Origin of the sequence: Pseudomonas sp. Fl5BN2 (genome assembly GCF_009908205.1) — a bacterium.
Classification (GTDB): domain Bacteria; phylum Pseudomonadota; class Gammaproteobacteria; order Pseudomonadales; family Pseudomonadaceae; genus Aquipseudomonas.
On record NZ_JAAARL010000031.1, the window covers coordinates 1 to 53,161 of the forward strand.

General features: G+C 63.9%; 58 protein-coding genes, 2 pseudogenes and 1 riboswitch. Of the genes and pseudogenes, 34 read left to right on the forward strand and 26 right to left on the reverse strand.

The features are described 5' to 3' along the window. Nucleotides 1-179: 179 nt before the first annotated feature. On the reverse strand, nt 180-1,043 hold the full coding sequence (locus tag GV819_RS29710) for a universal stress protein (protein ID WP_161759600.1): 864 nt from the start codon (nt 1,041-1,043) through the stop codon (nt 180-182). Nucleotides 1,044-1,276: 233 nt separating this feature from the next. On the opposite strand from GV819_RS29710, the gene GV819_RS29715 reads away from it, so the two are divergent. The 3 genes from GV819_RS29715 (at nt 1,277) to GV819_RS29725 (ending at nt 4,056) form a co-directional block, all read left to right on the forward strand. After that, nucleotides 1,277-1,882: a tRNA-(ms[2]io[6]A)-hydroxylase gene (locus GV819_RS29715; RefSeq protein WP_161759601.1), complete on the forward strand. Its 606-nt coding sequence runs from the start codon at nt 1,277-1,279 to the stop codon at nt 1,880-1,882. Nucleotides 1,883-2,055: 173 nt separating this feature from the next. After that, nucleotides 2,056-2,766, forward strand: coding sequence for a winged helix-turn-helix domain-containing protein (locus GV819_RS29720; RefSeq protein WP_161759602.1), 711 nt, complete (start codon nt 2,056-2,058; stop codon nt 2,764-2,766). After that, nucleotides 2,767-4,056: an ATP-binding protein gene (locus GV819_RS29725; RefSeq protein ID WP_161759603.1), complete on the forward strand. Its 1,290-nt coding sequence runs from the start codon at nt 2,767-2,769 to the stop codon at nt 4,054-4,056. A gap of 144 nt (nt 4,057-4,200) precedes the next feature. Here GV819_RS29725 and GV819_RS29730 read toward each other — a convergent pair whose 3' ends face one another. Both GV819_RS29730 and GV819_RS29735 read right to left on the reverse strand, forming a co-directional pair. Then, entirely contained in the window at nt 4,201-5,004 is an 804-nt protein-coding gene (locus tag GV819_RS29730) for a MipA/OmpV family protein (RefSeq protein ID WP_161759604.1), read from the reverse strand. A gap of 6 nt (nt 5,005-5,010) precedes the next feature. Beyond that, a complete protein-coding gene (locus GV819_RS29735; protein WP_161759605.1) occupies nt 5,011-6,834 on the reverse strand; it encodes a serine hydrolase domain-containing protein in 1,824 nt (607 codons plus the stop codon). 213 nt (nt 6,835-7,047) lie between these two features. Continuing rightward, nucleotides 7,048-7,208, forward strand: a riboswitch (yybP-ykoY riboswitch). Nucleotides 7,209-7,218: 10 nt separating this feature from the next. Here GV819_RS29735 and mntP point away from each other — a divergent pair. Beyond that, nucleotides 7,219-7,791, forward strand: coding sequence for a manganese efflux pump MntP (mntP, locus tag GV819_RS29740; protein WP_161759606.1), 573 nt, complete (start codon nt 7,219-7,221; stop codon nt 7,789-7,791). A gap of 56 nt (nt 7,792-7,847) precedes the next feature. Further along, complete coding sequence (locus GV819_RS29745; RefSeq protein WP_161759607.1) at nt 7,848-8,114, forward strand: double zinc ribbon domain-containing protein; 267 nt, start codon at nt 7,848-7,850, stop codon at nt 8,112-8,114. 20 nt (nt 8,115-8,134) lie between these two features. Here the strand turns inward: GV819_RS29745 and GV819_RS29750 are convergent, their stop codons facing one another. Beyond that, the gene (locus tag GV819_RS29750; RefSeq protein WP_161759608.1) at nt 8,135-8,701 is read right to left on the reverse strand and encodes a GNAT family N-acetyltransferase; all 567 of its coding nucleotides are present in this window, start codon (nt 8,699-8,701) and stop codon (nt 8,135-8,137) included. Nucleotides 8,702-8,910: 209 nt separating this feature from the next. After that, nucleotides 8,911-9,388 (reverse strand): annotated as a pseudogene (locus GV819_RS29755) (GFA family protein). A gap of 200 nt (nt 9,389-9,588) precedes the next feature. Here GV819_RS29755 and GV819_RS29760 point away from each other — a divergent pair. Both GV819_RS29760 and GV819_RS29765 read left to right on the forward strand, forming a co-directional pair. Beyond that, on the forward strand, nt 9,589-11,304 hold the full coding sequence (locus GV819_RS29760) for a hypothetical protein (protein ID WP_161759609.1): 1,716 nt from the start codon (nt 9,589-9,591) through the stop codon (nt 11,302-11,304). A gap of 2 nt (nt 11,305-11,306) precedes the next feature. Further along, complete coding sequence (locus GV819_RS29765) at nt 11,307-11,657, forward strand: hypothetical protein (protein WP_161759610.1); 351 nt, start codon at nt 11,307-11,309, stop codon at nt 11,655-11,657. 89 nt (nt 11,658-11,746) lie between these two features. Here the strand turns inward: GV819_RS29765 and GV819_RS29770 are convergent, their stop codons facing one another. After that, nucleotides 11,747-12,664, reverse strand: coding sequence for a LysR family transcriptional regulator (locus GV819_RS29770; RefSeq protein ID WP_161759611.1), 918 nt, complete (start codon nt 12,662-12,664; stop codon nt 11,747-11,749). Nucleotides 12,665-12,794: 130 nt separating this feature from the next. Between GV819_RS29770 and GV819_RS29775 the strand changes: the two genes are divergently transcribed. The 6 genes from GV819_RS29775 to GV819_RS29800 all read left to right on the forward strand — a co-directional run bounded on the left by GV819_RS29775 (nt 12,795) and on the right by GV819_RS29800 (nt 18,890). Then, entirely contained in the window at nt 12,795-13,622 is an 828-nt protein-coding gene (locus GV819_RS29775) for an FAS1-like dehydratase domain-containing protein (RefSeq protein WP_161759612.1), read from the forward strand. A 34-nt stretch (nt 13,623-13,656) separates the two neighbouring features. Beyond that, nucleotides 13,657-14,820: an acyl-CoA dehydrogenase family protein gene (locus GV819_RS29780; protein WP_161759613.1), complete on the forward strand. Its 1,164-nt coding sequence runs from the start codon at nt 13,657-13,659 to the stop codon at nt 14,818-14,820. Between the two features lie 10 nt (nt 14,821-14,830). Next, nucleotides 14,831-16,180, forward strand: coding sequence for an MmgE/PrpD family protein (locus tag GV819_RS29785; RefSeq protein WP_161759614.1), 1,350 nt, complete (start codon nt 14,831-14,833; stop codon nt 16,178-16,180). 33 nt (nt 16,181-16,213) lie between these two features. Next, nucleotides 16,214-17,419, forward strand: coding sequence for a CaiB/BaiF CoA transferase family protein (locus GV819_RS29790; protein ID WP_161759615.1), 1,206 nt, complete (start codon nt 16,214-16,216; stop codon nt 17,417-17,419). Nucleotides 17,420-17,535: 116 nt separating this feature from the next. Further along, nucleotides 17,536-18,348: an HpcH/HpaI aldolase/citrate lyase family protein gene (locus GV819_RS29795; RefSeq protein ID WP_161759616.1), complete on the forward strand. Its 813-nt coding sequence runs from the start codon at nt 17,536-17,538 to the stop codon at nt 18,346-18,348. A gap of 110 nt (nt 18,349-18,458) precedes the next feature. Next, nucleotides 18,459-18,890: an HD domain-containing protein gene (locus GV819_RS29800; protein ID WP_161759617.1), complete on the forward strand. Its 432-nt coding sequence runs from the start codon at nt 18,459-18,461 to the stop codon at nt 18,888-18,890. Between the two features lie 121 nt (nt 18,891-19,011). Here GV819_RS29800 and GV819_RS29805 read toward each other — a convergent pair whose 3' ends face one another. From GV819_RS29805 to GV819_RS29820, 4 genes are all read right to left on the reverse strand, one after another. Then, a complete protein-coding gene (locus GV819_RS29805; protein WP_161759618.1) occupies nt 19,012-19,341 on the reverse strand; it encodes a hypothetical protein in 330 nt (109 codons plus the stop codon). 65 nt (nt 19,342-19,406) lie between these two features. Further along, nucleotides 19,407-20,864 carry an amidase gene (locus GV819_RS29810; RefSeq protein ID WP_161759619.1) on the reverse strand — a complete coding sequence of 486 codons (1,458 nt, stop codon included), beginning with the start codon at nt 20,862-20,864 and terminating at the stop codon, nt 19,407-19,409. A 105-nt stretch (nt 20,865-20,969) separates the two neighbouring features. After that, nucleotides 20,970-22,076 carry a polyamine ABC transporter substrate-binding protein gene (locus GV819_RS29815; RefSeq protein ID WP_161759620.1) on the reverse strand — a complete coding sequence of 369 codons (1,107 nt, stop codon included), beginning with the start codon at nt 22,074-22,076 and terminating at the stop codon, nt 20,970-20,972. A gap of 105 nt (nt 22,077-22,181) precedes the next feature. Then, complete coding sequence (locus tag GV819_RS29820) at nt 22,182-23,213, reverse strand: AraC family transcriptional regulator (protein WP_161759621.1); 1,032 nt, start codon at nt 23,211-23,213, stop codon at nt 22,182-22,184. 742 nt (nt 23,214-23,955) lie between these two features. Between GV819_RS29820 and GV819_RS29825 the strand changes: the two genes are divergently transcribed. From GV819_RS29825 to dctM, 3 genes are all read left to right on the forward strand, one after another. Then, a complete protein-coding gene (locus GV819_RS29825; RefSeq protein ID WP_161759622.1) occupies nt 23,956-24,957 on the forward strand; it encodes a TRAP transporter substrate-binding protein in 1,002 nt (333 codons plus the stop codon). 73 nt (nt 24,958-25,030) lie between these two features. After that, the gene (locus tag GV819_RS29830) at nt 25,031-25,663 is read left to right on the forward strand and encodes a TRAP transporter small permease (RefSeq protein WP_161759623.1); all 633 of its coding nucleotides are present in this window, start codon (nt 25,031-25,033) and stop codon (nt 25,661-25,663) included. After that, complete coding sequence (gene dctM / locus GV819_RS29835) at nt 25,663-26,943, forward strand: C4-dicarboxylate TRAP transporter large permease protein DctM (RefSeq protein WP_161759624.1); 1,281 nt, start codon at nt 25,663-25,665, stop codon at nt 26,941-26,943. The genes GV819_RS29830 and dctM overlap by 1 nt, the downstream gene beginning before the upstream one ends. Before the next feature lie 782 nt (nt 26,944-27,725). Here dctM and GV819_RS29840 read toward each other — a convergent pair. From GV819_RS29840 to GV819_RS29860, 5 genes are all read right to left on the reverse strand, one after another. Continuing rightward, complete coding sequence (locus GV819_RS29840) at nt 27,726-28,337, reverse strand: DNA-3-methyladenine glycosylase family protein (protein ID WP_161759625.1); 612 nt, start codon at nt 28,335-28,337, stop codon at nt 27,726-27,728. Nucleotides 28,338-28,454: 117 nt separating this feature from the next. Further along, nucleotides 28,455-29,357, reverse strand: coding sequence for an alpha/beta hydrolase (locus GV819_RS29845; RefSeq protein ID WP_161759626.1), 903 nt, complete (start codon nt 29,355-29,357; stop codon nt 28,455-28,457). 31 nt (nt 29,358-29,388) lie between these two features. Next, nucleotides 29,389-31,629, reverse strand: coding sequence for a TonB-dependent siderophore receptor (locus GV819_RS29850; protein ID WP_161759627.1), 2,241 nt, complete (start codon nt 31,627-31,629; stop codon nt 29,389-29,391). 92 nt (nt 31,630-31,721) lie between these two features. After that, complete coding sequence (locus GV819_RS29855) at nt 31,722-33,059, reverse strand: HAMP domain-containing sensor histidine kinase (protein WP_161759628.1); 1,338 nt, start codon at nt 33,057-33,059, stop codon at nt 31,722-31,724. After that, entirely contained in the window at nt 33,059-33,751 is a 693-nt protein-coding gene (locus GV819_RS29860) for a response regulator transcription factor (protein WP_161759629.1), read from the reverse strand. Before GV819_RS29860 ends, GV819_RS29855 begins: the two co-directional genes overlap by 1 nt. Before the next feature lie 187 nt (nt 33,752-33,938). Between GV819_RS29860 and GV819_RS29865 the strand changes: the two genes are divergently transcribed. The 4 genes from GV819_RS29865 (at nt 33,939) to GV819_RS29880 (ending at nt 36,655) form a co-directional block, all read left to right on the forward strand. Beyond that, nucleotides 33,939-34,631 carry a helix-turn-helix transcriptional regulator gene (locus GV819_RS29865; protein WP_161759630.1) on the forward strand — a complete coding sequence of 231 codons (693 nt, stop codon included), beginning with the start codon at nt 33,939-33,941 and terminating at the stop codon, nt 34,629-34,631. A 5-nt stretch (nt 34,632-34,636) separates the two neighbouring features. After that, nucleotides 34,637-35,422 carry a PhzF family phenazine biosynthesis protein gene (locus GV819_RS29870; RefSeq protein ID WP_161759631.1) on the forward strand — a complete coding sequence of 262 codons (786 nt, stop codon included), beginning with the start codon at nt 34,637-34,639 and terminating at the stop codon, nt 35,420-35,422. 115 nt (nt 35,423-35,537) lie between these two features. Continuing rightward, complete coding sequence (locus tag GV819_RS29875) at nt 35,538-36,185, forward strand: hypothetical protein (protein ID WP_161759632.1); 648 nt, start codon at nt 35,538-35,540, stop codon at nt 36,183-36,185. Continuing rightward, nucleotides 36,182-36,655: a surface-adhesin E family protein gene (locus GV819_RS29880; protein ID WP_161759633.1), complete on the forward strand. Its 474-nt coding sequence runs from the start codon at nt 36,182-36,184 to the stop codon at nt 36,653-36,655. The genes GV819_RS29875 and GV819_RS29880 overlap by 4 nt, the downstream gene beginning before the upstream one ends. Here the strand turns inward: GV819_RS29880 and GV819_RS29885 are convergent. Further along, nucleotides 36,630-37,064: an N-acetyltransferase gene (locus tag GV819_RS29885; RefSeq protein WP_256667657.1), complete on the reverse strand. Its 435-nt coding sequence runs from the start codon at nt 37,062-37,064 to the stop codon at nt 36,630-36,632. The two genes, GV819_RS29880 and GV819_RS29885, sit on opposite strands and share 26 nt — an antisense overlap. Before the next feature lie 89 nt (nt 37,065-37,153). Between GV819_RS29885 and GV819_RS29890 the strand changes: the two genes are divergently transcribed. The 3 genes from GV819_RS29890 (at nt 37,154) to GV819_RS29900 (ending at nt 38,370) form a co-directional block, all read left to right on the forward strand. Then, nucleotides 37,154-37,447 (forward strand): hypothetical protein, encoded by a 294-nt coding sequence (locus GV819_RS29890; RefSeq protein ID WP_161759634.1) that lies wholly within the window; start codon nt 37,154-37,156, stop codon nt 37,445-37,447. A 40-nt stretch (nt 37,448-37,487) separates the two neighbouring features. Continuing rightward, a complete protein-coding gene (locus GV819_RS29895; protein ID WP_161759635.1) occupies nt 37,488-37,835 on the forward strand; it encodes a hypothetical protein in 348 nt (115 codons plus the stop codon). Between the two features lie 121 nt (nt 37,836-37,956). Then, nucleotides 37,957-38,370: a hypothetical protein gene (locus GV819_RS29900; protein ID WP_306108863.1), complete on the forward strand. Its 414-nt coding sequence runs from the start codon at nt 37,957-37,959 to the stop codon at nt 38,368-38,370. Between the two features lie 447 nt (nt 38,371-38,817). Here GV819_RS29900 and GV819_RS29905 read toward each other — a convergent pair whose 3' ends face one another. From GV819_RS29905 to GV819_RS29920, 4 genes and pseudogenes are all read right to left on the reverse strand, one after another. Continuing rightward, a complete protein-coding gene (locus GV819_RS29905) occupies nt 38,818-39,372 on the reverse strand; it encodes a UPF0149 family protein (protein WP_161759636.1) in 555 nt (184 codons plus the stop codon). A gap of 134 nt (nt 39,373-39,506) precedes the next feature. Continuing rightward, nucleotides 39,507-39,680, reverse strand: a pseudogene (locus tag GV819_RS33890) (hypothetical protein); the annotation flags it as partial. A 127-nt stretch (nt 39,681-39,807) separates the two neighbouring features. Continuing rightward, nucleotides 39,808-40,116 (reverse strand): AidA/PixA family protein, encoded by a 309-nt coding sequence (locus tag GV819_RS29915; protein ID WP_161759638.1) that lies wholly within the window; start codon nt 40,114-40,116, stop codon nt 39,808-39,810. A gap of 43 nt (nt 40,117-40,159) precedes the next feature. Continuing rightward, nucleotides 40,160-40,783, reverse strand: coding sequence for an alpha/beta fold hydrolase (locus tag GV819_RS29920; protein WP_161759639.1), 624 nt, complete (start codon nt 40,781-40,783; stop codon nt 40,160-40,162). A 233-nt stretch (nt 40,784-41,016) separates the two neighbouring features. Between GV819_RS29920 and GV819_RS29925 the strand changes: the two genes are divergently transcribed. Continuing rightward, nucleotides 41,017-42,216, forward strand: a complete 1,200-nt coding sequence (locus tag GV819_RS29925; protein WP_161759640.1) for a PrpF domain-containing protein — start codon at nt 41,017-41,019, stop codon at nt 42,214-42,216. 101 nt (nt 42,217-42,317) lie between these two features. Here the strand turns inward: GV819_RS29925 and GV819_RS29930 are convergent, their stop codons facing one another. Both GV819_RS29930 and GV819_RS29935 read right to left on the reverse strand, forming a co-directional pair. After that, nucleotides 42,318-42,728, reverse strand: a complete 411-nt coding sequence (locus GV819_RS29930; RefSeq protein ID WP_368668958.1) for a WapI family immunity protein — start codon at nt 42,726-42,728, stop codon at nt 42,318-42,320. Nucleotides 42,729-42,765: 37 nt separating this feature from the next. Then, on the reverse strand, nt 42,766-43,107 hold the full coding sequence (locus GV819_RS29935) for a low molecular weight protein tyrosine phosphatase family protein (protein ID WP_161759642.1): 342 nt from the start codon (nt 43,105-43,107) through the stop codon (nt 42,766-42,768). Between the two features lie 191 nt (nt 43,108-43,298). Between GV819_RS29935 and GV819_RS29940 the strand changes: the two genes are divergently transcribed. From GV819_RS29940 to GV819_RS29960, 5 genes are all read left to right on the forward strand, one after another. Next, nucleotides 43,299-43,856, forward strand: coding sequence for a helix-turn-helix domain-containing protein (locus tag GV819_RS29940; RefSeq protein WP_161759643.1), 558 nt, complete (start codon nt 43,299-43,301; stop codon nt 43,854-43,856). Nucleotides 43,857-43,993: 137 nt separating this feature from the next. Further along, nucleotides 43,994-44,566 (forward strand): HD domain-containing protein, encoded by a 573-nt coding sequence (locus tag GV819_RS29945; protein WP_161759644.1) that lies wholly within the window; start codon nt 43,994-43,996, stop codon nt 44,564-44,566. 33 nt (nt 44,567-44,599) lie between these two features. Then, nucleotides 44,600-45,106: a GNAT family N-acetyltransferase gene (locus GV819_RS29950; RefSeq protein ID WP_161759645.1), complete on the forward strand. Its 507-nt coding sequence runs from the start codon at nt 44,600-44,602 to the stop codon at nt 45,104-45,106. 185 nt (nt 45,107-45,291) lie between these two features. Further along, a complete protein-coding gene (gene katG, locus GV819_RS29955) occupies nt 45,292-47,472 on the forward strand; it encodes a catalase/peroxidase HPI (protein WP_161759646.1) in 2,181 nt (726 codons plus the stop codon). 210 nt (nt 47,473-47,682) lie between these two features. Then, nucleotides 47,683-48,141, forward strand: a complete 459-nt coding sequence (locus tag GV819_RS29960; protein WP_161759647.1) for a hypothetical protein — start codon at nt 47,683-47,685, stop codon at nt 48,139-48,141. A gap of 191 nt (nt 48,142-48,332) precedes the next feature. Here GV819_RS29960 and GV819_RS29965 read toward each other — a convergent pair whose 3' ends face one another. After that, on the reverse strand, nt 48,333-48,761 hold the full coding sequence (locus GV819_RS29965; RefSeq protein ID WP_161759648.1) for a hypothetical protein: 429 nt from the start codon (nt 48,759-48,761) through the stop codon (nt 48,333-48,335). A gap of 222 nt (nt 48,762-48,983) precedes the next feature. On the opposite strand from GV819_RS29965, the gene GV819_RS29970 reads away from it, so the two are divergent. From GV819_RS29970 to GV819_RS29980, 3 genes are all read left to right on the forward strand, one after another. Next, nucleotides 48,984-49,247, forward strand: coding sequence for a hypothetical protein (locus GV819_RS29970; RefSeq protein WP_161759649.1), 264 nt, complete (start codon nt 48,984-48,986; stop codon nt 49,245-49,247). A 2-nt stretch (nt 49,248-49,249) separates the two neighbouring features. After that, on the forward strand, nt 49,250-49,438 hold the full coding sequence (locus GV819_RS29975; protein WP_256667658.1) for a DUF6360 family protein: 189 nt from the start codon (nt 49,250-49,252) through the stop codon (nt 49,436-49,438). Nucleotides 49,439-49,524: 86 nt separating this feature from the next. Beyond that, nucleotides 49,525-50,097: a DUF1963 domain-containing protein gene (locus GV819_RS29980; protein ID WP_218579783.1), complete on the forward strand. Its 573-nt coding sequence runs from the start codon at nt 49,525-49,527 to the stop codon at nt 50,095-50,097. Between the two features lie 16 nt (nt 50,098-50,113). On the opposite strand, the gene GV819_RS29985 is transcribed toward GV819_RS29980, so the two are convergent. Continuing rightward, complete coding sequence (locus GV819_RS29985; protein ID WP_161759651.1) at nt 50,114-50,791, reverse strand: phytanoyl-CoA dioxygenase family protein; 678 nt, start codon at nt 50,789-50,791, stop codon at nt 50,114-50,116. A 222-nt stretch (nt 50,792-51,013) separates the two neighbouring features. Between GV819_RS29985 and GV819_RS29990 the strand changes: the two genes are divergently transcribed. Further along, a complete protein-coding gene (locus tag GV819_RS29990; protein WP_161759652.1) occupies nt 51,014-51,412 on the forward strand; it encodes a hypothetical protein in 399 nt (132 codons plus the stop codon). 235 nt (nt 51,413-51,647) lie between these two features. Here the strand turns inward: GV819_RS29990 and GV819_RS29995 are convergent, their stop codons facing one another. Continuing rightward, nucleotides 51,648-52,073 carry a hypothetical protein gene (locus GV819_RS29995; RefSeq protein WP_161759653.1) on the reverse strand — a complete coding sequence of 142 codons (426 nt, stop codon included), beginning with the start codon at nt 52,071-52,073 and terminating at the stop codon, nt 51,648-51,650. Continuing rightward, nucleotides 52,070-52,387, reverse strand: a complete 318-nt coding sequence (locus GV819_RS30000; protein WP_161759654.1) for a hypothetical protein — start codon at nt 52,385-52,387, stop codon at nt 52,070-52,072. Before GV819_RS30000 ends, GV819_RS29995 begins: the two co-directional genes overlap by 4 nt. A 473-nt stretch (nt 52,388-52,860) precedes the next feature. On the opposite strand from GV819_RS30000, the gene GV819_RS30005 reads away from it, so the two are divergent. Continuing rightward, nucleotides 52,861-53,142, forward strand: coding sequence for a hypothetical protein (locus tag GV819_RS30005; protein WP_161759655.1), 282 nt, complete (start codon nt 52,861-52,863; stop codon nt 53,140-53,142). The last annotated feature ends 19 nt before the right edge of the window (nt 53,143-53,161 follow it).

Sequence of the window (53,161 nt, forward strand, 5' to 3'; positions counted from 1 at the left end):
GAAATGCCATCGTAGGCGCTGGCTTGCCAGCGAAGGCGCCCGCAAGGGCGGCACAAGGCCCGAAGGCCTCTTCGCCGGCAAGCCGGCTCCTACGCAAATGGCTCTGTAGGCGCTGGCTTGCCGGCGAAAGCGTCGTCATGGACGGCGCAGGTTACGCAGTGGCGTAGCGGGGAGGGGGCTCAGGCCTTGGCCGCCAGCTCTTCCAGGTGGTCCATGATGTCTGCCGGCTTGAGCACCAGCACGTCGCTGTCCAGGGAATCAAGCACCACTTCGGCGGTGTTGCCGATCAAGGCCCCCGAGAACCCGGTTCGTGCCACGGTGCCGATGATTGTCAGTACCGCCCCCAGCTTGTGCGCCAGGTGTGGAATCAATACGTCTGCCGGGCCCTCCTCGATGTGCAGGTGCTGGTCGTCGATGTCGAACTCGGCCTGGAAGGTCTGGCACTGCTCGCGGTAACGCGCCTCGATGGTTTCCTTGAGCTGAAATACCGGATCGGCCGCCGACAGCATCGGTGATGGATGGGCACTGATCACATGCAGCTGGGCCTTGGCCAGGCTGGCGATGTCGAAGCCATAGTCGACGATGCTGGCGTGCAGGGCCCGATGTTCGCCGTCCATGTTGCCGACGTCGATCGCTGCCATGACCACACCGCCGGCCCAGGGCGTGGCAGTCTTGACCAGCAGCACCGGGGTCGGGCAGTAGCGCAGCAGTTTCCAGTCCGCCGGAGTCAGCAGGGCCTTTTTCAGCGGGGTGTCGGGCAGGTGTTGCTTGATCACCAGGCCGCAGCCTTCGGCTTGCTGCACCTCGATGATGGTTTCGTGCAGGCTCTCGTTCCAGGCCTGTTCGGTGGTCACGCTGTAGCCTTCGCCGCTCAGGCTGCTCTTGAGGACGCTGAGCAGCGCCGAGTGTTCGTGCTTCTTGTCGCAGACCAGCAGGTGCAGATGGGCCTGGGTGACCCCGGCAATCAGCTTGGCGCGCTTGAGGGCGAGACTTTCGCCAGGCGTGGGATCGATGACCACCAGGATGCTGCGGATACTTTGCATGATCGGGATCTCCAGGAAAGGATGAACGGCTACCGTGCACAACTATAGTTGCTCGCGCCCAGAGCGGATGTTGATGCATATCAAGCGCGGCGGCTGGTGGTCTGCGGCATGGCCGGTATAATCGCCAGCCTTTTCGCTGTGAAGCCTTCTTGTCTCGTGAGCCTCATGTTATCGATCACTGATAGTGCCGCCATCCAGCTCCCGGCTGTGGTGGATTGCTCGGAAATACCCCGATGAACTTTCCGGAAATTAATGACTTTCTTGGCTGCCAGACCCCCGACGCCTGGGTCCAGGCCGCCCTGGCCGACCAGGAAACCCTGCTGATCGACCACAAGAACTGCGAGTTCAAGGCCGCCAGCACCGCCTTGAGCCTGATCGCCAAGTACCACTCCCATGTCGACCTGATCAACATGATGTCGCGCCTGGCCCGGGAAGAGCTGGTGCACCACGAACAGGTCATGCGCCTGATGAAGAAGCGCAAGGTCGAGCTACGCCAGCTGCACGCCGGGCGCTACGCCTCGGGCCTGCGCAAGGTGGTGCGCAGCCACGAGCCGGTGAAACTGGTGGATACCCTGGTGGTGGGCGCCTTTATCGAAGCCCGCAGCTGTGAGCGCTTCGAAGCCCTGGTGCCGCACCTGGATGAGGAGCTGGGCAAGTTCTACTTCGGCCTGCTGAAAAGCGAGGCCCGCCATTACCAGGGTTATCTGAAGCTGGCTTATCAATACGGTGACGCCAAGGACATTGCCCAGGTGATCGACAAGGTAAGAGCCGCGGAACAGGAACTGATCGAGTCGCCGGATCAGGAATTCCGCTTCCACAGTGGCGTGCCGGCCTGGTAAACACGCGGCCCCTGTGTAAAAGCAGGGGCAAATTGTTAAAAACTCTTAAAAAAATGAAACTTCGCGCAAAAACCACTCCAGACCCCCGGTTTTGTGGCGGACGTTAGCCTTTCTTTAATCCTTTGCCGCCTATAATGCGCGCACTCAAATCGTGCGTTCACAGACTGGTATTTATGGATAACCTGGGTCTTGGCAAAGTGCTGCTGGTGGAAGATGACGAGAAGCTCGCTGGGCTGATCGCGCATTTCCTGTCCCAGCATGGCTTTGAAGTGCTGACGGTCCACCGTGGTGATGTGGCCCTCGCGGCGTTTCTCGAATTCAAACCGAAACTGGTGGTGCTCGACCTGATGTTGCCAGGGCAGAGCGGCCTGCACGTGTGCCGGGAAATCCGCGCGGTGTCCGATACCCCCATCGTCATCCTCACGGCCAAGGAAGACGACCTCGATCATATCCTCGGCCTGGAGTCCGGCGCGGACGACTATGTGATCAAGCCGATCAAGCCGGCGGTGCTGCTGGCGCGCCTGCGGGCCTTGCAACGGCGCCAGGTGCCGGAGGCGACGACCCCGCGCGGGGCCCTGGAATTTGGTGTGCTGAGCATCGATCGCAGCAGTCGCGAGGTGCGCCTCTCCGGCGAGCCGATCGAGCTGACCACCATGGAGTTCGAACTGCTCTGGCTGCTGGCCAGCGCGGCGGGCAAGACCCTGTCCCGTGACGACATTCTCAACCGCATGCGCGGCATCGAGTTTGATGGTCTCAACCGCAGTGTCGACGTCTACATCAGCAAGCTGCGCAACAAGCTCAAGGACAATCCGCGTGAGCCGGTCTGCATCAAGACGGTGTGGGGCAAGGGCTATCTGTTCAATCCGTTTGGCTGGGAGGTTTGAATGCTGCGGCTATTTCTCGGCTTGTACCTGTTCCTGGCCCTGGGTTTCGCCGGGGCCATGACGGCGGTGCAGCACATCTTCATGCACTATCTGGCAGCCGACCTGATCGAGTCTTACAACCGCGATGCGGTGCGTGGGCCGGCCTACAGCCTGGGCGAACAGTTGCGGCCTTTCGACGAGGCCGGGCGCAAGCACCAGTTGGAGCTGCTCAAGCCCCATTACGGGTTGTTGCTCAAACTGGTGAAGGCCGATGAACTGGGCCTCACCGAGCGTGAGCAAGCCCTGCTGGGCTCCAACCAACTGGTGGTCCGCGAAGAGTTCACCGAGTTCATTTCCAGCATCGACGGCGGCTCGCAGCTGCTGAGCATCAAGCTGCCGGAAGACCCGCCTCTGACCCTGCTCTACAACATTGCCGCCTATGCCTTGCTCGGGGCGCTGGTGGGCATCGTCCTGTACTTCTGGGTCCGGCCGCACTGGCGTGACCTGGAGCGCCTGCGCCTGGCGGCCGAGCGGTTTGGCGACAATGACCTGAGCACCCGGCTGCATCTTTCGCGACGTTCCAATATCCGCGACCTGGCCCAGCACTTCAATCGCATGGCGGCGCGTATCGAGGGGCTGATCGCCAATCAGCGCGAGCTGACCAACGCGGTGTCCCACGAGTTGCGCACGCCGATCGCGCGCCTGTCCTTTGAACTCGACCAACTCCAGCAGCAACCGGACCCTGAGGAAAATCGCGAACTGATCGCCGACATGTACGCCGACCTTGGCGAACTGGAGGAAATGGTTTCCGAGCTGCTGAGCTACGCCAGCCTGGAGCACGGTGCGGCGACGATCAATCGGGAAAACATCCAGGCCCAGAGCTGGCTCGACAGTGTGGTCGGCAGCGTTACTCTGGAGGCCGAGGCGGCCGGGGTGCAGTTGTTGATACGTTCCTGCCAGGTGGAGTACGTGCGTATCGAGCCGCGCTTCATGGCCCGGGCGGTGATCAACCTGTTGCGCAACGCCATTCGTTACGCTGACCGGCGGGTGGAGGTGTCCCTGGTCCGCCTGGAGCACGGCTACGAAGTGCGGGTCAACGATGACGGCCCGGGCGTGCCGGTGGACGGACGGGAAAAGGTCTTTGAACCCTTCTCCCGCCTCGATGCCAGCCGCGACCGTCGTACCGGCGGCTTCGGCCTGGGCCTGGCGCTGGTACGGCGCGTATCGCAATGGCATGGGGGCAAGGTTGAAGTGGTGGATTCGGAGTGGGGCGGGGCCTCGTTCCGCATGACTTGGGCCCATGTCGATTGAGTTCGACCAAGCCCTTGTAGCGGCTGGCGGACCTGCGATCGAACGCCCAGTGGACGCAGGTCCGCTGGGCGTCGAAGTGCCAGCCGGCCAGGGCCTGGCCGCTGGGCAAGCCGGCCCATGATCACGGGCCGGTTCATTGACACCTTAGAAGCTGTACTCGATCTGCGTGCCGATGCTGGTCTGCATGCGCCGATCGACGATCGGGCTGTCACCGGCTTCCTTGCTCAGGTATTTCATCGACAGCAGGGTCGACAGCTTGGTCTGCTCGTTGAGGGGCAGGGTCCACGCCAGGTCGGCGCCACTGCTGACTCGTCCGCCCTTGGCGCGGTAGGTGCTGAAGCGGCTGTTGGCTGCCTGGGTGTCACTCACGCCATACCAGGTCTGCAGGTAGTCGGCGTTGCCAAACAGGCTGTTGACGCTGACGTCGAGGCTGCCGAAACCGCCCTCATACAGCTGGGTGCCAATGCTCAGCTCCAACTGGCTATAGGCCGAACCGGTGTCGCGGCGATCATTCTTCTTCATTGCGTGGGTCAGCGTGGCTCCCAGTTCGAAGGGGCCCAGGTCGTAGCCCAAATGTGCACCGAACTGTGCCCGGGACTTGATCTCACCCATGCCCTTGAGCCGCTTGGAGCCTTGGCCCATATGATTCTTGTCGCGCCGCTCCTCGCTTGCGCCAACCCAGGTACTGAACGACAAGTCACCCCATTCGCTACCCCAGCCCAAGCCCTGGTCCGTGTTGAGGAAAATGCCGTAGGGGCTGACGATCTCGCCGCCGAGCAGTGGTGCCACGGTGCGCTCGTCGCTGCCGCTGTAGCGTGGAACGCTGGCGACGCCGGCGTGCACGCCATATTTCCAGTCTTCGGCATGCAGCGGGGCGGACGCTGTGGTCAAGCCGATAGTGCTGACCCAAAGGGCCGCGGCAGTGGTGGAGCGTTTCAGGGTTTTCATCCCGGTTTAGAACCTCAGGTAGTGGTTGTTGTAGGTGCGTTTGAATGAGTAGCCGAGGACGTTGACCCCGTTGATCTGGCGGCGCACGGTGTCGCCCAGGCCTGGACCATGGCCGGCGATCACCGCGTGTGCGTTGTCCACTGGCGCCAGGATGTAGTCGGTGAGGGGACGGCCCTCATGCAGGCTGCGGATCATCAGGAAACCGTCTTCAAGGGTGATGCTGACGCCATTCATGGGGGCATTGGCCTGGCCTTCGTTGAGGGTCTGGTAGGTACCCACCGTGGCCAGCCAGTTGTCGGGCAGGGGCACCGGATCGATGCGTTCTCCTACCGCCAACAGCTGGCCATGACTCCTGGCGGTGAACACCCGGTGACCCTGGACGCTCATGACGTCCAGCTGCACCCGGCCCAGGTCGCCCAGGTCCTGCAGCCAGAGCCCGAGGAATTTCTTCTGTGCCCGCAGCCAGCCGTATTCGTCGCGCAGCAGTTCAAAGCGGGTGCCGGCCAGTTCGCCGAACAGGTGCTGGTCCTGGTCGCGGATCCGCAACACGCCCCAGGCTGTGGCATAGAAGCCGGCCAGGTGTTGGCGATCCGCGGCTTCCGGTACTCGACGCCGCTGGATCGGTGGGGGCGCTGCCTGAGCGGTGCTCGGTTGATCCTCGTCGGCAGTGCCGTGAGCCTGCAGCAGCATGCGCAGGACCTGATTCACCAGGGGCTGGGCGAGGGCTTCGCCGCTGCTGGAGTTGCTCATTACGATCACCGCCAGTTGCTGCTCCGGGAGCACGCTGATCTGCGCATGAAAGTCGCCGCTCACTCCGCCGTGCTGCCAGGTGCGAATGCCTGGGCGCACCCACTCATCGCCGCAGGGTGAAAGGAACCAGCCCAGGCCCACCTGGCAATCGAAATCCAGCGGATTGCCGGTGTTCTGCGGGCGCACCATTTCGTTGATCGAAGCCGCCGACAACAGCTGGTGATTCTTGTAGTGGCCCTGGGCGAAGAGCATCCGCACGTAGCGACTCAGGTCCCGGGGGCTGCTCCACAAGCCGTTGGCGGAGAGGTCGCGGACCAGGGTGTCGTTGCTGCGGGTGCCGTTTGCATAACCCTGGGCGCGATTGGGTTGGGCATGGCTGTCACCGCTGAAGCTCGACTGGCCCATGCCCAGTGGACGCAGCAGGGTTTTTTGCAGTTGCCGTTCGAGGTCCAGGCCGCTGCAGCGCTCGATCGCCGCGCCCAGCAGCGCGTAGCCCAGATTGGAATAGGCGGTCTGGGTGCCCGGGGCGTTGCTCAGCCAGAGGCCGCTGAGCTTTCTCGGCAACTCGCCGAGGGCCGGGGGCGTGTGCAGTTCGCGCAGGTATTCGGCGGGCATCCCGGCCTGGTGGCTGAGCAGGCGACGCAGGGTCACCGCCTGGTCGGCGGCACTCTGCTCCTCGTGAAAGCGTGAGCGGACGTAGAACTCCTTGAGGGTGTCCTGCAGGGGCGCATCGAGTTGCAAGCGGCCTTGTTCAATCAGCTGCATGACTGCGGTGGCGGTCAGCAACTGGGACAGGGCGCCGGCACGAAAGGCGGTGTTCTCGGTGACTTGCACGCCCCGGGCCTGGTCGGCAAAACCAAAGCCCCGAGCCCAGATCAGTTCCTGGCCATCCACCAGGGCGATCGACAGGCCCGGTACCTGATGCCTGGCCATCTCCTGGGGGATGTACTGCTTCAGGTAGCGAATGATGCTGGCGTAGTCGCCAGGCTCGATAGGCGGCGCTAAAGCGGGCTGCTGATTGCAGCCCAGGCTACCCAGCAGAATGCCTAGCAACGGCAGGCCGAGAAGTTTGGCAGACATGCAACACCCGAGCGGAAATTTGATGTGCGCATGCTAGGGAAGGGGGGCTGGTCAGTCTTTGGCAGCTTTGTCTGGAAACTGTCAAAGAGTGTTAAGACCGCCGGCTCAGACATCCGCTGCCTTTCATGGGGGGCGCTGCAGGATGTTGCCGCCGAGCGTCATGAGCCCGTGTACGGCAATGAAATTTTCACAATCGACGGGCTAAGCTGCGCGCCTCTTTGGGGAGTAACCTGCCACCGCCTGCTGCGGTGGAGCCCGTATCAACACACTCGGCAACCTGCCGTGGTGCGGGCGCCGTTTCGGTTGGTGAGACCATCGACATACCTGTGCTGAAGTCGGGCGCGTGGGTATGTCGTGGACTCAAGCCCGACCGGAAGACCCAAGATGAACCCTGCCTCGATCATTTTCCTCGCCTTCGCCATGTCCACCGATGCCTTTGCCGCCGCGGTAGGCAAGGGTTCGGCCATGCTTAAGCCACGCCTGCTGGAAGCCTTGCGCATCGGCCTGATCTTCGGCGTCATTGAAGCCATCACCCCGGTGGTCGGCTGGTTCATCGGCCAGGCCGCGACGCAGTGGGTGGCCAACTGGGACCACTGGATCGCCTTCAGCCTGCTGCTGTTGCTGGGCCTGCACATGATCTACAACGGCACACAGCTGCAAACCGAAACCGAGGAAGAAAAGCCCCGCCAGCATGGTTTCTGGGTGCTGGCAGTCACCGGTTTCGCTACCAGCATCGATGCCTTGGCGGTAGGCGTGGGCCTGGCTTTCGTCGACGTCAACATCTGGGTCGCGGCCAGCGCTATCGGCCTGGCCACCATGACCATGGTCACTCTCGGCGTCATGCTGGGCCGGGCCATAGGTACGGTGATGGGGCAGCGTGCGGAAATATTGGGTGGCGTGGTGTTGATCATTGTCGGCTCCGGCATTCTCTACGAGCACTTGTCGGCGCTGGCTTGACTCTGTAGTTACTACAGGGTTTTTACTGGCGATCACAGTCTAGTGGAGTGATCGACATGAGCTTTTTCGGACGGTTGTTGGCAGGGCATCACGGTGGTGGGCACGGCGGCGGGCACGACGGTTCTCGGGGCGGGCATCCGGGCTCTGGGCATTCGACAGGGGCCGGCAGCCCTTGCCCGCAATGCCGGGCGTTGAACCCTGCGTCCGCGCGTTTCTGCCAGCAATGTGCAGCATCGCTGGTGCCGGCCGGTTGCGCTCAATGCGGTGCGACATTGGCGGCGGGCGCGCGATTTTGTGGGCAATGCGGCCGCGCCTCGAACTGAGGCGCGGTGCGGGCGGGAGGTTACAACTCCAGGCTGTGAATCACCTGGGTGGCATCGTCGGGGTCGATGGCACTGCGCATGCCGAGGGTTTTCGCCAGCCGGCGCATGCTGTAGTTGGAAGCCGCATCCACCGAATACATCTGCTTGAAACCATTGTTTCGGGCCTCGTCGATCAGGTGCTGCATCAGCAGTGCGCCGAGGCCCTTGCCTTGCCACTCATCGGCGATGGTCACGGCGAATTCGCAGCGCCAGGGTTGATCGTCGAGTTGCGCGTAGCGGCTGATACCGACTTCGCGCAGGTCACCGTTGTCATGGACCAGGGCCACGTAGGCCATCCGTTGTGGGGTGCCAACGTCCATCAACTGATCCAGCAACTGGTCGCCCACCTCCTTGATTTCACCGAGGAAGCGCTGGTGCCGGGTGACGGGGGAGAGGTTTTCGATAAAGGCCTTTTCCCGCTCGCGGTCCTGAGGCCGGAGCGGACGGATCAGTACATGGCTGCCGTCGCTCAAGGCGTCGATCCAGTATTGGCCTTGTTGTGCCGGGAACGGCGGGGGGGCGAGAACATCGAGAGCGCTGTTGGGCATGATCAAGTCTCCGGAAAACCAAAGGGCGAGCAATTACCTAGAGCTTTACTCCGCTGCGGGGCCGGGCGCTTGACCGGCATCAATGTCTGTCACTGTCCCGGGCCTGATAGCGATCATCGGTCGCAGGCTGATCAGCGGCGTAACTGCCTTGGCGCGTGGGCGGCAGGGGCCTGGCACGGAAACCGGCAACGGCGCTGAAGCCCCTTTGCCTACCGTTGCAGGTCCAGGCGCGCATGCCATTGGGCGATGGATTCCTCGGGGTAGTGCGCGAACTGCAAGTCATGTGGCTGCCAGTCGATCTCCACCCAGGGCGCCATGGAGTCGAGCATCAGATGGGTGTGTTCCGGCGGCACCGGCAACGGGGTGTCGATAGCCGAAGCGAAGGGAGGGATCAACTCCGGCCATTGCGGACTGAACAGCCACAGCCCGGAGCCGCAACGGCTGCAGAAATGGCGCTCGGCGCTGCTGCGTCGGGCCTGGCTGGCCCCGGGTTCCTTGATCAACGCCTGGTAGACGCTGATGTGCTGGCGGCCCCGGACCTTCAGGCTGGCCATATCACCCCCGAGGTTGATGGCATCGCCCTGGGTCTTGCGGCAGATCGAGCAGTAGCAGCGTTGATAGGGGGAGGGGGGCGCTGTCCAGGTTGAAGCTGACGGCGCCGCAGTGACAGGAACCTTCGAGTTGCATGGGGACCTCAAGGAACAGACCGGGAACCTGCCCAAGACTAGCCGCAGGCGGTGCGGCATGGATGCAGGCCAGGTTGTTGCCGTGGCCAAAACCGTGCAGGCATTTGGCTATTTACCCTAGTGCCTAATGGTCTTTTCACGGGTGTTTGCCCGCGTAAGCGCTGATCTACGCTCTGAATCAGGAAAAACAGGAGGCAGGACATGGACCGTCAGACTGGTAAGCACCCTATCCCTCGGCAGTTGATTCTCGGCGTGCTCGGGAGTGGCATGGTCCTGCTGGGGGCGATCTCCCAGGCCGCCCCGATGAGCATCACCGTCTCGCCCAAGGTGCCTGCCGATATTCCCGGAGGCGCGCCCCAGGCCTCGTTGGCGCAGGCCGCGGCCTTCGCCTGGCAAGAGTTCATTGCCCTCAATTGGCCAGCCCAGGCAGGGCAGCGTGATGTGGCCGATACCCGGCAGTTGTTCGGGAGCCAGACCGGCCCCCTGGTGTGGCAGACCTACCGCAGCAAGGTGGAGATTTTCCCGGGCAATGGCAACGCCAATATCGGACCGCCTGGCTATCCGGGGTCCGGGGCGGCCAGCAGTTATGGTTACAACTTTCCCCCGACCTACAATTACGCGATCAAGGTTCCGGCCTGTTCCGGCCAGGCCCCGGTGCGCCAGCCGGCCTGGGTCAACCTCGACGAAACCACCCAGATCGGCCTCGACCAGATGTTCGCCGGGGCATCGCCTTCGACCCCCGTCGGCGGCAACTCCCAACCCCAGCTGGTGCGTTTCCTGGCCAAGGCCAACCAGGTGCAATACGCCTACGTGGCTGCCAATCAGTACTGGTACGCCAACTCCTCGCTGCGCCAGGCCGCAAACGCTTTCAACACGGCGGTCAAGCAAAAGCCGCCGGTGTTCCCCAGCGGCCCGCGGGTCAACTTTCCCAACGGCACCATCGAGGTCAAGTCTGCCTGGCGCAAGCTGGGCCCCGGGGAGAATCCGTCACGATTCCATGTGCAGACCGTGCGTTTCTATGAGCGGCAGAAGGCGCCGAACAGCGGCATCTGCTATTTCGAGGATCAGTGGGCCATGGTCGCGCTGCATATCATCCAGAAGACCCCCAGCGCCCCGAGTTTTATCTACGCCACCTTCGAGCAGGCCGACAACATCTTGCTGGCCAACGGCCGGGCGGTGGAAGATCAGGACGGCAACATCGTCAACCGGCCCTCGACGCCCGATCCCACCACGCCCAAGTTGAATTACCAGGACGCGATACCTACGCCCCAACAGCCCAATCTGCCGTTGGTCAAAGCCAGCGGTGGTTTTTGCAAGCCTGGAAAACAACTGTATTTCCAGGAGCAGAACAAGCCCGGGCTACCGTCTGGCGGCCCGATCTGTGTCAACCAGCGCTATGAGCCGATTACCTCGGCCGTGGTACAGGTCAATCAGGCCGCGCACCGGGCGATAGAGGAGTACAGCCAGGCTCGCAAGATCCAGAACTCCCCCTGGTTGTACTACAAACTGGTCTCGGTCCAGGCCCAGCCGTTCGATACCACTCAGATATCCCAGACCGATATCAGCCATGGCCGAGGGGTTTACTACCAGGCCAATATCATGGTGGAAACCGACTACACCCTGCAGCAGTTCAGGGGCCGGATTGCCGCCAGCGGCGCGCCGACTTCCTTCCCGACGGCAGGAGCACCGCCGCCACCGAACGTGTTCTCCAAGCGCACCAGTAGCTCCGCGGTGCAGGGGGTGAACATGGGCGGCTGCATGGGCTGCCATGGCAACGCCCAGGTCGCCGGCTACGACTTCAGTTTCATCCTGCAAGGCGGGAATGTCCGGTCGCCCGAGGCCGCAGGTGCCGAGTCGGCGGCGGCAGCCAGCGTGCAATATCTGCAGTTGTTCAATCCGCATATCGAAGGGGAATAAGCATGGCGCTCACCAGTTTCAAGGATGTGCAAAACCTTCTCGACAGCTACGTCGCGCAGAACAACCTGCCCATATCGGGGGCCCCCCATGGCGCCTTCTGGCAGACCACGTATCAGGCCTTCGTGACGGGCAGCGTGCCGGGGGTACAGGACCCGAACACGGGGTTGGCGCTACCGATCCTGAGCAAGGGTGACGGCGCCCACTCGAACCTCATCTATGCCTTGAGTGGTACGGCGGGCACCCTCTGGGGGCCGGAAGGAGCGATCGGCCCGATGCCTCCCGGTGGCCCTTCCATGCCTCAGGCACAGATAGACGAGCTCAGCGCCTGGATCAGCAACGGCTGCCCGCAGTAAGCCATCGACCCTGACCGCTGCCGCCATGCCCCGGGGTACCAGGCCCTGGGGTTTTGCCGCGTCTGAGGCCGGCCAGTGCCGGGCCGGCTTCACTCGTCAACCTGGCTCGGGACCGGTTCCACCGCCGTCGGCATCAGCGTCGCGATCAGCGCCCGCACGGTGCCGGGCAGGGCCTCCAGTTCGCGCACGATGATGCTGCGCTCGCGGATGGCCCAGGGCTCATCGAGTTTCACCGTCACCAGCTGCATGGTCCGGCTGTGCCGCAGCGCAGCGGATTCGGGAATGATGCCGATGCCGACTCCGGCCTCGACCATGCGGCAGATCGCCTCGAAGCTCGACACCTGAATGCGCAGCGACAGTTGCTTGCCCAGGCGCTCCACGTGCTCGCGCAGAAAACTCAGCAAGGTGCTGCCTTCATGCAGGCCGATGTGCTGGTAGGCCAGGGTCTGTTCCAGGGTCAGCGCCGCCGCGCCGGCCAGCGGGTGGTCCACCGGCACCATCAGCACCAGGCGGTCGGTGCTGAAGTGCAGTACTTGCAGGCCGGCGGCTGCCACCGGGCCGGCGATGATGCCCATGTCCGAGGTGCCGTCCAGCACCCCACGGACGATGTCCCGGGACAGGCGCTCCTGCAGGTCCACCGTGACCCCCGGGCGCTTGGAGAGAAAACCCGCGAGTATTTCCGGAAGGAATTCGGTGACCGCCGTGGTGTTGGCGAAGATGCGGATATGCCCGGTGGCGTCACCGCCGTATTGGGTGAATTCGCTTTTCAGGTAATCCACTTGGCGCATGATCAGGCGCGCGTGCTGCAGCAGGCGTTCGCCGGCCGGAGTGACTTCCACGCCGCGGCTGTCGCGGTACAGCAGGCGGGTTTCAAGCTGGCCTTCCAGGGCCTTGATCCGTGCACTGGCGGCGGCCGGGGAGAGGAAGGCGCGGCGTGCGCCCTGGGTCAGGCTGGGGGATTCGGCAATATGGATAAACAGGCGGAGGTCCGCCAGATCGAAATGCATGTCCGGGCTCCTATGGGCGCAAGGCGTTCAGCATAAGCGAACGCCGGTTTATAAAAATGCAAATTCTCGATACGCACCGGCCCCTTGCATGATGGCCGCCATCACCTTTGCGTATCAGGATCCTGCCTCTATGAGTGCCATCGACCCCCGCACCTGGATTGGCCGCAGCCAGCGGATTGACGACCACCTCAGCCACAACCTGTTGGCGCGCATCGCCGCGACCCTGGGCCAGGAAACGCCTGCCCCGGGCCAAGCCTTGCCGCCCCTGTGGCACTGGTGCTTTTTCCAGCAGCCGCAGGCTGAGTCGGCCTTGGGCAGCGATGGTCACCCGGCCCGGGGCGGCTTCCTGCCGCCCGCGGACAGGCGCAACCGGATGTGGGCCGGTGGCCGCCTGGAATTCCATGAGCCGCTGCGGGCCGGCGCCGAGGCCAGTTGCCTGAGCACCATTACCCAGGTCCAGGAGAAGGCCGGGCGCACCGGCAGGCTGCTGTTCGTGACCTTGTGTCATGAGTATTTCCAGGACGGCCGATTGGCACTGCGTGAAGAGCAGGACATCGTCTACCGCGAACCGACTCCGCCCAAGCAGGACAGTGGCGAGGCGCTGATCCAGGGCGACTGGCAGGAGTCGCTGGTGCCGAGTCCAACCCTGCTGTTTCGCTACAGCGCCGTGACCTTCAACGGCCACCGCATTCATTACGACTATCCCTATGTCACCGCCACCGAGGGTTACTCCGGGTTGGTGGTGCACGGCCCGCTGATCGCCACCTTGAGCCTGGGGGCTTTCTGCCGGGCCAATCCCCGGGCGCGCCTGCGCACGTTCGCCTACCGCGGCCTGCGCCCGCTGATCGCCCCACAGCCCTTTGTCGTCGGCGGACGCCTCGGCGCTCCCGGCCACGCTGAACTGTGGGCCGGCAACGAGACTGGGCTGGCCCAGCGCGGCGCCGTGCAATTCGACTGAATTCCAACAATAACCCCAGGCGGAGAGCCTATTGATGCCCCCCCATGACACTGAAGCACTCAATGCCATACGTGAAGGCGTGCGCGCGCTGTGCGCCGAGTTCGATGCCGCCTACTGGCGCGGCATCGACGAACGCAAGGGTTTCCCGGAGGCCTTCGTCAAGGCGCTGACCGCGGCCGGCTGGCTGTCGGCAATGATCCCGCTGGAGTACGGTGGCTCCGGCCTGGGCCTGGCTGAGGCGTCGGTGATCCTGGAGGAGGTCAACCGTTGCGGTGGCAATTCCGGCACCGTCCACGGGCAGATGTACAACCTGTTCACCCTGCTGCGCCATGGCAGCGACGCGCAGAAAAGCTACTACCTGCCGAAACTCGCCAGTGGCGAACTGCGCCTGCAATCGATGGGCGTGACTGAGCCCAGCACCGGCACCGACACCACCAAGATCAAGACCACCGCACACAAGCGCGGCGACAAGTACGTGATCAACGGCCAGAAGGTGTGGATCTCCCGGGTCCAGCATTCCGACCTGATGATCCTCCTGGCCCGTACCACGCCGCTGGCCGAGGTCAAGAAGAAGTCCGAGGGCATGTCGATCTTCCTGGTGGACCTGCGTGACGCCATCGGCAACGGCCTGACCGTGCAACCGATTGCCAACATGGTCAATCACGAGACCAACGAGTTGTTCTTCGACAACCTGGAGCTGCCTGCCGCCAGCTTGATCGGCGAGCAGGGGCAGGGCTTCAAGTACATCCTCGACGGCCTCAATGCCGAGCGCACGCTGATCGCCGCCGAGTGCATCGGCGACGGTCGCTGGTTCATTGAAAAGGCCAGCGCCTACGCCCGCGACCGAGTGGTGTTCGGCCGGCCCATCGGGCAGAACCAGGGGGTGCAGTTCCCCATCGCCGAGGCTCATGTCGAGATTGAGGCCGCCGACCTGATGCGTTGGCGTGCCTGCGAGGAGTACGACAGCGGACGCCATGCGGGGGCCAGCGCCAACATGGCCAAGTACCTGGCGGCCAAGGCCTCCTGGGAAGCAGCCAATGCCTGCCTGCAGACCCACGGCGGCTTTGGTTTCGCCTGCGAATACGATATCGAGCGCAAGTTCCGCGAGACCCGGCTGTACCAGGTGGCGCCGATCTCCACCAACCTGATCCTGTCCTACGTCGCCGAACATCTGTTGGAATTGCCCCGCAGTTTCTGAGGAACCCCCCATGAGCCATACCCATGAACTGGCCGGGTTCCTTGCCGGCCTGCGCTACGACGATGTGCCCGAACAGGTGCTGCTGCGGACCGAGGAGCTGTTCCTCGATTGGCTGGGTTCGGCCCTGGCAGCCCAGGGTGCCCATCCGATTCCGCTGTTCGAGGCTTATGCCCGGCACATGGGGCCGGCGGACGGCCCCGCGCAAATCCTGGTCAATGACAGCCGCAGTTCAGCCTACTTTGCGGCCCTGGTGAACGCGGCCTCATCCCATCTGGTGGAACAGGACGACCTGCACAACAGTTCCGTGCTGCACCCGGCCACGGTGGTGTTTCCGGCGGCGCTGGCGGCGGCCCAGGACCTGGGCCGGTCTGGCCGCGAGCTGTTGCTGGCGGCGGTCGCCGGTTATGAGGCGGGGATTCGCATCGGTGAGTTCCTGGGTCGTTCCCACTATCGGATCTTCCACACCACGGCCACCGTCGGCACCCTGGCTGCCGCCGTGGCCGTGGGCAAACTGATGGACTTCGACACCGAGCAGTTCATCAACCTGCTGGGCAGCGCCGGCACCCAGGCCGCCGGGCTCTGGGAGTTCCTGCGCGACGCCGCCGACTCCAAGCAATTGCACAGCGCCAAGGCCGCGGCCGACGGCTTGCTCGCCGCCTACCTGACCCGGGACGGCCTCAGCGGTGCGCGCAACATTCTCGAAGGCCCGCAGGGCATGGCCGCGGGCATGTCCAGCGATGCCGAGCCGAAGTACCTGAGCGACCGTCTCGGCAGTCGCTGGGCGCTGCTGGAGACCTCGTTCAAGTTCCACGCTTCTTGCCGTCACACCCATCCCGCCGCCGATGCCTTGCTGGCCCTGATGCAGCGTGAGGGCTTGGCGCATCGGCAGATTGCCCGGGTACAGGCCCGGGTGCACCAGGGCGCGCTCGATGTACTGGGCCCGGTCCTGGTGCCGCAGACCGTGCACCAGGCCAAGTTTTCCATGGGCACCGTGCTTGGCCTGATCGCGGTGCATGGCAAGGCCGGGCTGCCGGAGTTCCAGCAGTGGGCCCTGACGGACCCGCAGGTGGCGATGTTTCGCGACCGGGTGACGATGCAGCTGGACCCCGAGGTGGACGCCGCCTATCCCAAGCTCTGGCTGGGCCGGGTCGAGGTGCAGTGCCTGGACGGCCGGACCTTGCACGGGGCCATCGACGAACCCAGGGGCGATCCGGGCAATGGCCTGTCCCGGGCCGAACTGGAGGACAAGTTCCAGCGCCTGCTGCAGTTCTCCGGGGCGCGTACCGCGCAGCAAGGCGCTGCGTTGATCCGCCGGGTCTGGGCGCTGCGCGATGTGGCCAAGCTCAATTCACTGCTCTGAACTCCCTGTTTCGATTCAGGGCGAGGACTGCACATGACACACGACACAGCACAGCCCCGGCCGTTGGACGGCATCACCGTGGTCAGCCTGGAACACGCGATTGCCGCGCCGTTCTGCACCCGCCAACTGGCGGATCTCGGCGCCCGGGTGATCAAGGTCGAGCGCCCCGGCAGCGGCGACTTTGCCCGGGGTTACGACCAGCGAGTCAAGGGCCTGGCATCGCACTTCGTCTGGACCAACCGCTCCAAGGAAAGCCTGACCCTGGACCTCAAGCAGCCCGAAGCCGAAGGCCTGCTGGACAGCTTGCTGGCCGAGGCCGACGTCCTGGTGCAGAACCTCGCACCGGGCGCGGCGGCGCGCATGGGGTTGTCCTTCGAAGCGTTGCACGAGCGTTTTCCCCGGCTGATCGTCTGCGATATTTCCGGCTACGGCGAGGGCGGTCCTTATGAAAAGAAAAAGGCCTACGACCTGCTGATCCAGAGCGAAGGCGGTTTTCTTTCGGTGACCGGCGGCCCGGGGGATGAGCAAATGGCCAAGGCCGGCTGCTCCATCGCTGACATCGCCGCTGGCATGTACGCCTACAGCGGGATTCTTTCGGCCCTGCTGCTGCGGGGCCGGACCGGCCTGGGCAGCCGGATCGACATCAGCATGCTCGAAAGCCTGGTGGAGTGGATGGGCTACCCGATGTACTACGCCTTCGACGGCGCCGAACCGCCACCCCGGGCCGGCGCTGCCCATTCGACGATTTACCCCTACGGTCCGTTTCCCGCCGGTGACGGCGGCACGGTGATGCTCGGCCTGCAGAACGAACGTGAATGGGCGGCGTTCTGTGACAAGGTCCTGGCGCTGCCGGCGCTGACGACTGACCCGCGCTTCAGTGCCAACTTCCTGCGCTCGGCTAACCGCGAGGCATTGCGCCAGATCATCGTCGAACATTTTGCTCGTCTGAGCGTCAGCCAGGTGATTGCCCGGCTGGACCAGGCGCAGATTGCCAACGCCCGGGTCAATGACATGCAGGGCGTGTGGCAGCACCCGCAACTGACGGCCCGGGATGCCTGGCGCCAGGTGGACAGCCCGGCAGGCAGGTTGCCGGCACTGCTGCCTCCGGCACGTAACAGCGCCTTTGTTCCGCGCATGGATGCAGTCCCGGCGCTGGGCCAGCACAGCGCGGCGATTCTTGACCAACTGGGCCTGACAGAGGAGCGCATCCAGCAGTTGCGCGCCGGCGGTGTGGTCTGACCCGGCGTTGGCTTGCCTATGAAGAAGGCCGCCAAAGCGCCTGCATCCGCCGGACGCCACTTGCCTGCTCCCACGGTGTTTGCGCTGATCCGCTTATTGATAACAAGGAATCGAACATGCCCACCTCCATTGTCCGCTCCGCGCTGTTCGTCCCCGGCAGCCGTCCCGAGCGCTTTGCCAAGGCCTTGGCCAGCGGCGCCGATGCGGTGATCGTCGACTTCGAGGACGCGGTTGAAGAGCCCCTCAAGGTCCAGGCCCGGGAACATCTGGCGCAGTTTCTCGAGCAGCAGCCGTCAGCCCGGACCTGGGTACGGATCAACGCTGCGGAACACTCTGAGCATGCGGCCGATCTGGATTTCTGCACGCGCCATCCCGGCGTGGTGGGTATCCTCCTGCCGAAAGTCGAAAGCGCCGCCCAGGTCGCCCGGGTGGCCGCCACTGGCAAGTGGGTCTGGCCGATCATCGAGAGTGCCCGGGGCTTGTTGGCGCTGGCCGAGATCGCCAGGGCTGGAGGGGTCCAGCGCTTGTCCTTCGGCGGCCTGGACCTGGCCCTGGACCTCAATCTCAGCAGTGGTTCTGCGGCCGCGCAGTTCGCGCTGGACCAGGCACGCCTGGCGCTGATCCTGCACTCCCGGGCGGCGGGGCTGCTGGCACCGCTGGATGGTGTGCACCCGGGGATCGACGACCTCGAAGGCCTGGCGGCCTCGATCCGGCATGCCTATGCGATGGGGTTTGCCGGTGCCCTGTGCATCCACCCACGGCAGGTGCCGGTGATCCACCAGGCCCTGGCTCCGAGCCCCGAGGAACTGGCTTGGGCCAGGCGGGTGGTGGCGGGCGGGCGCACCGGGGTTGGCGCGTATCAGGTCGATGGGCAGATGGTCGATGCGCCGGTGTTGCTGCGGGCCCAGCGTCTGCTGGCCCTGGCTTGAAGGGGCTGCGGCGGCAAGAGCGGGGCGGTTAGTATGGTCGCGGTATTTTTCCTGCCGAGAGCGAACATGCACACCATCGTCATCTCAACCGACGCCCGGAGTACCGGGCGATGAGCAGCCTGGAACGGGCTATCGCGATTGCCGCCCAAGCCCATGCCGGGCAAGTCGACAAGGGCGGCGCGCCCTACATCCTGCATCCGCTGCGAGTCATGCTGCGCTTGTCGGCGCCTGAAGAACGCATCGTTGCGGTGCTCCACGATGTCATCGAAGACAGCCCGGTGACCCTGGAAGAATTACGTAGCGAGGGCTTCAGTGACGAGGTACTGCGTGCGCTGGCGGCGTTGACCAAGACCGCGGGTGAGGATTATCCAGCCTTTATCCGTCGTGCTGGGCAGAACCCGTTGGCGCGTCGGGTGAAGCTGGCGGACCTGGCGGAAAACAGTGATCTGTCGCGCATTGCCGCGCCCGGCGCGAGCGACCTGCAGCGGCGGGAAAAATACCGCGAGGCCATCGACTACCTGGAACGCTTGCCCCCGCTGTAGCCACTGGCGCAGACATTGGCTGCGTCAGGGCGTGCGCGTGGCGTGCTCAGGGCGTGCATCGATCACCAAGGCCCAGTGATCTGGTTGCAGTCGCGGGGGCTCGGCCGCGGCTGGCGGGCGCTCAGTTGCTGTAGCTGGAAAGGGCCAGCTCGGCGGTACGCGCCGGCGGCTTGCGGCCACGGGTGCGCCAGTGTTCGATCAGTGCCCGGCCGTGGGCCAGGCCGGCCTGCAGCGCGGCCTCGGTGCTGGTGTAATCATTGCCATAAGGCGGGCAGGCGAAGTGCAGCGAAAAGCACGGGTGCTGGCCGCGGCCGGTAAGGCGGCCGACATAGCTGTAGCTGGAGCCGGATTGGTGCGGGTCAAGGCTTGGCGAGCTCGGCTCACGGATGAGCATCACGTAGATGTCGTGGTCGAATTGGGTGTCTTGATACCAACTGCTTGAATAGTCCATGGTCCACCTCCTTGTCCTTGTAGCGATGCCGTCTCAGCGGCGTCAGCGGGTTGTTCTGTACGGGTCTAGCGGGTTGACGCCGATGGCGCGTCGAGCAGCCCGGCGGGGTGCGCGAACACGCCTTCGGGCAACAGTTTTTCCAGGGTTCGGGCGGCGCGCAGCACTAACTCATCGCGGTCAAAGCGGGCGACGATCTGCAGGCCGATGGGCAATCCGCCAGCGCTCAGGCCGCAGGGCATGCTCAGCGCCGGCTGGCGGCTGAAGTTGAACGGGAAGGTGGTCGGCTGCCACATTGCGCTGATTTCACTCGGCCAGTCAGGTGAGCTCAGGCGCTCGACGGCGAACGGCTCGATCACCGCGGTGGGGGTCAATAGCAGGTCGTAATCGCAGAGAAAATCATGCAGCTTGTGCGCGACCTGATGCCGCTCCTGTACTGCGCAGGCGTAATCCAGGGCATTGAGCTGGCGCGCCCGGACCTGGGCCTGCTGGAGGAAATCCCCTACCAGGTGGCGGCGCTCGGCAGGAATTTCCTGGACCACCGCGCAGGCGACTTCCACCGGCCAGGCGCGCAGATAGTTCGGTGCCGGGTTGCCGATGTCCGGCGAGGCCTGGACCAGGATCGCGCCCGCCTGTTGCAAGTGCTGGGCAGCGGCCAGGCAGGCTGCGGCGATCTGTGGGTCGACATGGGCGGCGTAGCCCAGGTCGGCGCTGAAGGCGATGCGCAGTCCGCTGACACCGTCCTCGATGTGTTGCAGAAATTGCTTGGGCCCATGGGGCCGGGCAAACGGTTCGCCGGGTTCGTCGGCGCTGAGGAGTTCCATCAGCAGGGCGATGTCACGCACATGGCGGGCAATCGGTCCTTCGGCGGCCATGCCTCCGGGGTCGATGCTCGGGCAGGCGGAAACCAGGCCATGGCTGGGCTTGAAACCTATCACTCCGCAAAAGCTGGCCGGGGTGCGAATCGATCCTGCGGCATCGTTGCCGGTGGCCGCCGGGGCGTAACCTGCGGCCACGCCAGCGGTACTGCCGCCACTGCTGCCACCGGCATGCAGGGCGAGGTTCCACGGATTGCGGGTGATCCCGGTCAGTGGGCTGTCGGTCAACGGTGTGCTACCCAACTCGGGCAGGGTGGTCTTGCCGATGAAAATTGCCCCAGCCTCGCGCAGCCGCGCCACCAGGCTGGTGTCGCGGCTCATTGCCGGTCGATCCGCCAGGGCCTTTGAGCCGCTGCGGGTCTGCCAGCCTTGAATGTCGCTGTTGTCCTTGACCAGCAGTGCAATACCGTCCAGCCGGCCCAGCGGTTGCCCGGCCGCCCAGCGTGCGCTGGACGCTTGGGCGGCGAGCAGCGCTGCCGCGTCCTGACGCTCGCACAGGGCATTGAGCTGCGGTTCGTGGCGTTCGATCTGGGCCAGCAGCGCTTGCAATAGGTCCACCGGAGTGAACTGCCGGGTGGCAAAACCTTGCAGCAACGCCTCGATGGACAGCAGGTGCAGGGCCGGATGGCTGGAGGTGGCTAACGACATGGACGGGTCTTCTTTCAAGGACGCAGGGCGCGGGCTGCGCACCGGCGTGGAAAGTCTCCGGACGCACCGCTGGCGGCGGCCCGGAGAACCTTCGGAGTGAGTGACTCAGCGCCCACTGGTGACCTTGACCCAGGTGCGGGTACGGGTGCGTTCGGCCTTGGCCGGCAGCGGCGCCAGGGGGAACAGGCGGGTCATGGTCTCGGCACTGGGGAACAGGTCCGGGTTGTCCAGCAGCGACTGCAGGATGAACGGCTTGGAGTCCTTGACGCCGTTGGGGTAGCCAACGTAGTTGCTGACGGAAGCGATGACTTCAGGCTCCATCAGGTAATTGAGGAACTCGTGGGCGGTGTCCACATGCTTGGCACCGGCGGGGATGGCCACGGTGTCGATCCACACCAGGGTGCCTTCCTTGGGAATGCGCATTTCGATGTGCACGCCGTTCTTGGCTTCGTTGGCGCGGTTGGCAGCCTGCAGGAAGCCGCCGGAGTAGCCCACGGCCACGCAGATGTTGCCGTTGGCGATATCGCCCATCCACTTCGCACCGTGGAAGTAGCGCACATAGGGACGCAGCTTGAGCAGCATGGCCTCGGCCTTGCGATAGTCCTCGGGGTTCTGGCTGTTGGGGTCCAGGCCCAGGTAGTGCAGGGCCAGGGGCAGCATTTCCGCCGGCGAGTCGAGGAAGGTCACGCCGCACTGGCTGAGCTTCTTCAGGTTCTCTTCCTTGAACACCAAGTCCCAACTGTTGACCGGCGCATCAGTGCCCAGCAGTTCCTGGACCTTGTCGCGGTTGTAGCCGATCAGGTTGGTGCCCCACATGTAGGGGATCACGTAGCGGTTGCCGGGGTCGCTCTGCTCCAGCAGCTTCATCACCGCCGGGTCGAGGTTCTTCCAGTTTGGCAGTCGCTTGCGATCCAGGGGCTGGAAGGCGCCGGCGCTGATCTGCTTGCTGACGAAACCACTGGAAGGCACCACCACGTCGTAGCCGCTGTTGCCCGTGAGCAGCTTGGCCTCGAGGACTTCATTGCTTTCGAAGATGTCGTATTTGACCTTGATCCCGCTGCCTGCCTGGAAGTCCTTGATGGTGTTGGGGGCAATGTATTCCGACCAGTTGAAGATGTTCACCGTGCGCTCGGGGGCGGCCAGGGCGCTGTAGGAACAAGTCATGGCCAAGCCTAAGGCCAGGCGGCTAAGGACGGTGTGCAGCGATTTCATACGACAACTCCATGTCTGAAATGATCAGAATTTTCTGATCAGTCATTCTTGGCCGGATGGCCGGTAGAGAGAATGTTGGCAACGGTCAATAGGGGATATTTAGCGTCATTCTTCAGCACAGTCGGAGAGCGGGCCGAGTTGCCCGGCCAACTGCCGAAAGCGCCCTGGGGCGACGCCGCTCCAGCGCAGGAAGGCATGGCGGAAACTCGCGGTCTCCTTGAAGCCCAGGGCTTCGGCGATGCGGTAGATGGGCAGGCTGTGCTGCCCCAGCAGTTGCTGGGCACGGGCGTAGCGCAGTTCGTCCAGCAACTGCTGATAGCTGGTGTCCTGGGCCCGCAGGCGCCGGCGCAGGGTGCTGGGGGAGCAGTGCACCTGGCGCGCCAGGCTGTCGAAGTCCGGCACTGCGTGCAGTTGTTCATTGAGGATGCGCCGTACCTGATCGATCCAGGTCGGCCGCGCGCTGAGCTCCTCGTTGAGACGGATGCAGCGTTGCAGCATGTCGTTCTGGGTCACCAGGTCCGCCAGGGGCAGGCGCCGGTCCAGCCATTCCAGGTCGAAGCCGATGGCGTTGCGTTCGGCGTTGAAGCGCACCGGGCAATTGAAGGCCTGTTCGTAGCTGTCCAGGTAGGGTTGCGGGCCATGCACCAGGTGCACTTCGCGCAGCGGCAGGCTGCAGCCCAGCAGGTCCTGGCAGGTGACCCGGTACGACGACATGCAGAAATCGGTGTTGAACACCTCCAGTTCGGTTTCGCTGTACTGGTCGGCGGTGAGCCAGGCCAGGCCATCGCGGATCTCCAGGTCGAGGCGGAAGAAGGTGCCCAGCAGCAACGGATAGCGCAGCGCCAGGGACCAGCCCTCGCGCAGGGTGGCACTGGTCAGCAGGGTCAGGCCGAACATGCCATAGGCCGAGATGTGCAGATTGCGGCCGAGCACCAGGCCCAAGTCCTGGCGCAAGGCTACGGCGTTGCTGAACACACGCATTTCCTGGCTGATGTTGATCAGGCTGTTGGGCAGGTCGAGGTCCGCGAGCTGGATGCCACTGCCCTCCAGCAGTACCTCGGCGGGCACCTCGCTGTCGCGAAAGGCGTCCAGCACCGCTTGCGTGGTGTGCAGGGTAGTCAGGCGAAGTACGGCCATCGGCGATCTCAAGGTGATATCGGAGGCGTGACTTTAGGGGTTACGCGTGCGCGGTTCAATTGCCCCCTTGCAGGAGCTGGCGTGCCAGCGAAGGCGTCGGTGGGTGCAGCGCCAGGCTTGAGGGCCAGTTCGCCGGCAAGCCGGCTCCTACGGGCGGCGGTTGGCGCCGATTTCGCAGGCACCGCCCTGGTAGGAGCTGGCTTGCCAGCGAAGGCGTCGGCGAGGGCTGCGCAAGGCTTGAGGGCCCTTTCGCCGGCAAGCCGGCTCCTACGGGACGGCGGTTGGCGCCGACTTCGCAGGCACCGCCCTTGTAGGAGCTGGCTTGCCAGCGAAGGCGTCGGCGAGGGTTGCGCAGGGCTTGAGGGCCCTTTCGCCGGCAAGCCGGCTCCTACGGGCGGCGGTTGGCGCCGATTTCGCAGGCACTGCCCTTGTAGGAGCTGGCTTGCCAGCGAAGGCGTCGGCGAGGGCAGCGCAAGGCTTGAGGGCCCTTTCGCCGGCAAGCCGGCTCCTACGGGGCGGCGGTTGGCGCTGATTTCGCAGGCACCACCCTGGTAGGAGCTGGCTTGCCAGCGAAGGCGTCGGCGAGGGCTGCGCAAGGCTTGAGGGCCCTTTCGCCGGCAAGCCGGCTCCTACAGAGGGGGTGTTCGGCTGGGGTGAACGCGGGTATCAAAAATTCGAAATTCTCTATACGCCGCACCTTGGGCACTCTTCCCTCAATCACAACAATAAAAAGGTGAAGTCCATGTTCAAGCTCTCAAGAGCGCTGTTCTGTGCCGCCGCATTGCTCGTTGCCGGGTTGGCCCAGGCCGCCGAATCCACCGGCAACCCGATCATCATCAAGTTCGCCCACGTGGTGGCCGAGAACACCCCCAAGGGCCAGGGCGCGCTGCTGTTCAAGAGGCTTGCCGAGGAACGGTTGCCCGGCCGGGTCAAGGTCGAGGTCTATCCCAACTCGTCGTTGTTCGGTGACGGCAAGGAGATGGAGGCGCTGCTGTTGGGGGATGTGCAGATGCTGGCGCCGTCCCTGGCCAAGTTCGAGCAGTACACCAAGCAGATCCAGATCTATGACCTGCCGTTCCTGTTCGATGACCTGGCGGCGGTGGACCGCTTCCAGGCGGCGCAAGGTCGTCAGTTGCTGAACACGATGCAGGCCAAGGGCGTTCTCGGCCTGGCCTACTGGCACAACGGCCTCAAGCAGTTGTCGGCGAACAAGCCCCTGCGCGAGCCCAAGGACGCTCGGGGCCTGAAGTTCCGGGTGCAGGCCTCCAGCGTGCTTGAGGAGCAGTTCAAGGCCTTGCGGGCCAACCCACGCAAGATGAGCTTCGCCGAGGTCTACCAGGGCCTGCAGACCGGCACGGTGAATGGCACCGAGAACACTTGGTCGAACTACGAAAGCCAGAAGGTCAACGAGGTGCAGAAGTACTTCACCGAGTCCAACCACGGCCTGATCGACTACATGGTGATCACCAACGCGAGCTTCTGGAACGGCCTGCCGGCGGATCTGCGCGGTGAGTTGGAAGCGATCATGGTCGAGGTCTCGGTGGAGGTGAACAAGCAGGCCGAAGCCCTGAACCAGAGCGCCAAGCAGAAGATCGTCGAGGCCAAGACCAGCGAAATCATCGAGCTGACCCCGGAGCAGCGCCAGGCCTGGCGCGACACCATGCGCCCGGTGTGGAGCCAGTTCGAGGGCCAGATCGGCGCCGAGCTGATCCAGGCCGCCGAAGCCGCCAACCAGCGCCCCTGATTGCGCTACGTCCGCCGCTTGCGGTCGTCCACCTGCGGGCGACCGTTTCCCGCCTGTTTCGCGAGGTATCTCTATGCAGTCCCTGAGACGTATCTGGGAGCACCTGGAGGAGGGCCTGATCGCCCTGCTGCTGGCGACCATGACCCTGGTGACCTTCGTCTACGTAATGCTCAACAACGTCTACACGCTGTTCTTTGCCCTGGCTGACAAATGGGCCCTGGGCAGCAGCGTCTTCAATACCCTGGGGGACGCGACCATGGGCCTGGCCCAGGACATGACCTGGAGCGTGGCCCTGACCAAGGCGCTGTTCGGCTGGCTGATCTTCTTCGGCATGTCTTATGGCGTGCGCACCGCCGGGCACCTGGGAGTCGATGCTTTGGTGCGCCTGACCCCGCGCCCGGTGCAACGCTACCTGGCGCTGCTCGCCTGCCTGTGCTGCCTGGTGTATGCCGGGCTGTTCATGGTGGCCAGCTACAAGTGGCTGAGCGCGATCATGGCCGCGCACATCGGTGCCGAGGACCTGGACCGCTTCGGCATCCAGATCAGCCATATCGTAGTGATCGTGCCCATCGGCTTCGCCCTGGTGCTGGTCCGCTACCTGGAAATCTTCTACCGCATCTTCACTCGACGGCAGGTCGGCCTGGGCCTGGCCGACGAGGCGGGCGAGGCCAGCAAGCTGGCGGGCAGCCATGAGGAGCGTCACTGATGACCGTGCTCTGTCTGTTCCTGTTGCTGCTGGTGTTGATGTTCCTCGGCGTGCCGATCGCGATTGCCCTGGGCCTGTCTGGGGCGCTGTCGATCCTGATGTTCAGCCAGGACTCCCTCAGCTCCCTGGCGATCAAGCTGTTCGAGACCTCAGACGCCTATACCTTCCTGGCGATTCCATTCTTCCTGCTGTCCGGAGCCTTCATGACTACCGGCGGCGTGGCCCAGCGCCTGATCGATTTCGCCAACGCCTGCGTCGGGCACATTCGTGGCGGCCTGGCGATTGCCGCAGTATTGGCGTGCATGCTGTTCGCCGCCTTGTCCGGCTCCTCGCCGGCCACCGTGGCGGCGGTGGGGTCGATCGCGGTGGCAGGCATGGTGCGCTCCGGCTATCCGAAGGAGTTCGGCGCCGGGATCATCTGCAACGCCGGGACCCTGGGCATCCTGATCCCGCCATCGATCGTGATGGTGGTGTATTCGGCGGCCACCGAAACTTCAGTCGGCAAGCTGTTCATGGCCGGGGTGATTCCCGGCCTGTTGCTGGGGTTGCTGCTGATGGTGGCGATCTACATCGTGGCCCGGGTGAAGAAACTGCCGGCCCAGCCACGGGCCACGTTCCGCGAGTGGCTGAGCTGCGCGCGCCGGGCGTTCTGGGGGTTGCTGTTGCTGGTGATCATCCTCGGCGGCATCTACAGCGGCATGTTCACCCCCACTGAAGCGGCGGCGGTGGCCGCGGTGTATTCGGCCTTCGTCGCGCTGTTCGTGTACCGCGACATGAAACTGCGAGACTGCCCCAAAGTGCTGCTGGAGTCGGGGCGGCTGTCGATCATGCTGATGTTCATCATCGCCAACGCCATGCTCTTCGCCCATGTGCTGACCACTGAGCAGATCCCCCAGGAAATCACCGCCTGGGTGATCTCCGAGGGGCTGACGCCGCTGGGTTTCCTGCTGATGGTCAACGTGGTGCTGCTGGTGGCGGGCAGCTTCATGGAGCCCTCGGCGATCGTGCTGATCCTGGCGCCAATCTTCTTCCCGATTGCCATGAAGCTGGGGATCGACCCGATTCACCTGGGGATCGTCATGGTGGTCAACATGGAGATTGGCCTGGTGCATCCGCCGGTGGGGCTGAACCTGTTCGTGACCTCGGCGGTGACCGGCCTGACCTTGGGCCAGACCATCCGCGCGGCGATGCCGTGGCTGATGATCCTGCTGCTGTTCCTGATCCTGGTGACCTACGTCCCGCTGATCTCCCTGGCACTGCCCAACTGGCTGGGCATGTAGGAGCCGGCTTGCCGGCGAACCGCACAGCGGCCAGGCGGTGCCGGTTCAGCGGTTGGACATTGCGTTGCGCTTGCGGACGCTTTCGCTGGCAAGCCAGCTCCTACAGACGGACATATTTCCGTAGGAGCCGGCTTGCCGGCGAACCGCGCAGCGGCCAGGCGGTGCCGGTTCAGCGGTTGGATATTGCGTCGCGCATGCGGGCGCTTTCGCTGGCAAGCCAGCTCCTACAGACGGACATATTTCCGTAGGAGCCGGCTTGCCGGCGAACCGCGCAGCGGCCAGGCGGCGCGGGTTCAGCGGTTGGATATTGCGTCGCGCTTGAGGGCGCTTTCGCTGGCAAGCCAGCTCCTACAAAACGACATATCCCTGTAGGAGCCGGCTTGCCGGCGAACCGCGCAGCGGCCAGGCGGCGCGGGTTCAGCGGTTGGATATTGCGTCGCGCATGCGGGCGCTTTCGCTGGCAAGCCAGCTCCTACAGACGGACATATTTCCGTAGGAGCCGGCTTGCCGGCGAACCGCGCAGCGGCCAGGCGGTGTCGGTTCAGCGGTTGGATATTGCGTCGCGCTTGCGGGCGCCTTCGCTGGCAAGCCAGCTCCTACAAAACGACATATCCCTGTAGGAGCCGGCTTGCCGGCGAACCGCGCAGCGGCCAGGCGGTGCCGGTTCAGCGGTTGGACATTGCGTCGCGCTTGCGGGCGCTTTCGCTGGCAAGCCAGCTCCTACAGGTGGATGGCGCGGTGGTCTGCCGGGTTCGGTTCAACGACTAATGCCCATGAGTGGGTCAGGCCGACGGCACGCGCCACAGGTACCAGGCTGCGGTGGTGCGCCAGGGGCTCCAGGCCTGGCCGATCTGGCGCAGTTGCCGGGGGCCGGGCTGCTTTTCCAGGCCCTTGAGCCGGCGGTAGCCTTCGCGTACGCCAAAATCATCCACCGGCAATATGTCCTCGCGCTCAAGGCTGTAGATCAGCAGCATCTCCACGGTCCAGCGGCCGATGCCCGGCAGTTGGGTCAGGCGCTCGATCAGCTGTTCATCGTCCATCTTTCGCGCATCCCGGGCATCCGGCACGCGGCCGTCGAGCCGGGCCTGGGCGATGCCCTGCAGGGTCGCCACCTTGCGTGCGGAAAAGCCGCAGCCGCGCAGGCTTTCAAGGCTGGCATCAGCCAGCTGCCGGGGCGTAGGGAAGTTCTGCCCGGGAAACAAGGCGCGCAGGCGGCCAAGTATCGCGTCGCCGGCGCGGGCATGCAGTTGCTGGTAAGCCACCGCGCGCACCAGCGCCTGATAAGGCTCGCGCTCCGGACGGGGCTGGTGCAGGCAGGGGCCGACGGCGGCGATCAGCGCGGCCCAGTCGGCATCCAGTACGGCAAGAAAACGAGTGGCGGGGCAGGTGGGCATTGGCGATCCGGAACAAGTGGCGGGGCGAGCGGCAGGTTAGCCCGTCGCCCCGGCGCGTGCACCCGGTCTCTTGCGCTGGAACTCGTGGCCCGGGCCTTGCACCCGGGCGCAGGGTTTTCAGTCCTGGGTCGCCGACAGGTAGAGCCGTTCCAGCACGTAGTGCAGCGAGGCCGCCAGGGTTTGGCCATGGCTGAGCTTTTCGAAGCTGTGGTAGTCCAGGGCCAGCCCCGGCACTTGGGCCAGATGCGCCTGCAACTGTCTGGCGCGCTGGTCGGCCTCGGGCCCCGGCGGCTGGCGCGGGTTGCCCGGCTCGGCCCCGCCGCGCATCAGCAACAATTGCGCACGGTGCCCCTGCAGGCGTTCGGCCAGGCCCTGGGCCTGAGCCAGGATCAGGCCATCGCCCCACCACAGCGAAGGGCTTGCCGCCGCGTAGTGACGAAACTCCTGGGGCCGGGCGAACAGCGCCTGGAGCACCAGCAGGCCGCCATAGGAATGGCCCCACAGGGTTTGCTGCGTGGCGTCGATCGGCACCTGTGCCGCCACCGCTGGCCGCATGCGCTCGCGCAGCCCTTGCAGGAAGGCTTCGGCACCGCCGCTGGGCTGTCCGGTCAGCGGGTCCTGTTGCTGTTCAAGGCCCGGCTGCCGCGGGGTGTAGTCATAGGTTCGGGCGGTGCGCTCGATGCGCAGCGGGGTCTGGTAACCCACGGCCACCAGCAACGGTGCCTGATCGGCGGGCAGCCGCTTGAGTTGCTCGGGGTCGAGGGCGCCGATGGCGGCGTTGCCATCGAGCATCCACAGCACCGGGTAGCCCTGGGGCGGCGGCGCCTGCAGCGGTTTGCCGATCCACAGTTGGTAGTGCCGCTGGCCGTCGGCGGAATCCAGTTGCAGGCTGCTGAAGCGGTAGGGCAGGTCCTGGCGTTGCAGCAGGCTGCGGTCCATGGGCTGGTCCGCGGCGGGCGCGGCCTGGGCCGCTCCCGCAAGGCCCCAGGCCAGGGCCAGGGGCAGGAAGAAAGTTCTCATCAGGCGTTCTCGGCGGGTTCTTGGTGATGGCTCAGAACGATGCGGTCAGGCTGGTGTACAAGGTGCGCCCGGGTTCGTTGTAGGTGGCGGCGCCGGCGCCGGCGATGTTGTTCACGCCCTGGGCATTGCCTTCGCGGAACAGGCGTTTGTCGAACAGGTTGTCGACCCCGGCAGTCAGGCTCAGGTTGCGGGTCAGGGCGTAGGTACCGCTGACCCCGGCAATCGCGTAGGGCGCCAGTTGCTGGGTGGCGCTGCCGGTGACGCGGTCGCCGTGGTAGTCGTACTTCTTCGGCGTCTGCTGGCCGTACCAGGCCACGGTGGCCTGCAGCGACAGGTCCTGGGTGGCCTGCCAGTCGAGCATCGAGTTGAGGGTGTAGCGCGGGGTCACCGAGAGGTAGTCGCCGGTTTGCTTGTTCTTCGATTGCAGCATGTAGGTGAAGTTGTTGTTCCAGGTCAGCTGGCTGGCCAGAGGAATGGTCAGGGTGCCTTCCAGGCCTTCCACCAGGGCCTTGGGCACGTTTTCCCACTGGTAGATCGCCGCGTTGCGGTAAGCGCCGCTGCCACCGCTGGCCTTGCTCACCGGAGCCAGGCCGGATTCCACCTTGTTCTTGTAGTCGTTGCGGAAGTAGGTCAGGCCGGCAACCCAGCCGTCGGCCTTGTACTCCAGGCCCAGTTCCTTGTTGACGCTGGTTTCTGCCTTGAGCTGGTCGTTGCCCTGCAGGTAGCAACTGGTGCTCTGCCCGTAGCAGCCCTGGCCACGGCTGTAGAGCAGGTAGTCGGGATTCAGCTGGTAGAGGTTCGGCGCCTTGTAGGCGCGGGCGATACCGGCTTTCAGGGTCAGGCTGTCGCTGAGGGCGTGGGACAGGTTGAGCGAGGGGCTCCAGTTGTCACCGACGACGCTGTGGTGGTCGAAGCGCAGGCCCGGGGTGAGCATGGTGCCCGGCTGCAGTTCGATGTTGTCTTCGGCGAACAGCGAGAAGATCTGCGCACTGGACTGGGTGCTGCGGTTGCTCGAGGTCAGGCCGTTGACTGCGCCGCCCTCGCTGGTGGCCTGGCTGTTGGCGCTGGGGTCGTCAAGCTTCTGCTGGGACCATTCGCTGCCCAGGGTCAGGGTCTGCTCGAAGCCAGCGTGCAACGGCAGGTTGAGCTCGCCGTGGGCGGTCAGGTCGCGCAGCACCGCGGTGTAGAAATTGCTGTTGCTGAAGATACCTTCAGTGCCGCCGGCCAGGCCTTCGTTGATCCGCGTGTTGCGGGTTTTTTCGTATTGCAGGTAGGCCATGGAGCTGCCGAAGTCCCATTCGCCGCGATGGGTCAGGGAATAGGTTTCGCGGTAGCTGCGGTTGGTCTCGTGGCCCAGCAGGTTTTTCACATTGCTGTTGCTGTTGGTGTTCTGGGTGTCGCCGGTGTAGAGGTTGCCCTGGCGGCTGAAGCCGGTTTCGACATCCAGGGTCTGGTCCGGCGTCAGGTGCCAACTGAGCAGGCCGTTGAGGTCCTTGTTGCGCACGCCTTCGCGGCCGGCGGGCAGGGTGCCGACCTGGTTGCCGGTACGCAGGGATTGGTGGCCGGCGTTGATGTCGGCGTCGTCGGAATCGGTCTTGGCGATGTTGCCGTAGACCCGGTAGCTGAAGTTTTCGGTCAGCGGGCCATTGAGGCCGAAGCTCATGCGCTGGGTCGCGCCCTCGTCCTTGTGGGTCGGGAACGAGCTGTAGACGGTGGCGTTGCCGTGGGTCTGGCTGCCGGCCTGCTTGGTGACGATGTTGATCACCCCACCGGCCGCGCCGTTGCCGTAGCGCGCGGCTGCCGGGCCACGAATCACTTCGATGCGTTCCACCTGGTCGGCCGGTACCCAGTTGGTGTCGCCACGGCTGTCTCGCTCGCCGCGCCAGCCGTAGCGTACCGAGTTGCGGCTGCCCACTGGCTTGCCGTCCACCAGGATCAGGGTGTTTTCCGGGCCCATGCCGCGGATGTCGATCTGCCGGTTGTTGCCGCGTTGGCCGCTGGTGGAGTTACCGGTGAGGTTGACTCCGGGCATGCTGCGGATGATTTGCGACAGGTCGTTGGCCGGTGGGCGTTTCTGGATATCTTCGGCGGTGATCACCGAGACCCCCGGCGCCTGCTTGGTTTCTTCCTTGGCGGTGGCGATGACGGTCTGCGGTTCCAGTTCCAGAGTCGTCCGGGTCGGGTCTGCAGTGGCCGCCTGCACGGCTTGGCTGAGCAGGCAGCAACCGGACAGCAGGAAAGGGGTGAAAGGGCGCATCGAGCACTTGGACATCGGTGATCTCCGGGACAGGGCTGTAACAGGAAGATCACGAATGATAATGACTGCTAATTGCGAGTAAAGCGCATTAACTTTCTAAACACTTCTCAGGCGGCGGGCAGCAGCACATGCATGCACAGGCCGCGGCTGCCATTGCTGGCCCAGATCCGCCCCTGGTGCAGTTCGACGGCGCGCCTGGCAATGGCCAGGCCGAGGCCGAAACCATCGCCTTGGGCCGAGTCCAGGCGCTGGTAGGGCTGGAAAATCCGTTGCAGGTCGTGCTCGGCGACCCCGGGCCCCTGGTCTTCCAGGCACAGGTGCCAGTGGCTGCCCTCGCGCCAGCCACGCAAGCTCACCCGGCCTTCGGCGGGGGAATAGCGAATGGCATTGCGCAGCAGGTTTTCCAGGGCCTGGGCGATGCTGTCCAGGTGCACCAGCACCCGGCAATCGGCGTCCAGCAGGCACGGCAGGCGTGCGGCGTCCCAGCCACTTTCAAAGCAGGCGTCCTCGCGCAGGGCCTCCCAGATCGACAGCACTTGCACCGGCTCGGTGGGCAGTTGTGGGCGCTCGGTGTCGAGCCAGGCCAGGTCCAGGGTGTCTTCCAGCAGGCGTTGCATGTCGGCTATTTCCCGATCCAGGCGCTGGCGCAACTGCTCCGGCGGCAACCGGCTGTCATGGGCGATGCGCAACCGCGCCAGGGGCGTGCGCAGTTCATGGGACAACGTACGCAGCAGCAGGCGCTGCTGGGCCAGGCTCTGGCGCAGGCGTTCGGCCATGTGCTCGAAGGCCAGGGCCAGCTCGCCCAGTTCGTCGTGGCGGTTCACCAGGGGCGTGCCCAGCCCCTGGCTTTCCAGGTCATCGGCGCGCAAGGCGTCGGCGCGGTCGCGCAGGCGGTTCAGCGGCAGCACCAGGTGGCGGTACAGCAACAGGCCGAGCAGGGCGGCCAGCAGGGTCGGCACCACGCCATGGCTGAACACGTGGGTCCAGGGCGTCAGGCCGCCGGGCAGCAGGCGCTCGGGCAGTTGCAGCACCAGCCGGCCTTGCTCCGGGTGTTCGGGGAATTCGATGCTGACGTAGGGCAACTGGTCTTGCAGGCGCCGGCTCATGGGCCAATCGAGCTTGCGCATGAAGGTCAGGCGGCTGGCTTCTTCAGCGGTCAGCGCGGTGCTGCCCAGGCGTTGCAGGCGCTCGCCAAGCACCGCGACCCAAGTGTCTTCCTCGGCCGCCAAGCGTTTTTCGAAGGCATCCACCGCCGCCGCCCCGCCCTGGTGCCAGGCGGCCTCGGCCTGCTGGGCGTAGTTCGCCAGGTACTGGCGGTCAGCGGGGTCGAGGAAATAGGTGCTGCGCTCGGCCGACAGGCCCCAGGTCCAGATGATCCAGGTCAGCAGCAGGCAGAAGCCGATCTGCAGTCCGGCCAGTTTCCACAGCAGGGGATGGCGGCGCATCAGTGACGGTCCGCTTCCACGAGGATGTAGCCGGCGCCGCGCACCGCCTGGATCTGCAGGTGCTGCACCCCCAGGTCGGCAAGTTTGCGCCGCAGGTTGCACACGTGCACGTCCAGGCCGCGATCCAGGCGGGTGTAGATGCGATGCAGCACTTGCTGATAGAGGAAGGGCTTGCTCAGGGTTGCCCCGGGGTGCTCGCGCAGGGTCACCAGCAGCCGGTATTCGGAACCGGTAAGGCCGGCCGCACGGCCCTGGTGCAGCACGTCCTGGGCCTGGTCGTCGAAGCTCAGGTCCGGGTCCAGGCATGTGGCCTGCTGCTGTTGCACCCGGGCCATGCGCCGCAGCAGGGCGTCGGCCCGGGCGTCCAGTTCGGCCAGGCTGAAGGGCTTGGGCAGGTAGTCGTCGGCACCGCGGGTGAAGCCGGTGATGCGGTCCTGCTCGGCGCCCAAGGCCGACATCAGCATCACTGGCGTGCCCTGTTCCTGGCGCAGGGTTTCCAGCAGGGCCAGGCCGTCCATGCCCGGCAGCATGATGTCCAGCAGCACCAGGTCGAAGTGGCCGGCACGCACGGCCGCCAGGCCCTGGCGGCCATCGGCGCAAGGGGTGACGGCAAAGCCGCGCTGGCGGAAATGCAGGTCCAGGTCGTTACGCAGGCGGGCGTCGTCTTCCACGAGGAGCAGGTTGGGGATCATGGGGGAGAGCACTTGAATGAAGGGGGTGGCTTTAATGAGAATGTTTTACATTTGCGAATATTGCAGCAATGCCCCGGGCTATGCAATTGCCATGATGGACGGCCGTGATCGGGATTGGTCAAACAAAAAGTTGAATATTCAACAAGGCGTTGATATTTTTCCTGGCCGTTTTCCCTGGTAGCCGTCTATGAACCCGTCTTCCGCTTCCCTGCTTGCCGAGCGCCAACTGGTGTTGCAGGTGCTGCGCAGCACCTTGCAGATGCTTGCTGGTGTGGTTGGCCCCCATGTGGAAATCGTCCTGCATGACCTCGACCGGCCCGAGTGCTCGATCGTCGCCATCGCCAACGGTCATGTCACCGGGCGTCGGGTCGGTGGCCCGGTGCTGGGCGGGCCGCGCCAGGACCTGGGCTTTGCCGCCGTGATGCAGGCCCTGCAGGATCGCTCCGCCGGCACCCCGCTGGTGCTGGAGAACTACCCGACCCTGGCCCCCGACGGCCGTGAGCTGCGCAGCTCCACGGTGATCTTCCGCGACAGCAGCGGACAGCCCTTCGCCAGCCTGTGCAGCAACAGCGACCTGAGCGGCATTGCCGCCGCCCACGCCTGCCTGGGGCAGATGCTGGGGCTGGGCGGCGCGCCTGCGCCACGCGGCGACGAACCCCGAGACCTGGAGCAGGTGCTGGCGCAGATCATCCACGGTGCCTGTCCAGCCGGGGTGCGCATGACCAAGCAGCACAAGCTCGACGCCGTGCGCCAGATGCAGGAACGCGGAGTGTTCATCGTCAAGGGCGGGGTCGAGAAAGCTGCCACGGCCCTGGGGGTGACCCGCTACACCATCTACAACTATCTGGAACAGATCCGCGCCCAGGGCGCCGAGGAATGACCGCGATGCAACTCGATATCTTTCAAGTGGATGCTTTTACCTCCCATGTCTTTGGTGGCAACCCGGCTGCGGTATGCCCTCTGGATGCCTGGTTGCCGGACGCGGTCCTGCAGCGCATTGCCCTGGAGAACAACCTGTCGGAAACCGCCTATTTCGTGCCCCGGGGCGAAGTCTTCGAACTGCGCTGGTTCACTCCCGCGGTGGAAGTCGACCTCTGCGGACACGCCACCCTGGCAGCGGCGTGGGTGTTGTTCGAGCAGTTGGGCGAGCAGCGTGAGGTGTTGCGCTTTGCCACCCGCAGCGGCGAGTTACGGGTGAGCCGCGAGGGCGGCCTGCTGTCCATGGACTTTCCGGCAAAGCAACCCGAGCAGGTGGCCATTCCTGCGGCCCTGCTGCAAGCCCTGGGGTTGCCTGCCGCCGAGGCCCTGTACCGTACCGATGACTACCTGCTGGTGGTGGACGACGAGCGTCTGCTGGACGAGCTCAAGCCCGATTTCGCCGCCCTGGCCGCCTTCGATGTGCGGGGCATCGCGGTCACGGCGCCGTCACGGGAGTTCGATTTTGTCTCGCGCTGGTTCGGCCCGCGGGTCGGGGTCAATGAAGACCCGGTCACCGGTTCCGCCCATACCTCGCTGGCGCCTTACTGGGCCGCGCGCCTAGGCAAGCGCCAACTGCGGGCGCAGCAGGGCGGGGCGCGCAAGGGCCAGTTGCAGTGTCAGTTGCTGGACCACGACCGGGTATTGATCAGCGGCTACGGCGCGTTGTACCTCAAGGGCTGCATCTTCCTATGAACCATCTGCGGCGCCGCTCTGCCATGGGAACCTGGCGCCCTCAGGCAGATTTGTCTCGGCAGTGCCTGCGGGAGTAGAGTCGCGCTTTTTTCGCCTGCTCAGGATGCTCCAGACCATGCAACGGACCCGCACCTTGCCCCGCCTTTCCAGCACATCGCTGATGGCCCTGTTCTTCGGCCTGTGGGCCGCAAGCTCCCAGGCGACCAGCCTCAGCGAGAGCCTGCTGGAGTGCCAGCCGGGGTTCTTCAAGGCCCTGTATCAGCAGCGCGCCGAGCTCGGGCAGGTGGTGAAACTGGCGGAGAATCAGCGCCAGGGCATCGCCTGGATTCCGGTGGTCGAGCGCCGCAACAGCGCTACCGCGCTGACGGTGTTTTCCCGCCCGCTGCTGGACCAGGGCCTGCCCCTGACCGCCTACTACGACCGCCAGTTCGACCTGGGCGAGCAGGGCAGCTTCCACTTCTGGGGCTTTGAAATCGACGCCAGCCGCAAGGCGGTCATGGCCGCGCTGCCCCAGGCCGGTTGGCAGGAGGCCGGCGAATACTTCATCTCCCGGCCGCAGATCAAGGCCAACGCCGCCGCGCCCTGGCAGGACAACCCGGCCGCCGCCTCGGGCATCGCCCCGGCGCCGGGTTCCGCCGAAAAGATCCTGATGCTCAGCGATGAGGACGGCAAGACCCGTTTGCTCTGCTCGTTGCAGGGCAGCATCGAGCAGCCACTGCTGCACCAGGAGCGGCCGGACCTGGCCCAGGGTGCGAGCCGATGAACAAGCTGTTGAGCTTGAGCGTGGCGGTTGTGCTCGCCGGTTGCGCACATTCGGGTGCCCCCAAGGAGGCCCCGACGGGGCAGCGTCCGGACGGCATGTTCAAGGTGCTGGAGACCCCGGAGCTGGGCACCTACTTCGCTGCCAACTCGCTGGCCCTTTACCAGAACAACCCGAACCTGCGGCAGTTCTATCTGGTCAACAACTACGCCAAGCCCACCCAGCTCAGCGACGGCAAACCGCCGATCTACAGCTCCCGGGCGACCCGGGTGATCAACTGCGAGAAGGATGAGTCGGCGCAGTTCGGCCGGGTGTATTTCTCCGAGCCTTACGCCCAGGGCGTGGAGGTCACGCGCAAGGACGATCTTGCCCAATGGACCGCGTTCCCGCGCCAGTCGCTGCTGGGGGAATTGCGCAACATGGCCTGCGGGGTCGATCCGGCCCGGCTCAAGCTGGCCCCGGCCACGCCATGATCAGTTCGGCCTGCCCGGTATCGGGGTCGATGCCGTTGTCGATCACCTGGAAACCCTGCTGGCGGTAAAAACCGATGCTTGGCAGGTTGTCGGCATACACCGCCAGCTCCAGGCGCGAGCGCCGTTCACGGGCATCGGCCAGCAGCTGTTTGCCCAGGCCCTGGCCTTGCTGCTGGACCCTGACGAACAGCGCCGCCAACTGGTCCTGGACCAGGCAGTAGAAGCCCAGAAGCTCGCCGTCGCGTTCGGCCACCCGGGTCTGGGCATTGGGAATGTAGAGGCTGCCCATGTCCTCGACCTTGGAGCGCCAGAAGTCGGGGTCGACAAAGTGGTGGGCCTGGATCGAGGCATCCAGCCAGAGTGTCAGCAACCCTTGAAGGTCGCTGGATTGATAGTCCCTGATCAACATGTGCGGGGGCCTGTCTGATTGAAGTGAGCGCCGCACGCTACCCAGGTGACGGCGGTCTGTCCAACTGTTCAGAAGCAAGGAGCTATTCGATGCTGGAAAGCAACCGCACCATCACGCTGTCAGGCGAGCAGGCACTGCAAGCCCTGGCGGAACTGGAGTTCGTCCTGATCTCGCTGCACAAGATGGGCGCCTATTACATGGATAAACCCGTGGCCGACTACCAGCGCGCCACCACCGATTTCATCGATAACCAGCAGGTCACCCAGCGTCTGGCCCTGGTGCGCAGGATTCTCAGCGAACCCTTCGACAGCACCCTGGGGGACGACGACATGGATGACATCGAACGTCATGTGCAAGGGCTCGAACTGTGGCGCCCCGAGTAACCGCGCGGTCATTACCCGTCGTTTTTTCAAGGAACCTGCCATGTCCCGGATCAGCATCGCCACAGCGACTCCCACCAACAGCCTGGCACTGGTGAAGTTTCTCCATCAGCGCCTGGGCCTGTCCCTGAGCGTTGCCCAGGGCTATCTGCGCCGTGGCGCCGAGGGCTTCTTCTACAGCGCCAAGCTGTTTCACAACGACCATGTGGAGCGTGAGCAGGAACTGCGCGACATCCTCGCCTTCTGCAATGAAGCCCAGGTGCCGCTGCTGATTGTGGAGACCGACCCCGAGCTGGAGTGGACCGGTGTGGCGCCCGCAGAGATCGACATGTTCTCGATGCCCGACGAGCACCTGCTCAATCTGCTCGATGCCTGCGACGGCTATTGTTGATGCTGCGGGCTTTGGGAGCCGTAAAGCGGTAAGTGAAACGCCGCTGAGCCGGGGCAGGGCCAGCGGCCTGCTTGAACTTGCGTCCTCCGACTGTTCCTCAAATCTATAAAGTACAAGTTGATTGTCAACTAACTATAAGTTGGCTATCGAACAAGTCTTCGATGTGGGCGTTGATTCGGCGACCGGTGCCCCACTTATCGTCTGGACCGATCCTGCCGGATCGATCGGCTCGTATCGCAAGGCTTGTGAGGGCGCCGATCCGCGCTACCAGCGCATTTTCGAATGCATGACGGCTTCTGACACATCCGCGGTCCCAGGAGGCAAGTTCGAAGTCTGCAAGTACGGTCAACCGGGCTGTGCCGAGCCGTTCAAGGGGGCTGGTCCAGACAGGAAAGTGGCTTACATCGATGCGTCGAACGGTATTACCCAATTCAATTCGCCAGGATCCGGGGGAGGGGCCCACAGTGATATCTGTCGCCTGCCGATGGGCCGTCTGCTGTGGAAGCTGATTGAGGAATATGCGCCAGCCCGATGACTTGCGGGCCTGAGTGCGGCCGCCCTGTTCAAATGCAACTGCGGATGCTTCAGCTTGATCAGACCTTCAAGGCCTGGAGCAAGGAAGAGGCGCGTGATTCGCTGAGCAAGGCATCCGATGCTCATGAGCGCAGATCAGACTGCGCGGCAGGCCGCTCTGAACTTGCTTGAGAAGTATTGCGGCCATTTTTCAGCGGCCTCTGTCCTGGAATAGAAATCCTCGCTGGGCACATGCTCGCGAGTCGGCAGGCCGGATAAATACTCCTCGAATGTTGGTGGCGCAGGGGCTTATGTGGGAGTGCCTTGTAGCGGGCCTGTCACCGGGAGCGGCCAGGTGAGCAGTCTTTTGATGCGCTTGAGCATGGGGCAATGTCGATCGTTGGCGGGCAGATTTCCCTGAGCGGAAAATCTGCCGATTCTTGAACCCCGGGGGGCTTTGGGGCGGGTGTCAGCGCTGCGCCGCCCAATAGGCATGCAGCGTGCGCGCCGCCGGTTCGATGGCCGCCACTTGCTGGCGATGCTGCTCCAGGTTCAGGTCGGCCGGCAGTTCGAAGTTGTCCTGTTCGGCGCAGTCGATGATCGCTTGCAGCAACCCGGTCTGCGGCGCGGGCATTTCCGGCCAGTTGCCCACCGCCACGCCGCGCAGGTAGCCGAAGCACCATTCTTCGGCCAGCAGCAGGTCATGGCCCTGGTGCTCGGTCTGTTCGAGGCGCGCCTTGAACGCTTGCGGGGCCTGGGTCAATTGCTCGGCCAGGGTGTTGATGTGGCGCACGCACAGGTCGATGAACTGCCGGCATTGCTCCGGGGTTTCCCAGTTGGGGTTTTCGCCGCCCCAGATGCCCGGGAACCATTCGGCGATATCGACTTGAGCCGGGCCCGACACCAGCGCGGTGAAGTAGCCGTCCAGTTCGCAGGGGTTGAGCACCGAGTGGTCGTCGCCGTACTGGAGCAGGGTGTCTTCGATCAGCTCGAAGTCGGCGGCGTTCAGTGGGGTGTTTTGCATGAAGGAAGTCCTGGAAAAAGCAGCGGCAAGTTTCAGGGTTCAGGCGCCAGGCTGCAAGCCTTGAACGGCAGGACTGAAGCGTCGACGCGCCGCCCTCAGGTGCCGCGCAACAGGTCCTGGGAGTCCAGCAGGCGCTAGGCGATTTCCGGGCGCTGTTCCATGGCCCGGCGGATGGCGGCCGGAATCGATTGTCGGGTCTTGCGGCACAGGCCGGGCAACTCGCCGAGGGAAATCGAGATGCCGCGCATGCTGCGCACTTCGTTGAAGCTGGGGCTGATGTCGACGCGGATGCCCAGTTGCTCGTACATCCCCACCACTTGCGCTATGGGTGGCCCGGATGGGTTGTTCAGGTCGATGATGGGCAAGGGCGTCTGGTCGAGAACCTTCGGCTGGACGTTCTGCACGTAGTCTCGGTTTTGCAGCGTAACCGTCGGGCTACAGCAGCACGGCGTGGTCAAGCCCCTTGGACAGGCTGGTGGTGCGCCAGCGGATAGGGTCGCCCTCGCGGACGTTGACCACCAGTTCGTCGGTACCCTCGGACGTCTGGTTGGTCGCGTCGCGTCGCGCCACCATGTAGATCGCCTGGCTGGAGAGTCGTCCCGACGGGTTGGTGTAGTTGTAAAGGTGGGTGGGGGCGTTCGGGTTGTTTTTTTCGAGATGGAATGCGCCGGAGTCGAAGGTTTGGCCTTCGCTGCCCAGGAGAGTGTCCACATCGATGGTGACCATGATGTCTACGTCGCTCATGTCCAGCTCCCTGCTGTCGCGTTGGATGCCCGGGTGCCCGCTGTCAGCCCGGGCCTGGCCGCTGCAGATGCTCTTCCAGCCAGTGCGCCGCCAGGTTGGCGTGGGTCAGGCCCAGGTCGTGGTCGGCTCCCGGTACGATGCGCAGGCGGGCCCGGGGCAACAGGCGGGCCAGGCGCTGACCCACCGCCACCGGGCTGATCGGGTCGCAGTCGCCCCACAGCAGCAGCGTCGGCATGCGCAACTCCCCGAGTCGCGGGCCGAGGTCGCTGTGATCGTCGATAAACCAGCGAGGCAACCGCGGATAGGCCGCGGCATAGTCGCCACGCCAGTCCGTGGCGCCAAGGTCGCGCATGTCCACGCCGCCGGAGGTGACACTCAAGACCAGATGGGTGATCAACTCCGGCCGCTGCAGGGCCGCACGCACTGCGATGATGCCGCCCATGGACTGGGCCACCAGCGCCGTCGGCCGGTCGACCCGTTGCAATACCAGGTCGACCAGATCGTCCATGCCCTGGACGTCTGGCTGTGCCGGGGTGTCGCCGAAACCCGGCCAGCCCAGGTGCACCTGGCGCGCCGGATGGCGCAATTGCGCGGCCAGGGGTTGCCAGAATTGCCGATTGCCCGAGGCGCCGGGCAGGAACAACAGTTGTTGGGGGGCTTGGGGCATGGCATCGCTCCGGGTCCATGGGCGGCGAATGGAACCCTCGCGCTGACGGCCAGGCCGCGCGAGGGCGCTAGAAAATACGGTGCTCGGGTTGCACGAGCAAGCGCTGTATCAGGCGACAGCAGGGCGCCATGCCGCCGCCCCGGAATTGGCCGCGACGGTTTATCATGCTGCGCTGCTGCCCGTTGCCTGTCCGACAAGGGGCTGCTCTTTTCCCCACCGTGGAGGCGCCCGCCGTGTCCGATCTGCCCAAGCCTGCTGCCCGTCCAGCCGCCATCCCCAAGTTCCCCGTGTGTCACGCCCGTGGCGGCACCTCCACCGGGCTGATCCTGGCCCGCGAAGCGCTGCCCCGGGACGAAGCCCTGGTGGAGGAGCTGCTGCGTCACCTGATGGGCGTGCCCTTGCACGGCGAGTGGCCGGGCAATACCCAGATCACCGGCCTGGGGCGCGGCGGGCCCACCAGCAACAAGGTGTTCATCGTCGAGCGCCGCTCTGGCGAGACGCGGATGATCAGTACCCTGGCGCAGTTGGCGGCGGGCAAGAGCGCCATCGACTGGAGCGTCAACTGCGGCAACATGTCCGCGGCCCTGCCGTTGTACGCCCTGCAGCGCGGCTGGGTGGAACCCGGGGAGGGCGGTGGGCAGATCGAGATCTACAACAGCAACACCCAGACCACGATGTACGCGCGCCTGGGGTTCGCCGATGGCCGACTGCTGAGCGACACGCGGATTCCCGGGGTCAACGGGGTGTTTCCCGGGGTCGACCTGTTTCTCGACAAGCCGGTGGGGGCCAAGACCGGCGCACTGTTTCCCAGCGGGCAACGGGTGGACCTGCTGGACGGGATTGCCGCCACCTGCATCGACGTGGCGGTGCCCATGGTCATCATCCGCGCCGCCGACCTGGGCAAGACCGGGCAGGAACCCCCGGCCGAACTGGACGCCGATCCGCAGTTCAAGGCGCGCCTGCTGGAACTGATGGTGCTGGGCGGGTTGCGCATGGGCCTGCGCCAGCGCGACGGTAGTTTGATGAGCGCCGACGACCTGCGGTGCAGCGAAACCATCCCGAAGATCTGCATCGTCAGCCCGGCGCGAGAGGGCGGCGATATAGCCACCCGCTACTTCACCCCGCAGAACGCCCATCCGTCCTTGGCGGTGTCCGGCGGCTGCTGCCTGGCGGCGGCCTGCCTGGCCGAGGGCACCGTGGCCCATGCCCTGCTGGCGCGGGCACCGGCCATCGGCGAGGAGCAGGGCGAGTACCCGCTGGCGATTGAAAACCCCGCCGGGGTGCTGGAGACCCTGATCAATGCCCGGCGGGCCGGCGATGAGTTGTTGATCGACGGCGCCGCCTACCGACGCAGCGCGCAGATTCTGTTGCAGGGCAGCACACCGCTGTACAACGCCTCGCCTGAACTGACGGCCGCCCTTGGCGCCTTGTAGCTGCTGCCGCAGGCTCGCCAGCGCCCCCCCAACCGCCGAGGCTCCTGCGCAGCCTGCGGCAGCGGCGACAGAAGCCCGCTGGCTGGGCAGGCCATGACGGCTCAGCGCTGGGGGAAATCTCGGCGCAGCGCATCCACCCTCGCCAGCAGCCGAGGCACGGAATTGCAGGCCAGGGGCAACGTCACCTGGCAACCGTCCAGCCGTTGCGCCGGTTTCAGCCAGGGCGGTGCGGCCTCAAGGCAAAAGTGGATCTGGATCTGTGGCTCGGGGCCGCCCAGGTAGTGAAATGCCAGGCAGGGCTCGGTGAACCAGCAGGGTCGGGGAGGGCCTTCGGGTTGACCCAGGGCCTGTAGCCACTGGGCCAACTGATCGAGCTCGTGGGTCCTCAGGCAGGCATCCTTGAAACGCCAGGCTCCTTGGGGATGTTCGATGCGGCCCTGCACCATCAGCCAGTTGGCGTCCAGTTGATCATGGCTGCCGGGGAACTCGTAGCCGAGGATGTCCAGTTCCACCCTCAGCTCAGGCGGGGCCCTGAATATTAGGGGCATATCAGCGAGCCTCGCCGCCATCGGGGAGAAACTGCGGCACCTTCTGCTGCAACAACTGGATCAGCTCCGGGTCCATGAACTCGTAGTCATCGGGAATGTTCAGGCAGACGATCTGCTGCTTGTGCAGGTGCGCCTTGAAGCGTTTGCGCAGTTTTTCCCGGTGGCGGGTTTCCATCACCACAATCAGCCCGGCCCATTGCACCAGCTCTGGGCCCAGGGGCACCTCGGCGTCGTGGTTGAGGCCCGCCGAGGCGGTCTCGATCCCCGGCCAGTCGGCGAACAGCTGCTCGGCGGTGGGGCTGCGCAGCTTGTTCTGGCTGCAGACAAACAGGACATTGAGCATTCGGCCAAACTCCCTGGCACATGCACCCGGCCCGTAGAGGGCGGGGCAAAGGCGCTGATTTTTCGGGGCTTTGGCCGCGCTGTCCAGCAACTTGTGGCGGGGGCGGGCGGTTTTCATTGGTCAGGGCAATTTGCCCGGGCCTTGCCAGCGCTGCCAAACTGTCGACCCTATTTGCCCGCGTCAGCCATTCCATGCCCGCAGCGCTGTTCACTTCACCCCATCTGGGCCTGGCCCTCAGGCGCTGGCGCCTGTTGCACCGGGTCAAGCAGCAGCACGCCGCCGAGCTGTTCGGCGTGGCGCAGTCGAGTATTTCCCGTTGGGAAAACGGCCGGCAGGCCATGGAACCGGCGGAACGTGCGCGCCTGGAACACCTGCTGGCGGCCAACCTCAGCGCTGCCGCCGACCAGGCCCTGGCCCGGTTGGTGAACGACAGCCCGCGGCCAGTGCACCTGGTGTGCGACCTGACCCACCGCCTGCTGGCCTGTTCGCCAACCCGCGCCGGGCAGTTCGGCGTGCCCCTGAGCGAGCTGCTGGGCCAGTCGCTGTGGGGCTTTTGCACAGAGGAAATTGTCGGCAAAGAGGCAGCCCTGGATGATCTGGGCTGGCGCGAAGTGCTGGCGCCACCGTCCCTGGAGTTCTTCAGCGGCCACAACGATTCGGCCATCGTGCCCATCGCCGCGAGCCAGTGCCGCTGGACCCGCCTGAACCTGTCCGATGGCAACGCCGTGCGGCTGGTGGAAACCCTCTGAGCGGTGTCGAACCCCGCCGCGGATATTTTATCCGTGGACCTGAATGCCGCGGCTGACTAGTCTGCTTGGCCATCGTCCGCGGTCCTTCGGTGCGGATGATTGCCCGGTAACTTTCGCCAACCAACACAGGCTTGAACATGAACAGCGAACTTCTCCGCGGTCGACTCGAATTTCTCCGCGAAGCCGAGAAACTCAAGGACGTGCTGCGCAGCGCCCACACCTCCAGCGGCCGCCAGGAAAGCACCGCCGAGCACAGTTGGCGCCTGTGCCTGATGGCGCTGCTGTTCGAAGACCAACTGGGTGACCTGGACCTGCTGCAGGTACTGAAAATGTGCATCGTCCACGACCTGGGGGAGGCCATTCATGGCGATATCCCTGCGGTGGAGCAGGGCGCCCACCCGGACAAGAGCCAGCAGGAGCGCGAAGACCTGCAGTTCCTCGCCCGGACCCTGGACGCTCCGGCGCGCCAGCGCCTGCTGGACCTGTGGGACGAATACGAAGGCGCCGTCAGCACCGAGGCGCGCACGGTCAAGGCCCTGGACAAGCTGGAAACCCTGCTGCAACACACCCAGGGCCAGAACCCGGCGGACTTCGACTACCGCTTCAATCTCGACTACGGCCGCCGCTATACCAGCGCCACGCCGTTGTTCCAGGCCCTGCGTGAGCAAATCGATGCCGATACCCAGCGCCGCCTGGACGCTGCCGAGTGATTCCTGAACGTTTTAATGGAGTACCACGACTGTATGAGCCTGATTCTCAGAGCCGAACGCCCGAGCGACATCCCTGCCATCGAACAGGTCACCCGCGAAGCCTTTCTTGACGCCGCGCATTCCAGCCACACCGAGCAGCACATCGTTAACGCCCTGCGCAGTGCCGGCGCCCTGACCCTGTCCCTGGTGGCCGAAGACGAAGGGCAGGTGGTGGGCCATGCCGCGATCTCGCCTGTGACCTTGAGCAGCGGCGAACCCGGCTGGTACGGGCTGGCCCCGGTGTCGGTGACGCCGGCGCGCCAGGGCCAGGGCATTGGCGCGCAACTGGTCCGCCAACTGCTGGCTCAACTGCAAGCCCTCGGTGCGGCCGGCTGCGTGGTGCTGGGCGACCCCGGCTACTACTCGCGCTTTGGCTTCCAGGCCGGGCAGGGCCCGCTGCTGCCCGGAGTCCCGCCGGAGTACTTCCAGGCCCTGGCGTTCCACGGGCCATACCCGACGGGCGAGGTCAGCTTCCACCCGGGCTTCGACGCCCAGGGTTGAGGCGTTGGGGCGCGGCCAGCACGCCCTGATTCAAGAAGCCCTGCAACGGTCATGGTTTTTTTATGCCGAGGTCATGCAGCGAAGCTATTTTTACCTTCGCTTGCCCTTCACTACGCTTTTCATACGGACGTCCAGCCTCGGGCCGACATCGAGCGACCAGGTAGCCGCGCCCGAAGGAGTGAATCATGTCCAACCAAGCCAAGTGTCCGTTCAAACACAGCGCCGGCGAAGGCACCAGCAACCGTGACTGGTGGCCCGGCCAACTGAACCTGAAGATCCTCCACCAGCACTCGCACCTGTCCGACCCCATGGCCGAGGGTTTCGACTACGCCGCCGAATTCAACAGCCTGGACCTGGCCGCAGTGAAGCGCGACCTGCTGGCGCTGATGACCGATTCCCAGCCTTGGTGGCCGGCGGACTTCGGCCACTACGGCCCGCTGTTCATCCGCATGGCCTGGCACAGCGCCGGCACTTACCGCATCGCCGATGGCCGTGGTGGCGCCGGTGGTGGCCAGCAGCGTTTCGCCCCGCTCAACAGCTGGCCGGACAACGTCAGCCTGGACAAGGCGCGGCGGCTGATCTGGCCGATCAAGCAGAAATACGGGCGCAAGCTCTCCTGGGCCGACCTGATCATCCTCACCGGCAACGTCGCCCTGGAATCCATGGGCTTCAAGACCTTCGGTTATGCCGGTGGCCGCCAGGACGTCTGGGAACCGGAAGACAGCGTCTACTGGGGCAGCGAAACCACCTGGCTCGGCGACAGCCGCTACAGCGGCGATCGGGAGCTGGAGAACCCCCTGGGGGCGGTGCAGATGGGCCTGATCTACGTCAACCCGGAAGGCCCCAACGGCAACCCCGACCCCCTGGCGGCGGCCCGGGACATCCGCGAAACCTTCGCCCGCATGGCCATGGACGACGAAGAAACCGTGGCCCTGATCGCCGGCGGTCACACCTTCGGCAAGACCCACGGCGCCGGCCCGGCGAGCCATGTCGGTCCGGAACCGGAAGCCGCCGGTTTGGAACAACAGGGCCTGGGCTGGAAAAGCAGCTTCGGCACAGGCGTTGGCGGCGACGCCATCACCAGCGGCCTGGAAGTGATCTGGACCACCACCCCGACCCACTGGAGCAACGACTTCTTCGACCACCTGTTCGGCTTCGAATGGGAGTTGACCACCAGCCCCGCCGGCGCCCACCAATGGCAACCCAAGGGCGGCGCCGGCGCCGACAGCGTGCCCGACCCCCACGACCCGAATAAGCGCCGCACGCCGTCGATGCTCACCACCGACCTGTCGCTGCGTTTCGACCCGGCCTACGAGGCGATCTCCCGGCGCTTCCATGAGCACCCCGAGCAACTGGCCGAAGCCTTCTCCCGGGCCTGGTTCAAACTCACCCACCGCGACATGGGCCCCCGGGCCCGCTACCTGGGCCCGGAAGTGCCGGTCGAGGAACTGATCTGGCAAGACCCGATTCCCGCGGTGAACCACTCGCTGATCGACGCCCAGGACATCCAGCCGCTCAAGGAGCAGATCCTTTTGTCCGGGCTGTCCGTGGCGCAACTGGTATCCACCGCCTGGGCCTCGGCCTCGACCTTTCGCGGCTCGGACAAGCGTGGCGGTGCCAACGGCGCACGTATTCGCCTGGCGCCGCAGAAAGACTGGGAGGTCAACCAGCCGGTGCAACTGGCCCAGGTGCTGCGCAGCCTGGAAGCCATCCAGGGCGCCTTCAACAATGCTCAGAGCAACGGCAAGCGCGTATCCCTGGCGGACCTGATCGTCCTCGGCGGCTGCGCGGCGGTGGAGCTGGCGGCGAAAAATGCCGGTTACAGCATCACGGTGCCGTTCGCCCCAGGGCGCATGGACGCCAGCCAGGAACAGACCGACGTCGAATCCTTCGCCGTGCTCGAACCCGTGGCCGATGGCTTTCGCAACTACCTCAAGCCGGTCAGCGGCGTCACCGCCGAAGCCTTGCTGGTGGACAGAGCGCAACTGCTGACCCTGACCGCCCCGCAACTCACCGTACTTTTGGGCGGCCTGCGGGTGCTGGGGGCCAACGTCGGGCAATCGCCCCACGGCGTGTTCACCACCAGGCCGCAGACCCTGAGCAACGACTTCTTCGTCAACCTGCTGGACATGGGCACCCAATGGAAAGCCCTGTCCGAGGCCCGCGAACAGTTCGAAGGCAGCGACCGCGTCAGCGGGCAGTACAAGTGGAGCGGCACTCGGGTTGACCTGCTGCTGGGCTCCAACTCCCAGTTGCGGGCCCTGGCCGAGGTGTATGCCGCGGCGGACGCGGGCGAGAAGTTCGTGCGCGACTTTGTCGCGGCCTGGGACAAGGTGATGAATCTGGACCGGTTTGATCTGCGTTGAGGGCAAGGGATTAACGTCCAGCAACTGGCGGCCCCCGACTTGAGCATTCAGGTCGAGGGCTGCGGCTGTCTGTGGCAAGTGCTGGCAACTTCCTCGACCCTCTTATTCCCCCCCAGCAGAAGAATTAGTGCCAGGCAAAACGCTCTGCGAACTCGCACGGTGCTGGATGCACTATGGCAAAATGCCCTGCATCAATTCAGGGAGCCAGGGATGAAAGCTATTGTCGTTGCAGCGCTACTGTTACTTACAGGGTGCGTAGCAAAGGTTGTTGAATACAAGGCATTGCCTATTACACAGAGTCAGGCGGAGTCGATCATTGAACAGGTACTGATGGAACAACCGCTGAAAACCAGACCCGAACAAGTGTTCTTCACGGACGAATATATTGGCTACGGCAGTGGGACCATTTCTGCCACCAGCGGCTTTGCAAGTGCAACGCCTATCGGTGTAGGAGCCATAGCAGCCGGCAGCTCCAAGACTTCCTCCAAAGCGGTGCAAACCCGTATCTATTTCAACTCGATTGGTAGCGTTACGCTCTACTCAAAGCGTGGTCGTTGGGTCGTGCAGACCAGGAACCAGGCAGGTGGAGTGCTGAACAGTTCGCAGGTCGACACGCAGCAGAAGGCTCAGCGGTTCGTTGACGCCATGTTGTTTTTCAAACGGACCTAATGCCGCGCAGGGTAGCTCACTGAAAGGCAGCGGCAGGTGATGGTCCCTAGTCGCTTGATCTGCTTCAAGGCAACTTCAGGCCGGGTAAAACGATAACGCCTCCCTAGGGAGGCGTTTTTGCGAGCGCGGTCGAGGCGTTTCGAGCACGACTGGCGGCAATCAGGGCGGGCCATGTAGCGCCCGCCAAGCGCTTACTTGGTCTTGAGGTACTCATTGAGAAACGCCTGGGCATCGCCATAGCTGGACAGGTTGCTGTCATAACCCACCTTCAGCGGCTTGGCCTCACCCGGCAGATGCAACTCGCCATAGCCTTCCTGAAGCAGCAGCACCACGAACTTCTGCCCGTCCACCTGAGTGAAGTAACGGGTGTCACGCGAGGTTTGCTCCACGCTCATTTTCTGAATGCGCATGTTCCAGTCGTGGTCGGCGTCTTCCACCTGCACCAGCGCCTGATTGGCGCTGCGCTCATCGATGCGCAGAGTCCAGACCTTCACCCCGTGTGGCCCGGTGTAGGCCACGATCTTGTCCGCCACCTGTGGCCGTTCCTCGGCCTGGGCCAGCCCAGCTCCCAGTACCCACGCCATGACCCATGCGGCCGTCCAGCGGTAATAAAGCTGCATCCTTCAAGCTCCTGAATATGTAAACGGGGGCTCATTGAAGCGGACCGGTGCTGCTCTGCCAAGTACCCTGAACAGCGCACGGGGTCCAAATCCCTGTACACACAACCCGCGCAGGGCCCGCAGCCAGTGGGTTACCATCCGCCGCCTGAGCGCCAAGGCACAACGCCTGCGCTTGCCCGGCAAGGTAGCCGGTAAGCCCCCAGCCTCTTAAGGACAACCCCCATGAGCCAACTGACAGCGCTGATTGAACAAGCCCGTGAAGGACTTTGCATCCAGCAAAGCATCTCGCCGATCGGCTGGGAGCTCATCTCCAGACAATGCGGCGCGGCGGAAATTGCCGAGATCAAAACCCGCATCGCTTCCCTCACCGCTGCCAGGGAGGCTGTCGAAGAATGGGATGGCGACACCCTGGATGATTACTACTTTGCGATTGCCAGCTTCACCCGTCTGCTGGAACTGGCCACGGCCTACGCACAAGGTGAATGAACATGTCGGTGGACCGCACAACGGATTATTTCGAGAGCAGCGAGGGCGCCGTGCGCCTATGGATAGAGCAGGGCAGTGCAATTCATCTCAAGGCCATCAGCCCGCATAACGATCCGGTGGAACTGACGGCAGAACAGGCCCGGGAACTGGCCCAGGCACTGCAACGTTTGGCCGGCCGCCTTGCGGACTGAAAGCAGTCCCAAGACCAGCGCCCACGCAACCACCTGGGCAACGGCACACCTGAGAGGAACAGACCCTGTTTAACGAACTAGTGTTTTTGCCCGAAGACCCCGACCAGGACTCCGCCTACCTCGGCGGCAATCCCTACCTGCCTGAGTCCATCCCTTGGCCCACTGACTCGACGGGCGCCCCCTTGCTGCACCTTGCCAGTCTGCCGGCCAGCTTTATCAATCGATACCTTGCAGGCATGCAATTGAATGACGAGCTGGTGGTTTCGCTGTTTACGCCTTACTCAATCGTCAGCGACACCTACATCGAGCAGGCCATGCAAGAGGGCGGCAAGGTGCTGGCCTACAGGCCCGCGGCGCGACAGGTGGATGGTTACGGACAGCCCATCACCCCGGCGCGGCGAATTGACGTGGTTGAAAATCCGCGGCAGGACAGCGACGAAAACGGCCTGGCCAAGATCGCCGGAATACCCGCCTGGATTCAGGGCCAAGAGACACGCCCAGCCTTGAACTATGTACTGCAGATCAACAACTCCCGGCTGAACAGGGCCGCTCCAGGGCACAAGGGCATTTTGGTCGGCGGAACCGGTTATCTGCTGTTGAAGCAAGGCATTGATGACGAAGACCTGATGGCCGGGGCCCTGATCATCCAGAGTTCATAAGAAAGGGGGCGGGCCCTCAGCCCACGAGGGCAAAATCCTTGGGATCGAAGCGCTCGCGGGTGTCCATCTGAATGTTGCGCAGGTTCGCGGTTTGCTGATGGCTGGCGTACAGCGGCTCGGCAAAGTAGGCGATCAGCAGCGAACGCCGGCGCGCACCGCTGGGGTTCAGACTGGCCCCATGCACCAGATCGGCATCGAACAGCAGAATGTCCCCCGCCGTGCCTGAAAGCTGCACCGCGCCGGATTCGTCGGCGAAGTCGAACGCCCCTTCCTGCACCCCCGGGCGATGACTGCCGGGAACAAGGCGCGTCGCACCGTTCTCTGGGCCGTAGTCATCGAAATAGGCGATAGCGTTCACCACATCCCCCGGCCGCTGCGCCGAAAAATCCCGATGCAACTGCTGATGACCGCCCCCGGCCAGCGGCTCGCGCCCCTCCACCTGGGCGAGAAAGAAGCGCTCGGCGATCAACTCGCCCACCACCGCCAGCACCTGGGGCAGGCGGCATAGGGCCTGCACCTGTGCATCCATATCCAACTGCGAATGACGCCAGTCCCAGCCACGGGGCACCGGCCATTGGTCCGAGGGCTTTACCCCGGCATCGAAGGTGGTGCGCAGGTTCGCCAGCCAGTCGGCCGGGATGGCCTGGCGCAGCAGGGCATAGCCATTGCGGTGGAGCTGTTCGCGGGCGGTCATGGGGGCTGGATATCCTTATCTGCAATAACCCGTCGAGCATACCTGTGGGCAAAAGCCCTGGACATAACCGGCGACGGTTTAGCGGTTGCCTCAGCGCGAACAGCCGCCTAGTCTGCTGCGGTCGCTGCAAAATCAGCGACCGGGCCTGAGAACCCGGTAAGATGCAGGCGCACAAGCGCCCGCCCATGTTGGAGGGGCTGTAACGATAAGTTACCCAAGGTATTGCTCACACAGGTAATAGATACAAAAAACCAAGCAATAAACAAGGCAGTCCTAGAGGAGCAAAATTGTCAAGATGGTGCCGTCCCGAACTGGCTAGGGGATGCTCAAAAGACCTCTGATATCGCTTTAACCATCGTCATACTGCCGTTTGTCGCGCTCACTCAAAACTACGCCGCCGCACATATTGATCTTGGTGAAGTTTATAAAGGTAGACCTTTGGGTGGAGATAACGCACTAATTCCTAAAGCGAGAGCTGATGTCTTGGACGCGCTTAAGATAGACGGTGATGCGAGAAAGTTTTTGGAGAACCCCGTAGTCGAGGCAGGTAATGTCGTCACTGGTACCGCAGAAGTAGTTGTGAAGGCAGTCGAGGACTTTTTTAAGAAGCCGTTCGGTTAATCCAGAGAAGCCTAACATGTCGTATATGGACTTTACGTTAGATTTCATAGGAGACATCACGTGCTAACCGTTCAAAGCCTTATCGGTCAGCTTGCATTGCTCATGATAGAGAAGCTTGTTGTTTCTCCTTTTCCATAAGGCGATAAAAATTTCGATTATTGAAAAGCCCCAGATAGCTAACGCAAAATACCAGCCGCCGTTTTGGCGACGTAAAGCGGTAGGCTGGATTTCGTTGTTAACCAATGCCGCCCGGATTATCACTTAGCTTATCTGGGTTTGGCTTTGAGTTCGTCTCAGATTTTTCCTTCGATTCTTTTCCAAGTATATAGCCAGCAATAGTGCCAAGAAGACCAATGACTGGCGCAATTTGTTTTTCCGAATAACCCGCCACAATAAGGAATACTGCACCTATAACAATGAGTATGGTGCCAAATGGGCGCAGCAGAATATCAGGCTTCTTATTTCTTTGAATGAGGTAGGTGATGCAGAGCAGAACGAACACCCCAAACCCGACGACAACACATGAGAGTATTAGGCTGTCGTTATATGCACCGTTAGCCATTGCGTCGGAGTTGGCGACGACGCTTGCGGCCGCTTGTTGAGTCTCATTAGTTAAGACGCTTATTTCGGCCTTGAGTTGGTTTATATACTCTTGGCTCATTGCATCACCTTCGGTATTTTTGACTCAAGCTCAGCTACAAGTCGTTCGTATTTTGAGATGATTTCCTGCTGTTTAGCGACTTGCTTTTCCAGCGCATAAATACGCTTACTCAAGGCATCTTCCTGTATGGCTTGAACAAGTGCCGCTCTCTCGATCTTGACCGACGCACCGTAAACCTCTTGACTAATCGCTGGGTTCGTGATTTTGACGTCGTCGGCAATTCTTCCAAGTTCGGAAGTTATGTCTCCTAGAAGGCCTGCGGACATGGCCTGAGTTGGTAGCAGGACGCACACGGAAAAAAGTATCGCTCTCATATATCCATCCTGGTAATGGCTAATACATTGGTGACTTTGCTGTCGCTTAAAAATGAGCATGTAGCATTCAATGCTGCGGACACAGATAAGCTATTGAACTTCATACAAGCGGCCGCGATAAGTACAGCAGAACAGAAGGGGGAACTCGACATTGGCACGTCGCTGTCGATACGTAGTGGCTAGAGGCTAGTAGAGGAAAATGGAGCTGTCCAGGATAAGGAAAAGACTAAGCCTCTCAGGATTGTCGGATCCACGTAATGATTCATTTAGAGGTCTGCTACTGGCACCACATTACGATCGGCAGAATCGCACCTGACGTATAGGCACTCATGATCGGTGGCTACTGGCTGTAAGCAGACGCTGGTATTGCATACTACTAGGCTAGCCCCTGGTGAAGTGACAACAGAAGAGCAGATATCCTCTGCATCAATCTCAAAACTACTTATCCAAACGCTTTGTTTAAGGGAGCAAACATGACCGTTGAAATCACCGAGTTCGGACAATTGTTAGAGTCCGGGCGGCGCTATCTGTACGGAGCCGCCACCCTCGCTGAACTAAACGGTCGAGTCAGGGCAACGCTGGAGGCCGGACACTTCTGGGGAGCAGCAGCGCCACTCACGGACGTCGCCCGAAACTGGGAACACATGATTAACCGCACCTGGAATGAAATGGGCGAGCAACCCGCTCCGCTGACCGAGGCCCAGTTCAGCGAGTGGTTGCGGCAGCAGTTCTACTTCCCAGCCCGTGACAGCTAGTTGTCACTAAACGAAAGAG

What these genes read in the sequence shown, in the direction of transcription:
- GV819_RS29830 (WP_161759623.1), top strand. Translation starts at nt 25,031, where the DNA reads ATGCAGTCCCTGAGACGTATCTGGGAGCACCTGGAGGAGGGCCTGATC.
- GV819_RS29995 (WP_161759653.1), bottom strand. Translation starts at nt 52,073, where the DNA reads ATGAGCCAAGAGTATATAAACCAACTCAAGGCCGAAATAAGCGTCTTA.
- GV819_RS29940 (WP_161759643.1), top strand. Translation starts at nt 43,299, where the DNA reads ATGCCCGCAGCGCTGTTCACTTCACCCCATCTGGGCCTGGCCCTCAGG.
- GV819_RS29885 (WP_256667657.1), bottom strand. Translation starts at nt 37,064, where the DNA reads ATGTTGATCAGGGACTATCAATCCAGCGACCTTCAAGGGTTGCTGACA.
- GV819_RS29800 (WP_161759617.1), top strand. Translation starts at nt 18,459, where the DNA reads ATGAGCAGCCTGGAACGGGCTATCGCGATTGCCGCCCAAGCCCATGCC.
- GV819_RS29720 (WP_161759602.1), top strand. Translation starts at nt 2,056, where the DNA reads ATGGATAACCTGGGTCTTGGCAAAGTGCTGCTGGTGGAAGATGACGAG.
- GV819_RS29845 (WP_161759626.1), bottom strand. Translation starts at nt 29,357, where the DNA reads ATGAGAACTTTCTTCCTGCCCCTGGCCCTGGCCTGGGGCCTTGCGGGA.
- GV819_RS29870 (WP_161759631.1), top strand. Translation starts at nt 34,637, where the DNA reads ATGCAACTCGATATCTTTCAAGTGGATGCTTTTACCTCCCATGTCTTT.
- GV819_RS29920 (WP_161759639.1), bottom strand. Translation starts at nt 40,783, where the DNA reads ATGCCCCAAGCCCCCCAACAACTGTTGTTCCTGCCCGGCGCCTCGGGC.
- GV819_RS29810 (WP_161759619.1), bottom strand. Translation starts at nt 20,864, where the DNA reads ATGTCGTTAGCCACCTCCAGCCATCCGGCCCTGCACCTGCTGTCCATC.
- GV819_RS29770 (WP_161759611.1), bottom strand. Translation starts at nt 12,664, where the DNA reads ATGCATTTCGATCTGGCGGACCTCCGCCTGTTTATCCATATTGCCGAA.
- GV819_RS29730 (WP_161759604.1), bottom strand. Translation starts at nt 5,004, where the DNA reads ATGAAAACCCTGAAACGCTCCACCACTGCCGCGGCCCTTTGGGTCAGC.
- GV819_RS29735 (WP_161759605.1), bottom strand. Translation starts at nt 6,834, where the DNA reads ATGTCTGCCAAACTTCTCGGCCTGCCGTTGCTAGGCATTCTGCTGGGT.
- GV819_RS29750 (WP_161759608.1), bottom strand. Translation starts at nt 8,701, where the DNA reads ATGCCCAACAGCGCTCTCGATGTTCTCGCCCCCCCGCCGTTCCCGGCA.
- katG (WP_161759646.1), top strand. Translation starts at nt 45,292, where the DNA reads ATGTCCAACCAAGCCAAGTGTCCGTTCAAACACAGCGCCGGCGAAGGC.
- GV819_RS29945 (WP_161759644.1), top strand. Translation starts at nt 43,994, where the DNA reads ATGAACAGCGAACTTCTCCGCGGTCGACTCGAATTTCTCCGCGAAGCC.
- GV819_RS29985 (WP_161759651.1), bottom strand. Translation starts at nt 50,791, where the DNA reads ATGACCGCCCGCGAACAGCTCCACCGCAATGGCTATGCCCTGCTGCGC.
- GV819_RS29715 (WP_161759601.1), top strand. Translation starts at nt 1,277, where the DNA reads ATGAACTTTCCGGAAATTAATGACTTTCTTGGCTGCCAGACCCCCGAC.
- GV819_RS29935 (WP_161759642.1), bottom strand. Translation starts at nt 43,107, where the DNA reads ATGCTCAATGTCCTGTTTGTCTGCAGCCAGAACAAGCTGCGCAGCCCC.
- mntP (WP_161759606.1), top strand. Translation starts at nt 7,219, where the DNA reads ATGAACCCTGCCTCGATCATTTTCCTCGCCTTCGCCATGTCCACCGAT.
- GV819_RS29710 (WP_161759600.1), bottom strand. Translation starts at nt 1,043, where the DNA reads ATGCAAAGTATCCGCAGCATCCTGGTGGTCATCGATCCCACGCCTGGC.
- GV819_RS29860 (WP_161759629.1), bottom strand. Translation starts at nt 33,751, where the DNA reads ATGATCCCCAACCTGCTCCTCGTGGAAGACGACGCCCGCCTGCGTAAC.
- GV819_RS29805 (WP_161759618.1), bottom strand. Translation starts at nt 19,341, where the DNA reads ATGGACTATTCAAGCAGTTGGTATCAAGACACCCAATTCGACCACGAC.
- GV819_RS29970 (WP_161759649.1), top strand. Translation starts at nt 48,984, where the DNA reads ATGAGCCAACTGACAGCGCTGATTGAACAAGCCCGTGAAGGACTTTGC.
- GV819_RS29815 (WP_161759620.1), bottom strand. Translation starts at nt 22,076, where the DNA reads ATGAAATCGCTGCACACCGTCCTTAGCCGCCTGGCCTTAGGCTTGGCC.
- GV819_RS29875 (WP_161759632.1), top strand. Translation starts at nt 35,538, where the DNA reads ATGCAACGGACCCGCACCTTGCCCCGCCTTTCCAGCACATCGCTGATG.
- GV819_RS29915 (WP_161759638.1), bottom strand. Translation starts at nt 40,116, where the DNA reads ATGAGCGACGTAGACATCATGGTCACCATCGATGTGGACACTCTCCTG.
- GV819_RS29905 (WP_161759636.1), bottom strand. Translation starts at nt 39,372, where the DNA reads ATGCAAAACACCCCACTGAACGCCGCCGACTTCGAGCTGATCGAAGAC.
- GV819_RS29960 (WP_161759647.1), top strand. Translation starts at nt 47,683, where the DNA reads ATGAAAGCTATTGTCGTTGCAGCGCTACTGTTACTTACAGGGTGCGTA.
- GV819_RS29825 (WP_161759622.1), top strand. Translation starts at nt 23,956, where the DNA reads ATGTTCAAGCTCTCAAGAGCGCTGTTCTGTGCCGCCGCATTGCTCGTT.
- GV819_RS29975 (WP_256667658.1), top strand. Translation starts at nt 49,250, where the DNA reads ATGTCGGTGGACCGCACAACGGATTATTTCGAGAGCAGCGAGGGCGCC.
- GV819_RS29820 (WP_161759621.1), bottom strand. Translation starts at nt 23,213, where the DNA reads ATGGCCGTACTTCGCCTGACTACCCTGCACACCACGCAAGCGGTGCTG.
- GV819_RS29950 (WP_161759645.1), top strand. Translation starts at nt 44,600, where the DNA reads ATGAGCCTGATTCTCAGAGCCGAACGCCCGAGCGACATCCCTGCCATC.
- dctM (WP_161759624.1), top strand. Translation starts at nt 25,663, where the DNA reads ATGACCGTGCTCTGTCTGTTCCTGTTGCTGCTGGTGTTGATGTTCCTC.
- GV819_RS29855 (WP_161759628.1), bottom strand. Translation starts at nt 33,059, where the DNA reads ATGCGCCGCCATCCCCTGCTGTGGAAACTGGCCGGACTGCAGATCGGC.
- GV819_RS30000 (WP_161759654.1), bottom strand. Translation starts at nt 52,387, where the DNA reads ATGAGAGCGATACTTTTTTCCGTGTGCGTCCTGCTACCAACTCAGGCC.
- GV819_RS29850 (WP_161759627.1), bottom strand. Translation starts at nt 31,629, where the DNA reads ATGTCCAAGTGCTCGATGCGCCCTTTCACCCCTTTCCTGCTGTCCGGT.
- GV819_RS29745 (WP_161759607.1), top strand. Translation starts at nt 7,848, where the DNA reads ATGAGCTTTTTCGGACGGTTGTTGGCAGGGCATCACGGTGGTGGGCAC.
- GV819_RS29775 (WP_161759612.1), top strand. Translation starts at nt 12,795, where the DNA reads ATGAGTGCCATCGACCCCCGCACCTGGATTGGCCGCAGCCAGCGGATT.
- GV819_RS29965 (WP_161759648.1), bottom strand. Translation starts at nt 48,761, where the DNA reads ATGCAGCTTTATTACCGCTGGACGGCCGCATGGGTCATGGCGTGGGTA.
- GV819_RS30005 (WP_161759655.1), top strand. Translation starts at nt 52,861, where the DNA reads ATGACCGTTGAAATCACCGAGTTCGGACAATTGTTAGAGTCCGGGCGG.
- GV819_RS29760 (WP_161759609.1), top strand. Translation starts at nt 9,589, where the DNA reads ATGGACCGTCAGACTGGTAAGCACCCTATCCCTCGGCAGTTGATTCTC.
- GV819_RS29880 (WP_161759633.1), top strand. Translation starts at nt 36,182, where the DNA reads ATGAACAAGCTGTTGAGCTTGAGCGTGGCGGTTGTGCTCGCCGGTTGC.
- GV819_RS29765 (WP_161759610.1), top strand. Translation starts at nt 11,307, where the DNA reads ATGGCGCTCACCAGTTTCAAGGATGTGCAAAACCTTCTCGACAGCTAC.
- GV819_RS29785 (WP_161759614.1), top strand. Translation starts at nt 14,831, where the DNA reads ATGAGCCATACCCATGAACTGGCCGGGTTCCTTGCCGGCCTGCGCTAC.
- GV819_RS29890 (WP_161759634.1), top strand. Translation starts at nt 37,154, where the DNA reads ATGCTGGAAAGCAACCGCACCATCACGCTGTCAGGCGAGCAGGCACTG.
- GV819_RS29795 (WP_161759616.1), top strand. Translation starts at nt 17,536, where the DNA reads ATGCCCACCTCCATTGTCCGCTCCGCGCTGTTCGTCCCCGGCAGCCGT.
- GV819_RS29865 (WP_161759630.1), top strand. Translation starts at nt 33,939, where the DNA reads ATGAACCCGTCTTCCGCTTCCCTGCTTGCCGAGCGCCAACTGGTGTTG.
- GV819_RS29840 (WP_161759625.1), bottom strand. Translation starts at nt 28,337, where the DNA reads ATGCCCACCTGCCCCGCCACTCGTTTTCTTGCCGTACTGGATGCCGAC.
- GV819_RS29790 (WP_161759615.1), top strand. Translation starts at nt 16,214, where the DNA reads ATGACACACGACACAGCACAGCCCCGGCCGTTGGACGGCATCACCGTG.
- GV819_RS29780 (WP_161759613.1), top strand. Translation starts at nt 13,657, where the DNA reads ATGCCCCCCCATGACACTGAAGCACTCAATGCCATACGTGAAGGCGTG.
- GV819_RS29725 (WP_161759603.1), top strand. Translation starts at nt 2,767, where the DNA reads ATGCTGCGGCTATTTCTCGGCTTGTACCTGTTCCTGGCCCTGGGTTTC.
- GV819_RS29895 (WP_161759635.1), top strand. Translation starts at nt 37,488, where the DNA reads ATGTCCCGGATCAGCATCGCCACAGCGACTCCCACCAACAGCCTGGCA.